Below are 57,671 nucleotides of genomic sequence, written 5' to 3'. Positions count from 1 at the left end.
TCTAATTTTCGCGGTGTTGGAAGAGAAACGGCCCCCCAGCCGACTCCTCAACAACAGACTGCACCTGCGCCGCAAAAGCCCGCTGCTCCTGAACCGGTTACACCTGCTGACTCAGCCGAAGAAGGGGATGGCGATATTCCGCCCCGACCCCGAACCGGGTATCAACCGCAGGACCGACCACCGGTCAGGCGCGGTTGGGCCTATCGGTTGCTCTTCGGCAGTGACTAGAGGTTGAGCGGAGTTGCGCTTGCAACTAGCGCATAATACAAGTAAGGAGTAAGAAATTTACTTTCATATGCTAAACGTCTAGAGGTGCACGTGCTGACTCTCTCCAAAAAAGCTATATTGGTTCAATGTACAGCCGCTATGCTGGTCCTGGCTCTGTGCCTGCCGGCCCAGGCCGCTGACTTCCAGTTCAAACCGCGTATTTCCGCAACTACGGAATACAACGACAACGTGGAAGAAGTGAACGGCGGCAAGGGTGACACCGTGGCTATTGTCAAGCCAGGATTGTCGGCTACATATGATCATTCCCGTATCTTTCTGGATCTTTCCTACGACTTCGAGTTGAAGGAATACATGGACGACGTCCGTGACGATGAGCAGAACCATTACCTCGACGGCTTTTTGAAAGTGGAAGCGATCAAGGACTTGTTCTTCGTAGAAGTGTCCGACACCTTCAAGAAACAGTATGAAGATTCGACCCGCGGCGAGTTGGAGGATGGAGAGACCACCAACGGCACCACCGATCAGAACATCTTCACTGTCAAACCCTACTTTGTTTTCGATTTCAACGAGCGGACCTTCTTCACCACCGGTGCCGAATTCAACGACATCTGGTACTCCGAAGAAGGCAATATCGACAAGCGCAACGCACGTGCATTCGTTGATATAACCCATGAGTTGACTGACAGGTGGGAACTGCTCACAGGCGCCGGATACATGAAACAGGATGCCCGTTTCGTGGAAGAGGGCGGATTCGATCGCTACGATGTAACACTTGGAACCAAGTATACTTACGCTGAGGACTCCTTTGTGGAGGCCATCTGGTACCCCACCTATACGGAGTACGAATCCGCGGCTTCCAATGATCAGGGGAATCCCTACAAGATCGGTGTTACTCACGCCTTGTCAGGCACCATGGTCGGTAAGCTCTACTCGGAAATGGATTTCACCGAGGACCCGCAGTCCGCGGATACGCAGGAGACTTACTCCCACAGTGCCGAATTGCGACAGCAGTATGAGCGCGGATACTGGAATATCGGCCTGCGCTTCAATGATTACCGCAGGGCTGACGATGATGAGCACAGACGCTACTGGCGTCCTTCTTTCGATATCAGTCACGACCTCACGGGCAGGCTGACCATTGTCGGCAATGCGTATGCAGAGTTTGACGTCAATGATGATTATGACACCTATTATTTCCTGAGAACCGGATTGCAATATGCGATTGCCGAGTCTCTGAACACGACGCTGTCTTACCGCTTGAAAAACAATGAAGAGAACGGAAATTCCCGCGATTACACATCAAATACCGTGGGACTGACTCTTTCCTGGACCTACTAGGGGGCGAGCAGCAAGGAGTCGTATGATTCGACCATAGCACGCGATGCGTGTGTACCAGGAAGCTCAGTGCAGTAGCTTCGTGTTTTCTTCCGTCGGGGTGGGGTGTCCCGGCGGTGTGACTTCCGATTCGTTGAGAATCGGCGGTGAAAGCATGAAGCTTTTTTTATTGTCTGCTGAACGACTGGAATGGAACTAGGTTGATACACTAAATATTTTGCATACTGAGAAAAATGTCGTATGGAGAAGTATTGAAGGAATCTGAATAATGATGAGTTTGGTTTTGCAAATATTCGCCTTGCTTCTGGTGGTCTGTTACCCCTTGTACGTGGTCTACAGGTCCACCCGAAAATGGAGCAGCCTTTCCTTCCTTGTCGCCTTTTGGGTGCTTGGCGGGATGATGGCGTGCGACATGCTGGCCGCTTCCTATCCTGCTCGATTCCTGATGTACAAGAATGCCTCCCTCTACTTTGAGGCGTTGCTTTGTCCAACCTTCCTCCTGTTCAGTCTCAGCTATTTTCGCGATTTTGCCTGGCACCGTATGAGCGGACAGCAAGTGCTGTTCCTGCTGTTCTCCTTTGTCCCGGTAGCCATGGTCTTCTTTTTCCCGGTCCGAGATTTCTTCTACTCGCCTGATTTCACCATCGACAGAATCCTGTATCTGGAAGAGATATCCTTCTTCTTCTACATGCAGGTCATGCTGTTTCTGGTAGTTGGTCTCTACTTTCTGGAAGCGACCATCGCCAATGCACCGCATGGAGCCAAGTGGAAGATCAAGTTCGCCATTGTCGGCGCCGGTGCGGTTTTCTCGACACAGGTAGTCTATTTCAGTCAGTCCATGATCTTCCGGGCCATCGACATGGAGTTTCTCTCGCTTCGCGCGTTCGGCGTGATCGTGGGCGTGCTGCTGGTGATGTATTCGGAATGGAGCAGGGGGCGTGATGAGCGCATCACCATCTCCCGGCAATTGGCTTACAGGTCGTTCCTTGTACTCTTTGCCGGTATTTTCTTGCTGGGTGTGGGACTGGTCGGGGAAGGCATCAAGCTGTTCGGCAGCGACTTCCACACCTACGCCTACCTCGTCATCGGCTTCCTTGCTGCGCTGGGGTTGGTGGTCGTGGCCTTGTCGGAAACCGTCAGGCGCAAACTGCGGCTCATGGTCCAGCGCAACTTTTATGGCGAAAAGTATGATTACCGCATCGAGTGGAAGAATTTCACCGAGCGCATGACCCGCGCCCGGAGCAGCGAAGAACTCTACGATAATATCCTGATAAACTATTGCGAAACTTTCGGTGTTGTCGGTGGAAGTCTTTTCCTGCAGGGGCGTCACTCCACGGATTTCTCGCCTGTGCACTTCCACGAAATGGACGAAGTCGAACTCGTACTGCCGGAAAAAGCACCCTTGGTGGATCACCTCAGACAGAGCCGGTCCATTCTTGATCTGTCCGGGCCGGATATCGAAATGGCCGAGGCGACCAAGGAATTTCTGACCAACGGACATGTGCGATTCGTGATTCCCATTTTTTCGGACAAGACCCTGCTCGGTATCATCTTCCTGACCAGTCCCATCAACAAGGTCGAACAGTATGATGAGGAAGACATGGAACTGATGGGCGCGCTGGCCCGTCAGGTGGGAGCCATCTTCATGAATCTGCGTTTGGGCGATGAACTGGCCGAGGCCCGCGACATGGAAGGGTTCGGACAGGTGGCTGCGTTTGTGCTCCATGATCTGAAAAATCAGGTCTATCCGTTATCCCTTCTCGCTGAAAACGCCCGTGAGTACATCGATGACCCCGAGTTCCAGAAAGACATGCTCGACTCGCTGTCGAACATCGTCGGGCGCATGAATGTCCTGATCGCGCAGTTGACCAATATTCCCAAGAAGGGCTCCCTGAAGTTGAAGCCCGTTGATCTTCTCGAACTGGCCAAGGATACCGCCCGATTGATTCCGGATGCCAGAATTGAATTTTTCGGCAGCAACGTCACTGTTCTGGCCGACCCCGAGGAAATCAAAAAAGTGGCTCTGAACCTCTATGTCAATGCCATGGAAGCAGGTGAAAACAGGCGCTTTGAAGTGCATATCGTGGACGATGAGTTGCCGGTCCTGCGGGTCATTGACTTTGGCAAGGGCATTGATGGTGACATCCTCAAGAAGGGACTCTTCATGCCGTTCAAGACGACCAAGAAGAAAGGAATGGGAATCGGGCTGTACCAGTGCAAACAGATCGTGGATGCCCACGGGGGCAAAATTTATGCAACGAGTCCGGACGGCGGCGGCGCAGAATTCAGCGTTGTTCTGCCGAGGCCGGAATAATCTCGTATAACCGGAAACCCGGGTGAATACATATGCAGAAGTTACTCATAGTCGACGACAACGATGAAATACGCAGACAATTGAAATGGGGATTGTCGCGTTCCAATTACGAACTGTTTTTCGCCAGCGACGGCGAGGAAGCGCTTAAGTTGTTCCGCAAGCACTCGCCGCCTGTGGTGACCCTCGACCTCGGACTCCCGCCAAATGAGAATGGCGTGGAGGAAGGACTTCGTTGTCTGACGGAAATGCTCCGAATGAACCCGCTTTCCAAAATTATCGTTATTACGGGCAACGAGGAACGGGACGCAGCTCTGCGTGCCATTCAGATAGGTGCCTATGACTATTACAAAAAACCCATCGACCTGAATGAATTGAAAGTCATAGTCGATCGGGCCATGTATCTTCAGACCATTGAGTCGGAAAATCAGGACCTGCGCCGTCAGTCGGTCAATGATTACGGCATTGTTGGCGAATGCCCTGAGATGCAGGAAGTCTTTTCACAAATTGAACGGGTCGCCGCATCGGACGTACCGGTTCTCATTAGTGGTGAATCGGGAACCGGAAAGGAACTGGTCGCCCGAGCCATCCACGGCAAGAGCATGCGCGCCGGCAAGGATATGATCCCCATCAACTGTGGGGCCATACCGGAAAACCTGCTGGAGTCGGAACTGTTCGGGTATGAGAAAGGCGCGTTCACCGGAGCTAACAAGCGGCTCAAGGGCAAGGTCGAATACGCTGACAAAGGCACGCTGTTCCTTGATGAAATAGGTGAAATGCCCATGGCGCTCCAGGTCAAGCTCCTTCGCTTCCTGCAGGAGATGGTGGTCACTCGCGTCGGTGGGCGCGAGGAGATCAAGGTCGATGTCCGAATCCTTACAGCAACGAACATCGATATCCACAAGGCCATGGAAGAGGGCAGCTTTCGCGAAGACCTGTATTACCGCATTGGCGTCATGAATATCGTGCTGCCCCCCCTGCGTGAGCGCGGTAAGGATATTGAACTGCTGGCGAATTATTTCCTGAAAAGCGTGGCTGTGGGGCAACCCAACAACAAGACCTTCAGCGACGAGGCCATGGCCTGCATCAAGGGGTATGAATGGCCGGGCAATATTCGTGAACTTGAAAATCGCGTCAAGCGTGCAGTGATCATGGCTACCGGGCCACAGATCATGCCGGAAGACCTCGGGATGAAGGGCGACGAAGCATTGCAGCATCAGTTGAATATGGGCGACATGTCGCTCAAGGATGCGCGGATGATGCTTGAGCGCGACATGGTCAAGCGGGCGTTGGACAAGTCGTCGGGCAATGTGGTCAAGGCTGCGGCGTCCATTGGTGTCAGTCGCCCCACGTTCTACGACCTGATGAAGAAACATGGGATGCGCTCGTAGTTTTTCCATGTTTTACAGTGATTTGTCGGTAGGTTGAACAGGGTGTTCCGACTGGAAACGGAGTGATTTGCTTCTTCCGGTTGCATGAGCGCTTCACGGTAAGGTATATGCCGCAAGCCGGCTTTGTTGAAGTGTTCCTTCGGGAGAGTCTTTTGTTGGTGATGCAGCGCACTGTTGCTGCTTCCTCAAAGTGGAGCCGGCACGAGTGTTTGTTGCGGCACGAGACAGTGCCGTACTGGCGGTTAATAAGACAAGATACGGCCTTCGGGCTTTGATGTATAAGTGAGGTCCTGATGATACAACCGGTGATTCTGTGCGGAGGCAAAGGCACTCGCCTGTGGCCTCTTTCCAGAACCTTGTATCCGAAACAGTTTATTGAGGTATCCGAGGGGCGCGTGCTCTTTGGCGATGCCTTGGAGCGGTGTACCAGTCTTGGTGAGACCACGGCACCCATCGTGGTCTGCAACAGCGAGCACCGTTTTCTGGTGGCAGAAGAGATGCGCCAGCGCGGTATAGACGGCAAACTGGTGCTGGAACCGGTCGGGCGCAATACTGCTCCGGCCGTTGCCCTTGCCGCGCTCATGGCCGATCCTGATTCCATCATGCTGGTGGCTCCGGCCGATCATGCCATCGACGATCTGAAAGCCTTCCGAACAGCGGTCGAGGCAGGGTACGAGCGGGCGAAACAAGACCATTTCGTCTGTTTCGGCATTGTACCCGACGCACCGAATACGGGATACGGGTATATTCAGCAGGGCGAGAGCGTAGACGGCTCGGTATGCCGGGTCCGCCAATTCGTTGAAAAGCCTGATCTGGCTACGGCAGAAGAGTATGTGCAGTCAGGCGACTACCTGTGGAATAGTGGTATTTTCATGTTCCGCGCTGCCCGCTACCTTGACGCTTTGGAAGAATTTGCTCCCGAAATGCTGCGTCAGTGCCGCAAGGCAGTGGAAGGCAGTTTCGAGGACCTTGATTTCACCTGTCTGGACAGGGAAGCCTTTGAGCAATGCCCGTCCGATTCCATCGACTATGCGGTCATGGAAAAGATTCAGGATATCGAAGTGGTTCCCTTCGGCAAAAGCTGGCAGGACCTCGGTACCTGGTCCAGTCTGCACGACATCAATCCCAAGGATGCCAATGGCAACAGCGCATTGGGCGACGTCCTTCTGGAAGATACGAAGAACTGCTATGTTCGTTCTTCGGGTCGTCTGGTGGTGACCCTCGGGTTGGAAGATATTACCGTGGTCGAAACCCCGGATGCGGTGCTTGTGGCTGCCAATGACAAGCTCGACGGCATGAAGGATGTGGTCAATCGCCTCAAGGCCGCGAACCGCACGGAGACAGAAGCGCACCTGACGGTGTATCGTCCATGGGGCAGCTTTGAATGCATCACCATGGAGGACCGGTTTCAGGTCAAGCGAATCGTCGTGAAACCGGGCGAAGTTCTTTCACTGCAAAAACATTTCCACCGGGCGGAACATTGGGTGGTGGTCAAGGGCACGGCCAAGGTCGTCAATGGCGATCATGAGGAAATCCTGTCCGAGGACCAATCAACCTACATTCCGTTAGGCAATGTGCATCGACTGGAGAATCCCGGTAAAATACCTCTTGAGTTGATTGAGGTGCAGACCGGCAGCTATCTCGGCGAAGACGACATTGTTCGTTTCAAGGACAAGTACAAACGATAAGGGTGAGTTTATTATGTGCGGCATTGCGAGTTTTTTGAGCAACAGGCTGTGGACCGAACCCTCCGATACCTCTTGGCTGGCTTCGCTTGAAGACGGATTCAAGAAAGCTGCGGGTGGCGATGATTTGATGGCGGCCAAGGCTCCTCTGGAGGACCTGGCGGCTCGTTTTTATGATTTGATGGCCTTTGGCCTGCATTACCAACTGGTCGCCGACAAGGAGACCCGTGGTACGCTGGAGTCCATCCGGGATATCATCCGCAATCTACGGAATGCGGCTGCCGTCAAGCTGGAACAGGGACCGAGAACCGATGAACTGGAAGCCCTGCGTGAACAGTTGGACGACTATCTCTGGCAGATCGAGCAGGAAGTTCTGGAGAATGTGAAACGGACGCTGGCCATCATGCCTTCGGCCATTGCTGAGGATGTCGAGGCCCGCGACAAGCATTTCCTGTCCTGGGGTATCGAGCAGGTTCTGGAATCCATCGATAAGCTGGAAGTCCGTGGTCGTGACTCCGCCGGCGTTGCCGTGGCATTCATACTGCCTGAAGGCATCGATCCCGAGGCGGCTCTGGACGCAGGCCAGAAGGCCGAGTTGGAAGCGCGTTCATCCATCGCCAATGCCGATACGCGTCAGGTCTTGCTGCGTAAGCTGGACGATGGTCGCACTGTCTGTCGCTTCCTGTACAAGGTCGCGCAGTTGGTCGGGCAGCTAGGTGATAACGGCGCGGTACTGCGAGAGGCCATCCAGTCTGACTCTCTGCTGTGGGACATGGCTTCCGGCCTGGCGACGCTGAATATCATCGCGCACACCCGCTGGGCATCCAACGGCATTATTTCCGTCCCCAACTGCCATCCCGTTGACGGGCTGGTGGAAGGTGATGTGTCCACCGGACTGGAACGCACCATGTTCGTGCTTAACGGGGATGTGGACAACTATCGGACACTTGTCGAAGAGACCGTCCTGTCCAAGGGCGCTTACATCCCACCCGTAATTTCCACTGACGCCAAAATCCTTCCGGTTCTGTTCCATCTGGACAATCCCGCCGAAGGCGATGCCGAGGACCGTTTCCGCAACGTGCTCAAGCGGTGCGAAGGTTCCCTGGCCGTGGTCATGCAGAACCTGAGCGACTTCGACAGCCAGTTCCTGGCCCAGAAGGGCAGCGGACAGAGCTTCTATGTCGGTCACACTCTTGATGGCTGGCTGGTCGCTTCCGAGGCTTATGGCATGGCAGCGCGGGCTCGTTCTTCCTACCCCATGGCGGTCCACCGTCAGGGCGGCGTGTCCGTCATTCTTCGGGATACCGACCCGGCCGGTTCCGTTCCCGAGGCCAAGTATCTGGACAATGGCGAGACCGAAAAGCTCAAGGAAGAGAAAATCGAAATCTTCTCCCGCGACATTTTTCGCGGAAAATACAATCACTACATCGAAAAGGAAGTCCACGAAGCTTCCAGCTCCGTGCGCAACACCCTGCACGGCAAGTATGTGAAGGAGAACGACGGCGTCACCTTCCTGCCCGAAGGGTTTGGCAACGGTCCTGATCTGGTCAAACGGATTCAGGACACGGATCGTCCCATCCGGCGCATCGTGGCTGTGGGACAGGGGACGGCTGCCGTGGCTGCCATGGCCGTGGCTTCGCTGCTGCGTCACACTCTGGGCAAAACCGATATATCCATCGAGAATTACACCGGTTCCGAGCTGATCGGGTTCATGGGTGACGAGCCCATGGATGATGTCATCCTGATTCCGGTCTCCCAGTCCGGCACCACCACTGATACCAACCGCGTGGTCGATCTGTGCCGTGACCGTGGCGCGTGGATCAACTGCATCGTCAACCGCCGCAACTCCCCGCTGGTCCAGAAGTCCGATTCCTACATCTACACCAGTAATGGTCGTGATGTGGAAATGGCTGTTGCCTCGACCAAGGCTTTCTATTCGCAGGTGGCGGCAGGCAAGCTGCTCTCCCTGTGGCTGGCCAATGTCCTTGGCGAACTTGACGCCAAGTCCTCCCTGCCGGAGATTGAAGCGTTGGAGAATCTGCCCAACAAGATCGACGAGGTGCTGGACGGCAAGGAAGCCATCGCCGAAGTGGCCCGCAAGTACGCACCAGTGCATCGTTACTGGGCACTGGTCGGCAACGGCGCCAACTGCATCGCGGCCCAGGAAGTGCGCATCAAGCTCTCGGAGCTGTGCTACAAATCCATTCCCTGCGATGTGACCGAAGACAAGAAACACATCGACCTCTCCACCGAGCCGCTGACGTTGGTCATGGCTTCGGACCTGCCGGAAATGGTCGTCAGCGATACCGTCAAGGAAACAACCATCTTCAAGGCCCACAATGGTTCGCCCATTGTTTTCTGCGCCAGTGATGAGGATCGTTTCGACAGCGTGGCGGAAGCAGTGATCAAGGTACCCCGCGTTGGCGGTGGACTTGATTTCGTGACGGAAACCGTGGCCGGTCACTGGTGGGGCATCAGCGCTGCCAAGGCCATCGACGCCCACGCCGAGCCGTTCCGCAACGCGCGGACCTTCCTGTCCGAGATGATCGAGGATGAAAGCAAGTTTGATCGCGAGGAACTGCTCGTTCAGCTCAACTCCTGCAACGAGCGAATCGCCTCCGGTGCAACGGATTCCGCCTTGCCTGCCCGTGTTGCCGCAGCTCTGGCCAACTACATGCTGTGGCTGGTCAGTCAGGCTTCTTCCATCCAGGCATCCGAAGCACGCCTTGCCGATATCCTGACCATCCTGAACAAGGCCATCGAAGAAATGACCCGTCCCATCGATACCATCCGCCATCAGGCCAAAACGGTAACAGTGGGCATCTCAAGGCCTCAGCAGGAAAAGGCCGTGTGGGTGAGTAATAAAGTTGTTTAGTGAGTAATAAAGTTGTTTAGTGAGTAATAAAGTTGTTAAGTAAGTAATAAAGTTGTTAAGTGAAACCGCTTCTGGTATGTTGTTCATAATGAGCAAGCTAGGAGCGGTTTTCTTATGGCCAACAACAAGTATTCTCTGACCGAGCCCAAGATCCGGAAATGGATCAAGGAAGGGCGCGGTGACGGCAGAGGCCGTGACTATAAACCATGGCTGACCGTGCGCGATCTCCCTTCACGGGGACGGTCCCACCGCGTGTTCGGACACAAGTCGCAAAGAACCCACCACCTCTTTTCCGATCTTGAACTGGCGGTCTTCCTCATTCTCGAATGGCAGCCGGATATTGTTGAGATCAGAGAGCAGTTTTCTCTTCAGAGAGAACTGACCCTTGAGATAGCAGCAGAGTGCGGCATCCAGCATCCTGCTGTGGCTGGCGTCGAGCAGGTCATGTCGTCGGACTTTCTGGCGAACTCCACGCACAAAGACCTTCCGAAATTTGCCTTGCAAGCCAAACGTTCCGAGGACCTCATAAAGTCGCGCGTCATGGAAAAGCTTGAGCTTGAACGTCGGTATTGGGAGCACAAGGATGTGCCGTGGTTTTTGATCACGGAGAAAGAAATCCCTGCCATCGTCTTCCAGAACATCAAATGGCTTTACCCGGCACAACGGGACGAAATCGCCGCCGAAGACTTGCCGCAGCTTGTCGATACGTACAGCTATCATTTCGCTGCCAACCCCAAAACAACGCTCACCAACATCGCCAAAAAGATTGATGTTGCCTATGAGCAACCGCCGGGCGAATCCCTGAGGGAAATCAGGCAGCTTCTTGCCCAGCGCATATTCACATTTGATATATTCAAGATTTCCACCAAGCTCACGCCTGCCGATTTGGCTCTTGCGGATTCGTGGGGCACCGAGGAGGATCTTCATGTTCAGAATAAATGAAGTCCTGAAATGTGATGGAGCGTTGTTCAGGGTTTTGTCCCTGCACGGGGAGGAATTAGTGTGGATCGGCGTGGATGATCCCAAAGCATTCCCTTCGATCGTGCTTGTCAGAGATTTGCAGAAAGGCTTTGACGACGGCACCCTTTCGAGGACCGACGACCCGTTCGTGGAACTTGCTTTCAGTACACCGGAGCAAGGTAGCAAAGCCCAGATAAAACGGGACAAGAATTACGATTTGATTCAGGCCATCGTTAACGATCCTTCATATTACGATCCCAAGGTACGCGGTGCCCTGATTGCGGAGACCGTCGAGAAAAAGCACACCTCTTTGCCTCATCTTTACAAGATGATCCGGCGTTACTGGCAACGCGGTCAAATCCCTAATGCCCTGTTGCCGGACTACAGGAATTCCGGGGGAAAGGGGAAAAAACGCAAGGCGACAACCAAAAAGCTCGGAAGACCTCGTAAACACATGCCCGGAGTCGGCGCCGTGGTTGACGAACAGACGGAGCGGTTGTTCCGGATTGCGATCAACAAATATCTGCTGAAGGACAAAGGGAGCAGCTTCCCCTACGCACACCGCAGATTTATTGATCTTTATGAAAACCATTTTCCCGGCACACCCGAATCGGAAATTCCGACCAACTGGCAGATGCTGCATTTTTACAAGCGTGAATACGGAACGGTCGAAAAGCTGAAAAAGCGGACAAGCCGCATCGAGTACGACAAGGATGTCAGGCCAATTTCTTCTACGGCCAACGTGGACGCCCTCGGACCTGGCTCAAGATATGAGATTGATGCGACCATAGCCGACATCTATCTGGTCTCGGACAGCGACAGGCGCAATATCGTCGGACGGCCGGTCGTCTACTTCGTCATCGACGTATTCAGCCGCATGGTCACCGGCCTCTATGTCGGGTTCGAAAATGCTTCCTACCCCGCAGCACTCCAAGCACTCGTTATGTCCATGACCGACAAGGTTCAGTTCTGCAAAGAATACGGCTTTGAGATCACGGAAGAAGATTGGCCCGCTGTCGGTTTGCCGGACGCCATACTGGCCGACAGAGGAGAACTGTTGGGCCATCAGATTGAATCGTTGGAAGCATGCTTTTCGGTCAGGATCGAAAACACTCCTCCATATAGAGGTGACGCCAAAGGTATTGTCGAACGGAATTTCCGGACAATCCAGTCCGAGTTCAAGCCATTCGCGCCAGGCGTTGTCGAGAAGACTCTCGTGAAGAAGCACGGAGGACGAGACTACCGACTGGACGCCAAGCTTACTGTGCGGGCTTTCAAGGAAATCATTCTTTCCTCCGTGTTGGTGCATAACCAGTACGACGTGTTGGAAAAATATGATCGCGATTCGGACATGCCGGCAGATTTGGTAATGACCCCGCTTTCGTTATGGAATTGGGGTATCCAAAATCGTACAGGACGGCTGAGGACTGCTTCCGAGGAGGCTATTCGTATCAGTCTCATGCCGCGAACAAAAGCCACTGTATCCGAGCTGGGAGTATCCGTGTTTGGAGTTCACTACACTTCCAGGGAAATCGTTGAACGAGGCTGGCTCCATAGGGGTAAAGGGGTGCGCAGGCCGGTCGGGCTGCAAGCGGCATACGATCCGTCTTCAGCCGACACCATCTACTTGTTCCCGTCGCAAAACAGCGGCGAATACTGGCAATGCAATCTGGCGCAACGCTCACGGGAGTTTGCCGGAGCCTCCTTCTGGGATGTCTGGCAGATCAAGGATAAGCAGAAAAAGGTCACTGCCCAAAGTCGATTGGAAATGGAAACGCAAAAGCGGAAGCACGAACGCTTTATCGCAGGTAAAATCAAAGAAGCCGAGGAGCGGGCTCCTGATACCGAGGGCATGAGCAAAGCCAAGAGAATCGGCAGCATTCGCGGCAATAAGGAGCAGGAGAAGCGACGGGAGCGGAGCCCTTTGATCAGTAAGCCCGCGCAACCTGACACATCCACAGGAGCCAAGGTGACGCCTTTGAATGGTAATGAGGTTGAAAGCGGCGAGTACCCCGACTTCATTGAAGAACTTTTCGGCGACGAGGAGAACTAAATGGCACTCCCTCCCAACATGGTAAAAGCGGTGTACCGGGAATCGGCTATCGTCCAGTATCGAGGCAATCCTTTTATCGAGGCCTTGCCGTCGACTCTTTCCGTGAAGCAGGTCAAGGCAGGCCTGACCGGTTCCGTCCACTACGATCTTAAAGACATTTTTGCCGAGGGGCGTGACCGGGCGCACATGATTGCCTCGTTGCTCGATGATTTTTTCCAACCGCTCGCTTCTCACGTACTGCTGGAAGAAAAGCTCTCGATAATGATCAGGAAGGGATACGTCGGAAGAAACCTTGAAGACGGCTCACTCAATACCCATATGCAAAATGGCTATGAGCGCATCATGACCGGCGACCTGGACGTCTTTCGTTTTCATCAGGTCAAATCAACCGCTTCGAGCTCGTTGCTGATTGGCTGTTCCGGAAGCGGAAAGAGCACGTCATTGGACAGAATCCTTTCAACGTATCCACAAGTTATTTTCCATGAAGACCATAATTTTACCCAAGTCGTTCATCTCAAGGTGGATTGCCCCCACGACGGTTCCCTGAAGAGTTTGTGCATCCATTTTTTCAGGGCCTTGGACCGTGTTCTGCATACGGATTACGAGACCAAGTACGTCAAGAAACGGCATGGGATCGAAACGCTTTTGGCCCAAATGAGCCAGGTGGCAAACGCTCATGCCATCGGCGTGCTCGTCATAGACGAAATTCAGCACCTTAGCCGCAAGCGGTCGGGCGGTGTCGACAAAATGCTCAATTTCTTTGTTACGCTGGTGAACACCATTGGCTTACCCGTAGTATTCGTGGGAACGCCCAAGGCGAGGCCGATTTTTGAAGAGGATCTGCGTTCCGGCCGACGTGGTGCCGGCTTCGGTTCTCTTCTATGGGAACCGATGAAGCCTCCAACTCAGATTATAGATTCAGCAACGGGTACGAGTAGGATAACTGAATGGAAAGCCTTCACGGACAAACTATGGACCTACCAATGGCTCCAGAAACGGGATGAGGTCCTGATGGATGATATTCGCGACTGTTGGTTCGACTTGTCCCAGGGGGTTCTGGATATTGTCGTCAAACTGTTTGTCCTGGCCCAACTTAGGGCAATTGTGACGGGTGTAGAGCGGATTACGATCAACATTCTGAACAAAGTGTATGAAGACGAATTGAAGCCGGTACACCCGATGCTGGCAGCCCTTCGGTCCGGTGATCCTGAACGGATTGCGGAATTTTCGGATTTGATGATCCCCGACATCGACACCAAGCTGCTCAAGCTTACGGCCGCTATAAAGCCACCATGGTCATCAGCCGCCACCTCTGATCCATACCAAGGGAACTCCCAAGCCCTAAGGCTTCACAGCTTGCTGATAAGCATGGACTTTGAGAGCGAAGCAATCGTTCCGCTTGTGAGACGCGTTGTCGAAGAACATCCGGAGCTCGCCACAAAGGATTTGGTATCAATAGCGTTGAAGTGGTATGAATCAGATGAAAAGCCTCATTCGAAGAAAAGACCGAAAACCAAGTCTGTCCCTCAAAAAGACTGGCATACGTTGGAATCAGACGATTTGCGGTTCATGTACTCCCAAGCTGACAAGAAATCTCTCCATGCGCATTTGAGCAAGAACTCAGTAATATTCAATTTGGAGGACTGGCTGAACAAAGCAGGGTAGTGGTATGCTTAATTTTCCCGTGCCGTATCCGGACGAATTGCTTTATAGCACTGTAGCACGGGCGGGCGTTCGTTTTGGCATCACAAGTCCCAAGCAACTCCTGGATGCAGTCTTTAGCGACAGAAGGGTCGTAGCCACGATTGATCTGCCGTCCCATGTAGAGGCCATTTCTAAACAGTACCCGGATTCATTAGGTCTTGCCGCTGAAGACCTGATATACAAGCATACCCTCTTTCCGCTTTACGCTCCCTTCATACCGGAAACGAGGAGACTTGTAGCCCTAGACTGGATGACACACCGAGCCAAAGGGGCGGTCCATGTGGCCTTGGGGGTTACGACATCTCGAATTCGTCAGCCGGAGTATCTCCGGGTGTGCCCTCAATGCTTAGAAGAACAACTCTCAGAACATGGTGAGCTATACTGGTTACGTCAGTGGCAGGTTCCGGGCTGCAGCCATTGTCTTATGCACGGCGAACTGTACAGCACGCAGTACAAATTGCACAATTACCACAGGCATGCCTATGTAGCCCTAACTCCGACCATGTTGTGCTTGCCATCCAACTCAAACAGTTCTCCCAATGGGAAACGTATAGAGAGGCGAGTGAAAGAACTTCTCGATCTGCCGCCTGCGCGATCGCCCAGCCTTGAGCAATGGAGCCTCTTTTACGCACTAACCGCTCATGCAGCCGAAATCACCAGAAAAAGCAAAGTCAGCTACGATCTCCTCAAGCATAAAGTCCTCTCTTCCTGGACACCCCAAAGTCTTGCCCAATTGGGTATTCCCGTCACCGACAACAAATCCAACTGGTTACGCCTTTTCATGCGAAAGCACAGGAAGTCACACAGCTTCTTGCAGCACATAGTAGTCTTGGAAACACTGCTGGGGGCGGAGTGGAATTTTGAAGATGTGATTTCTCAAGCCCGAAAGCAAATCGCCCCAAAACATCCGGTGGCCTATTCCCCATCGGGGAACATTTCGCAATCTGTTTTGTATGCCAAACGCAAGGCATGGCTTGAGATGGTTAAAGGGCAAGGGGCCAGGAAATCACGAAAATCAGGAGGTGACGCAATTTACACTTGGCTTTACAGAAATGACCGTAACTGGCTAAATGACGTCAACAACAAATATAGAAGGACAACTCGTTCGAAAAGCCAACGAGTTGATTGGCATGAACGAGACAGGTTGGTTCTTGAGAGCCTCAAGGCGGTAAAACGAGAGCATTCTCATAAATTGGACGGCCCACGCAGGAGCATAAATTGGTACCTGACCCAATCCGAGTGTCGGCATCTTTCGCGCAAGTTAGGTAAGCTGCCCCTTTCGGCTGCATTCTTGGAACTATTCAGCGAAGATGTAGGTAGCTACCAGGTAAGGAGGGTTATCCGAACCATAATAGACCATGACTCACCTTCAGGAGAAATATCCTATTGGGAATTGCTACGGTTGTCCGGTCTGAGCGAACAGAGAATGTATGACCTAACCAGACAATTCTTGTACTACCTCGGATGGTCGAAATGAATGAATATCAATTCAAAAAATTTGATGACGATGTGAAAATTTTGGGGATTGGATCGTTGTTCAGATGGCATTCCGGCAGCAAATGGAACGTCAATCTTCAACTCGCTCCTTCTCAACGTAAAAGCTACCTGAGTTTCTCTAATGCCCCCATTCTCGCAAGAAGGCGCATAATTAACCCAACCACAGAATTCTCGAAGCCGGGGTACAACCAACGGATCAAGATCACAGATACGCGAAAGTGGCTCGTCAAAAGAATCGGAGAATGTCCGATCGCAGGGTTCCAAAGGAGGCTGGAAGCAGGCCAGTTCTGTTTTGTTTTCGAAAACTATGACGGCAGGACAATATTCCTCCCGCAATTCGAGTTGGCTCGGACCCTGTTTTTTCATGGCAAGTATCTCTCCCGGACGGCAATTGAATCGGAGTGTTTGAGAAGCGAGTTCGACGTTTTCGTGGACCATGTACAGAATTGCGCGACCATTCGAGTTATGCCTTCTGCCGGCTATGCCGTGTCCCACTTGAATGAACCGAAATCCCAAAACTACCTTTCCTGGGTCCTGTTGGATGCTGATGCTCGTAAATCCTATGAAAGCATATGCAAGTTTCAACGATTTAACGGGAAGAATGCGCCAAAATATCGAAAATGGACCTTTCAGTTCGAACCGCCGCCCCTGGAAAATGTCTTTCTACAAGCCCGTGGGCAATTTGTTAAAGAAGTGAACTGTTTTTTTGCCTGGGAGATTGATGCGATCAGAGGCGTCCCAAATGCGATGCCGGAAGAAATATATATCGAGCATCCGAAATTTGAGCACTCCATTCCTGGAAGCGGGCAAGTAGTTCATCCTGCCGGTAATGCAGAGCATTCTCCGCTGATCATCCATGACGACATTGCCGCTAACGCTGACACCACCGCAATACAGATGGAGGGCGACAGTGTTGCCGTCGTGTTCAAGAAGCCATTTCATGTAAATCGGGTAGCCTCCAAGGACAGAAAGGGAGCTACCTCAACTCAGGGCGACGAAAGTGGAAACAAAGTAGTTTCGGTCAGCACGGAAGAAGGCGTTGCTGATCACGGCCTGCCTGCGGCAGACTGGAACACCTTGAACGACGAAACGGATTACAGCCGGTTTTTCGAAAATAAATTTGAGTGCTTCCTAGACATGGCCCGAGTCCTTATCGGAACGTATGGGTGCGTCTTTGTCGAAAAAATGATTGTCCCGCTTCCCAAAGTGGGGAGGTGTAAGAAACACCTACTCTCAACAACTGGCGAAGCGAGAAGCATTGCAATGATTGGCCTGAGAACTGGAGGCAGGATTGTGCATCTGCTTGAAGTAGACACTTCAGACGCCGATAAGGCTATTTCCACCCGAGTCCTCGTTGTAAAGGACTTGATGGGATGGAAAGCCAACTTTGAGGTTTTGAAACGAGAACTCATCCAAGATTCCCTCAACTGGCCAAAGAAGCTACTCAACGATCTGTGCGGGAAGGAACGCCATTGTGGCGTCAACCATCCTCAGACTCCCAAGGGGGGGAGAGGTGTCCTTGATCCTGAATCTATCGCAGGCTGGTCTGCGAGGGTTTATGGATGGATGCAGCGATTGAAGTTATGAAGACCATAAAATTGTGCATTAACTCGCGCGTACTTTTTAGCTAATTTTTGTGGAGTCGGTCATGGGTGGAATGAAGAGATGGATGGAAGAGGTTGAAAGTAGAGGATATGGCGATGTCCCGGAGAAAAATGTTTGCAAGGACTGCATACACGAAGAGGCTGTAAAAAGGTTTGTTTCAGACAACGCTGTTAGTAATGTCTGTGACTATTGCGGAAAAGAGGGTTCTTCTCCTATAGCGGCTTCTCTCGAAGATGTTGTAGGTCTCGTTGTCGAAAGCATTAGAGCGGAATGGAATAGCCCTGAAGGCTCAGGGACGCCCTATGAGTCGAAAGAAGGTGGATGGATCATTGATCCTCACACAACAGAGGAGGTACTGTTTGAAGAGGAATTTGAGGCTGAGAGCGAGGTCTTTTCGGATATTGTTGGCGTGATTAATCAGGATTGTTGGTTGAAGGACTTTGCAAATCCAAACCCAGAGGTTGAAATACAATACTATTGGGATTGCTTTTGTCGAGAGGTAAAGCATAAATCTCGTTATGTTTTTTTTAAATTACCCTGTAAAGTCCCCGTATAATAGGTCCATTGCAAAGTAGAGACTTCTGGCCCAAACTGAGCCAGGAGTTTCTTATGCGCAAATCAAGATTCAGTGAGTATCAGATCGTCAAGATCCTGAAGTCCGTAGAAGGCGGTAGGACCGTCAAGGACGTATGCCGTGAGCACGGCATCAGCAATGCCACCTATTACAAATGGAAGTCGAAATACGGCGGCATGGAAGCATCCGATATCCAGCGGATGAAAGACCTTGAGGCTGAGAACCGCAAGCTCAAGCAGATGTTTGCCGACCTCAGCCTTGAAAACACCGCTCTTAAGGATATCATCGAAAAAAAGCTCTGAGGCCAGTTGAACGCAAGCAGCTCGTTTCGCACATGGTCAACGAACACGAGATGAGCATTCGCAAGGCATGCGCGGCTTTGAAGGTTAGCCGAAGTTACTACGCCTACAAGCCGCACCCTCGTGATGACAGCGAAGTGGTTGCAGCGTTGATCGAACTGGCCGAGAAAAAGCCGACATGGGGTTTCAGCAAGCTCTTCGCTGTCCTTCGAAAACAGGGCAAGCTCTGGAATCATAAACGGGTATGGCGAGTGTATTGCTTGCTGAAGATGAACCTGAAGCGCAAGTCAAAGAAGCGCCGTCCGAAAGGACCAAGAATTGCGGTGGCACAACCGTTGTCGGCAAACCATTGCTGGTCGATCGACTTCATGCGCGACACGCTATACAGCGGACGAGCGTTCAGGACTTTCAACGCTGTTGATGATTACAACCGTGAAGTGCTGGCTGTTGAAATCGACACCAATCTTCCGGCGGGACGAGTGACCAGAGTTCTAGATCGTGTCGCAGAGGAGCGTAATTGCTATCCTGAAAGGATCAGGATGGATAACGGGCCGGAGTTTGTCAGTTCGGCCATGGCTGTATGGGCTGAAGAGCATGGCGTTGAACTGGACTTGATCCAACCGGGCAAGCCAACGCAAAACTCCTACGTAGAGCGATTCAACAGGACATATAGAGAGGAGGTTTTGGACTTGTATATCTTCAACAGCTTGAGTGAAGTCCGCCGTTGTACTGAAGAATTTATCCGGGAGTACAATGAGGAACGGCCTCATGAATCTCTCGGCAACATGACGCCAATTGAATTTGCTGCCCAGAGGGCAGGGGGTACCCCCTGCCCTCTGGGCAACCTCGAAAAAACGGCTGGAAGTTTCTACTCCTAGGTGGTCCTAAGATGGGGGACTTTACAACCCCAAAGGGATCCATATGGTTACGGAACGCAAGACGCTACCTCCTCATGCGACATTCTGGAGTCTGTAGCCGAGTATTGCTTCGATTTAGGACTGCTCAAAACAATGAAAGCTGGCGAAATAGTGTTTCGGGCAAGAGTGCATGACAAAGATACCTTTGCGTCTGTTAAGGAGCTCGGCCCTCCTCCCGTTGAATTTGCTAAGTTTGCTAATCGGATGAGTCCGGCAGGTGTTGTGATGTTTTACGCAGCGGGCGATGTGCAAACTGCAATTGTTGAGGCTGCTTCTGGGAATAAGTCTAAGGGGATCGCCTCTGTTGGCGAATTTGGACTTTTGAAAGACGCGACAATTCTAGATCTCACAGATGGATTTGAGGTCCCGAGCATTTTTGACCATGAGAGTAGGGATAATCGTGTAGCCGCTATTTTTATGAAAGGTTTTTTGTCCGAGTTTCGTCGGCCTATCGAAAAGGATGGCCGGGAACATGTTGAGTATGTCCCAACACAGATAATGACTGAATATTTTAAGTACTTATTTGAAAAAGACGGCCGGCGGGTTTTTGGAATAAAATACCAAAGTGCACAGAATAACAGCGGTGTCTCATATGTGTTTTTTGCCGATCAAGAGTACTTTGTAGCTGGCCAGTTAGACACCAACACCTCGCTCGAAAAGAAGTTTTTTTCCTTTAATAAATCTAGCGTGAAAACTGCCCCTGTTAATAAGAATGCGAGCGGCGGAATAAGTGTTGGCGATATAATCTTGCTACTTGCCGTTGGCTATGGTGCAAAGAAGTTGCTCTTTAAGTAGTCTAACGAATTTTATACGCCGCAAATAAGGCAACCTTCACGCTCAGGCTCTTCGTGTTGGCCTAGTCCCCCGAGGACTTGAGCAAGAGGTTGATTCGCGGCGTTTTTTTTCTTTAATAGTTGCTTTTTTTCCCAGTTCTTTACAATTTGCTTCATGCGAGCTGGCTTCTCTAGTTGCGCCAATGATTCATTTTTATTCCAATAAAACGGGTTCCCATTTTTGTTGTTCGCATATTCGTAGGCCTTTGCCTGTTCAAATAGGTCTGGGTGCTTTTCTTTAAGTCGTACCCATTCGATTTTTTGCTGGTAGAAACAAAAAAAACAGCCAGATCTAGAACGTCCCCACTCGGTATAACCAGGTAAACCCAAACCGGATTCTTCTAGGATATTGATAATGTCAGCCTTAACAAGACCATCCTCTTTAAAGGGATGAACGGCTGTAATATTGGGTTTGGGGCTAATATATCCATCGCGGCGTTCATCCGCACGTAATCCAACATAATTAATGACGATGTCATCGCCAACATAGTCTTCAAATGGCCGAATTTTGAGCATCTTGGTACACCACCGACGATGGTTGGATGGGATCATCCCGCCAAAGACTTTAAGCCATTTGTCGAAGCTACGTTCAGAGGTGGTGTAGGTTATCTTTTTTCCCAGAATGGCCTCTAGCTTATATAGATACTCATACGTTTCGGGCAGTTCTTTATCAGTGTCATGAAAGATGTATTCCATTTCAGGAATCTTATCTCGCAAGTATACAGCTAATGCAGCACTATCTTTGCCACCGGATAGGCTTAGAATGTGACGGACGTTAATCATTGTTTTTGATTAGCAATACAAACATGTGATTGCCGTTTATGCTTTTAGGTTCAAATTCGTTGTAGCAAACGGTTGTTACGAGCTCATCGATTTTATCGCCAGAAGCTTTGAATGATGTGTTAAAAAAATACTTATGTAAATTTTTAAAATTATCACTGACAGATTCGTATAAATCCATTCGCTGTTTATACCATTTTGGCTTATCTTCAGTCTTGTAAATTTCTATAGCGGTTTGAACTAGTTCATTAGCGTGGTTTGCCATAGCCGCACTAATATCCAAGATATTAGGAAATGCAATATTTAAGTCGTACCTATCCATCTTTTTCCCTGACGTTACAGAGCTTCCTGAAATAGGTTTTGGTAATCTCGATTTTACAAAAAGATGTGAGCCTATCTTTTCGCGATGGTACAATTCAAGAGACACGGTTCTGTATATTGGAGGTGTCTTGTGGGAGCCTATCCTAAATATTTGTTCCGATACTGATTTTTGAAGATTCAACGCATGCTTCGTCTTTAGCCTAAACTTCCTTTGACAGTTGCACTTATTCGCCCAGTCGGAGACTTCACTATAAGGCATTGAAAAGGTGAGATTTTCATTCAGAAAAACACTATAATCTTCATTGTCAATATTTATAAAACCAAGAGGGCTTTGCGGTACTCCCTGATACAATTTCAGATCTCCAGGAACAAAAAGAATAGGCAAGTCATCTTTTCTTTTTCTTCCTGTTTGGGAATTGAACGCAAGGTCGCATTCAGCGTTACATATTACATAAACATTTTTATTTTCTTTAACAAAGATATCACCGGTTTGAAGTTGGTATTCATCTGGATTTGCAGATTCATCATTATATAAATCAGCCTGATAATATGTGCGCCTCCCCCCATCCTTTGGACCACTGATCGGTCTTTTTAAGGTGGAGCCCGGCGTCCGAGTTTGTGCCTCCGAGGAGGCGGGTCGCCATAGCCGTTGTGGAGCGTAGCCCGTCCCCGTAGGGGCGGCCCGAAGGGCCGAGGGCGGAGCGGAGCAACGGCTACGAGCCAAGTCAATGAACATTCAAGTTGCCCCTGTATACGTCAGCGGGAGTTCTTTTGTCCAACGACGAATGACCGCGCTCCTCGTTGTAGTACCGAAAATAGCGCGTAAGCCCATGGTATAGCTCGATCCCATCACAGTACGCCCTGGGGTAAATATCCTCATATTTCACCGTCCACCACAGCCGCTCAATGAAGACGTTGTCGATTGCGCGACCTTTGCCGTCCATGCTGATTGCAATTCCCTTGCTCTGCAGAACTCCGGTAAATTCACGACTCGTGAACTGCGCTCCCTGGTCCGTGTTGAACACCTCCGGCGTAGAGATGCGCAAAGCCTTGTTGAGCGCATCCACGCAGAAAGAACTATCCATCGAGTTCGATAGCTCCCAAGCCAGCACGAAGCGGCTCCACCAGTCTATCACTGCCACCAGGTACAGAAAGCCGCGCTGCATGGGGATGTAGGTGATATCAGCGCTCCAGACTTGATTTTTTCGTTCAATGGCAACTCCTTTCAGCAGATAAGGAAACACGGGATGCTCCGGGTTGGGGACACTCGTATGCGGCCCTGGAGTAATGGCCTGCAAGCCCATCATCTGCATCAGTCGCTCAACCCGCTTGTGGTTGACCTGATGCCCTTGTGTCCTCAGCCAATCTGTCATGCGCGGCGAGCCGTAATCAGGCTGACGCAGGTACTGCTCGTCGATCAGACGCATCAGGGCCAAATTTTCATCGGATTCGGCTACAGGCTTGTAGTAAAATCCCGAACGGGAAATGCCTGCCAACTTGCATTGCCGCCGGATGGAATACTCCCGATCTGGTTTGATCCACTGGCGGCGCACCTCAAGCGGCAGGCTTACAACTTTTTTTCAAGCCACTTGATGTCCATCTTGAGCCGACCGATCTCCTCAAATAACGGTGCGGTTATCTCCTCCTGGCTTTTGGCTTTCTTGCCACTGGAAAAGATGTCATCGACATTCTCAAGGAGCTGCCGCTTCCACGTGGAAATCTGATTGGGGTGCACTTTGTACTCCGCAGCCAGTTGCGCAAGCGTCTTCACGCCACGAATCGCCTCAAGTGCGACCTTGGCCTTAAACTTGTCCGAATGTTTCCGTCTTTTGCTGCTCTTTGTCATGCGTCCTTCCTTATCGGTTTAAGGACGCTGACTCCACCTTAACCGGTGGTCCGAATTTCGGGGGAAAGCGCAGCCTCGGTTCTTCGGACCACTGAGCGACGATTTTAAGGTGGACACGTTTACGAGCTACGCCGCTCTTTCGTTCCAGGCCAGAGGGGGTACCCCCTCTGGCCTGGAACGGTTCTGATATATCTCCATCGGCTTCTTGCCGTCAAAAGCAAAATGCGGACGTCGATTGTTGTAGAAATCGAACCACCAAGCCAAGGCTTGCCGCAGTTCGCTTCCGGTTCCCATCTCACGCAGGTAAGCACATTCATATTTCAACGAACGCCACAGACGCTCGATCATCACATTATCCATCCATCGGCCTCGACCGTCCATGGAGATACGAATTCCAGCCTCTCTGAGCGTCCGTGTGAACTCGTAGCTGGTGAACTGTGATCCCTGGTCGGTGTTGAAGATTTCCGGCACCCCATAACGATTCAGGGCTTCTTCCAAGGCAGACACGCAGAAATCAGCATCCATCGTGTTTGAGAGCCTCCACGACAGGACGGCCCGACTGTGCCAGTCCATGACCGCCACAAGGTATAAGAAGCCGCGTGTCATGGGGATATACGTGATGTCGGCACACCAAACCTGATTGGGCTTCGTAATCGCCTTGTGCCGCAGCAAATACGGATACGTCTTATGTTGCGGATGCGGATGGCTTGTCTTTGGCTTTTGGTAAATCGCCATCAGGCCCATTTTACGCATCAGACGTCGTACCCGTTCACGACCGACCCTTTGCCCTTCGTCTCGTAGGGTATTACGCATCTGTCTGGAACCGAAAAACGGCAGCTCCATAAACAACTCATCGATTCGGCGCATAAGGGCCAGGTTGGCCGGAGATTCGCCGATCGGTTCGTAGTAGTACGTCGATCGGTACAGCTTGAGAATTCGGCATTGCCGCCGGATACTGAGCTCGGGGTGAGTCTTGTCGACCACCTCTCGCCTTCGCTCACAGCTCAAATTTTGGCGAAGGCTTGTTGCAAAAAATCCTTCTCCACCGTGAGCTGGCCAATCTTGGCGTGAAGCTCCTTGATCTGGGCCCCGTTATCCTGACGGCCGACGGCCTTGCCTGAAAAGGACGCCACGATCCCTTCCTTGGCCTGCTTCTTCCACTGGGAAACCTGATTGGGGTGTACGCCGTACTTGCTGGCGAGTTCCGACAGGGTGTGTTCCCCGGACAGGGCATCCAGGGCGACTCGGGCTTTGAATTCCGCGCTGAAACGTTTTCTCGTCTTGGACATGAATTGCCTCCTTCGGGCAGTTTATGTCCACCTTATCGAGTGGTCCAGTTTTCCGAGGCCACTTCTCCCCAATGATACTTATGGGGTTCAAACCCTAAAAGAGCTTCCATGGCTCGCGGCTGAATTGTCCCGAGGTGCTAAGGAGCAGTGGCCTGCTTTTTTGCCAGGGCAGTATGAGCTTAAAGGTCGCTTAGAGCCTGTATTGATATCATTTCGGGATATTAAAAATGTCCAGTCTATTGTAAGGGTTACTCCTTCCAATGTCTTTGATGTTGTTGGGGAAAAAATTGTTGTTGAGAGTATTTGGGTAGAAATGACCCATGATCAGTACAAAAGCTTTGGTATAGAAAAGAGCTTGCCTTGGCCTATTTCAGATTTTTCAAATCCATCCAGTCCATCTAGGAAGGCCTTTTATGGGATAGGGCTGCCTGCTGTGTCTAATCCATTTAAGCATTGATATTGAGAGCCTGAATGTCACCCCTGAAAGCGGTTTCTCAGTAGAGGAGTGGTATCCAACATGTTGCGTGTCGTTTTTTCACGAATCCCAACCTCGTTGTTGAACGTGGCCTGCCTGGGGTTGTTCTACCTGCTGGGAGGCGAACTTTCCCCAATGTCGGTCATACTATTGTTGGCTTTGGCACTTTTGGCAGATCTTTTGCTTTTTTACCACGTTTCTCGCTCTCAAAAAAAAGCTCCTGTAAACCTACCCGGCTCTTCATCAAGCGAAAAAGATGAAGCCAAGAGTGCTTTGAGGACCAAGCAACAGGCAACCAAAAGGAGCCTCCTGTGAAAAGCGCCTCCCTTTAATATTGTGTTATTTTAAAGCACACAAGCAAGCTGGCTTCGTTCGCCATCGGCCTCGCAACAGAAGTGGGGCCGCTTTGTTGGACCACTGAAAGCATTGTGGGTTGTTACTAAGTAGAATTATGACTGCGTTGCCAGTCGCGGCTTGAACAGGGCGGCCAGTGAGAGGGTGAGGGAGAAACCGATGCCTGCGTAGCTGTAGATTTTCAAGCCCGTGGATGCGGCGATGATGCCGCAGATGCCGCCGCATACGATGGCTGCTAGCATGATGCGGTCATCGAGGATTCGTTTGCCGTAGGCGAGAATGGCAACCGTCATGGGGGCAACCACGCCGCATACATAGATATCGTTGGCCGCGAGCAGCAGAGAGAGGATGGAGCCGCCGGAGTGGGCGATGTACACCGCTCCCAGTCCGAGGCAGATCATCAGCAGGCGACAACGGCCCACGCTGGTGCCGCCGATGATATCGTGTTCAAAAACCGTGGCAGCGGTGATGAGGCAGGAATCCGCCGACGAAATGATGGTCGAGAGCAGCGCGAAAAGCAGCACCAAACCGGCCCATTCCGGCATGACCGACGGTACCACCTGTGTGAGGATGGATTCCCCGTTGGTTCCGGCCGGAGCCAGCCCGCGGGCGTACAGACCGATGCAGACGATGACCACGGCTGACAGGGCGATGAGCGCCACCGAAAGCAGTGCGCCCTGCTTGGCCTTTTGCTCGTCACGCGCCGAGAACAGTCGCCCGAACAGCATGGGGCAGACCACGTAACTACCGCCGATGATGATCATGAAATAGGACCATTTCGAGAGCGTGAAATCGCTGTTGACGAACTCCACGGGGATGTCCGACAGGGAAACGGTCGAGGCGCTGCCGGTGTAATAGAGCGCCATGAGCAGACCGGCGGCCACCATGCCGTACTGGACCGCGTCACTTTTCAAAATGGAGTTCTGTCCGCCGAGCAGAGTGTAGGCGATGATGAACAGGGCGCAGGCGGCCAGTGCCGTGGAGTACTCCATGCCTGACAGGGATACGGTCACCTTGGCCGCTGCCACATACTGGGCCGCCAGAATGGCTGTCCATGCCGGGATGATGATCAGGGCCATGGTCTTGCGTGCTGCCGGGGAAATGAACTTCTCTGCCATGTCCGGCAGGGTGAAGACGTTGCTGCGTCGCACCTTGCGTGCCAGAACCGTACTGAGAACCAGCAGCCCCACCGCACCGGAACCGAGCCACCAGAAAGCCGGGGTGCCTGACGTGAAAGCCAGCCCTGTCATGCCGATGGTCGCCGATGCACCCACGCAGGACGCCACAATGGAAATCCCCACAACCCCGGCGCCGTAACGACGACCTGCCACCACGAATTCTTCAAAATCCTTCCGTTTGATGTACTCATAGATGCCGATGAGCAGGAACAGGCCGCAATAGATCAGGAGCAGGGTCATTGGGTTATCCTCTGGTATGGATTTGTTGGCGGACAGCCTCGAATACCACTTCTCCGATGGTGTCCACTTCTTCTTTTGAAATGATGTAGGGCGGCATGGCGTAGATGAGCTTGCCGAAGGGACGCAGCCATATGCCGTTTGCAATGAAAAATTCCTGCAGCGCCGGAACATCCACAGGGCATTCCATCTCGACAACACCGATGGCACCGAGCGTGCGGACATCCTTGACGTCAGGGAGTTCGCGGCAGGGGGCGAGAGCGTTCGACAGCCATTGCTCGATATCGGCTGTTCGCGCTTGCCAGTCGGATCGTGACAGTAGATCGAGGCTGGCGTTCGCAACGGCGCAGGCCAGTGGGTTGCCCATGAAGGTCGGGCCATGCATGAGCACGCCGCCGTCAGCGGAGATGGTTCGGGCCACCTTTGCCGTGGCGAGGGTGGCGGCCAGGGTCATCATGCCGCCGGACAACGCCTTGCCCACGCACATGATATCCGGGGTGATGTCTGCCCAATCGCAGGCGAACATCTTGCCTGTGCGCCCGAAACCGGTGGCGATTTCATCCAGGATCAGAAGCACGCCGTGTTCATCCGCCAGCGCCCGAAGTCCGGCCAGATATTCGGGATGATAAAACCACATCCCCCCGGCTCCCTGAACAATGGGCTCGACAATGATCGCCGCGATTTCATGACTGTGCTTCTTGAGCAGGTCGGTAGCTTCATTCAATGGGGCCGGATCATAGGGTGTATCGAAACGACAAGTGGGGCGCGGGGCGAAAATCTGTTTGGGCAACAGGTTGGCGAACAAATGATGCATGCCGCCATCCGGGTCACAGACAGACATGGCGCCACAGGTGTCGCCGTGGTACCCGCCGCGAACCGTGAAGAGCTTTGTCCTCTCCTTCTGGCCGCTTGCCTGCATGTATTGCATGGCGAGCTTGATGGCGACCTCCACGCTTACGGATCCGGAGTCAGCCAGAAAAACGTGCTCCAGCCCTGCCGGGGTCATGTCCACAAGCTTGCGCCCGAGATCAATGGCCGGATCATGGGTCAGGCCGCCGAACATCACGTGGCTCATGCGTCCGCACTGGGTGCGAAGGGCCTGCTCAAGGACCGGGTTGCCGTATCCGTGAATGGCGCACCACCACGAGGCCATGCCGTCGATCAACTCGGTGCCGTCATCCAGAACAATGGTGGTGCCCCGGGTTGTCGAGGCCCTGACCGTGGGCAGGGGATTGGTGGCCGAAGTATAAGGATGCCACAGGTGAGCCTTGTCAAAATCCATGGCCGTATCCTGCGGTTCTTCCGTGGAAAGCAGACGGACGGCCTCGCGCAGGGCCTTGATGAGAACCGTATCCCTTTGCTCTGGGTCGGCGGTGTATGGGATGTCGGCCAGAATGGCTACGTCGCCGTGGCGGGCGATGGTCGTCACATTGTCGGCGCGGAGGGCTTCGTCTTCGCTTGAGGGCGGTGTGGTGTTGTTGACAATGACACCGGCTACCTCAAGGCCGCGGTTACGGATGGCATCAATGGTCATCAGCGTGTGGTTGATCATGCCGAGCTTGTTGTCGGCCACGATGATCACCGGCAGGTCGAGCCGGCGCATGAGTTCGAGCGTGGTGTGCTGATCATCAAGAGGAACAGCCACGCCACCGGCGCCTTCCACCAATACCGCGTCGTAGGCCTCAGCCATCTGTCGGGTCCTACGGGTCAATTCGTCGATGCAGATCTGCTCGCCGGAGATCGCCGCCGCCCGATGCGGCGAGCAGGCGTCCTTGTACTTCTTGATACAGGCGTCCGGGTATCCTTCAGGAAAATGGGGGGCATTCAGCCGCGCATATTCGGCTTCGTCCTCGGCGATCAGGGTACCGCTGCGATCAATGCATCCCGTCTGAACCGGCTTGATTGCCAGGGATTTATGTCCACCGTCGCACAGCCTGAACAACAGGCCCGAGGTGACAACCGTCTTGCCGACACCTGTGTCGGTGCCTGTGATGAAGAATCCTTTCATGTGAGTGTGTGGTCGCTTGATAGATGGTTAGAGGTTCAGCAACGTATAAGGAATGGGGCTGGATGACAAGTCGCCCTGTTTAAAACAAGGATTTCAGGGTGGCTGCCCGGTCCACTCGGAGGTCGGACAAGCAGTGCTGAAAACTGAATATTCAACAAGTTGACACCCATATTATCTTGTAACCAATTTTTATATACGGTATAGGTAATAGTTACGGATCTCTTACATTACGAGTTCATGCTTCGCACGCGTCGCCAGAATTCCATCGAGAATAATCGCATTCCCCCGGAGGACGAGTGACTGTTTTACAATGGTTTGAAAAGAACAAATGGAACGTAGCCGTCTTCTTTGGTGTCGTGGGGTTGGTCTATTTCGACATCATCAAGTATATGGTCGAGATATGGTCCATTGATGACAACTATTCCCACGGATTTCTGGTGCCGCTGGTCTCCGGGTTCTTTTTCTGGAACGCCCGCGAAGAGATTGCCCGCACTCTTGCCAAGCCAGCCGGATGGGGACTTCTCGTTGTCCTGCTCGGTGTGATCCAGCTTGTTCTGGGCGGCCTTGCCTCCGAATACTTCACCCAGCGCACGTCCATGGTCGTTGTTTTGGCCGGTGCGGTCATCTATTCGGTTGGTTGGGAGGCGTTCAAGGCCATGCGGCTGTCGATCCTGTATCTGCTGCTCATGGTGCCGATCCCGGCGATCATATACGATTCCATGACCATGCCGCTCAAGCTGCTGGTGACCAAGGTTTCTGTTAAGGGACTGCTGGTGCTCGGGTACCCCGTGATGCGTGAGGGCAACATCATTGTTCTGCCCAATGTTACGCTCGAAGTGGCGGACGCGTGCAGCGGCCTGCGCTCGCTCATGTCGCTCATCGCGCTCAGCGTGGCCTTTGCCTACATCAGCCAGAAGAAGACATGGAAGAAGTGGCTGCTCATCTTTTCCGCCTTGCCCGTGGCTGTCTTCACCAACATACTGCGCGTCTTCTTTACCGGGATACTTGCCAAGCATTACGGACGGGCGGCAGCCGAAGGTTTCTTCCATGAATTTGCCGGATTCATGGTCTTTTTCGTGGCCATGGTGCTGATGGCCATTCTCGGTGCAATCCTGAAGATCGGGGAGAAGCGTCATGAATTCTAGAATCCTCATTGTCTGCGTTCTCCTGATTGCGGCAGGGGCATATGTTCACTTCGTCAAGCCGCAGCCCGTGTTTCTCGAAAAGCCGTTGCGTCAGTTTCCTCTTGTCGTTGGTGACTGGACCATGAGTCGGTCCGATACGTTTTCGCAAGAGATACTGGACGTCCTGCGTCCCACTGACTACATGTCACGAAACTATGTCGATTCAAATGGGCAGGTTGTGAGCCTCTACATGGGCTACCACGGCGGGCGTCAGGGCGACGGCGGCATTCATTCGCCCCGTAACTGTCTGCCCGGTGCCGGTTGGTATCTCGACTCGACCGAGGCTATCACTGTTCAGGCCGGAGAGAAGGGGACCATTGATATCGTCAATACGGTCATGAGCAAGGGGCCGACCACGCTTTCTTTTTATTATTGGTTCCAGGTACGCGGGAATGTGTTGAACGATGAATATTCCCTTAAGCTGGCCGAGGTCTGGAATACCCTGTCAGCCCAGCGCAAGGACGCCGCTTTCATCCGTATTTCCATGCCCGTGGAATCGAGAGATAATGGTCGGACTGATGCCATGGACCGTTTTGTTAACGATTTTTACCCTGTCATTCACGAGTACTTGCCGCACTAGGGTCGAGTGCCTGATTATACGGAGGATATAGCAATGAAAATACGAAAAGTGCTGGTCGCCGGTGGCGCCGGATATATAGGTACCCACACCTGTGTGGAGTTGCTCGCCGAAGGTTTTGAAGTCGTCTGTGCGGACAATTTCAACAACAGTTCGCCAACAGCCATGGATCGCGTGGAGCAGATCACCGGCGTGAAAATACCCACGCACGAAGTCGATTTTTGCGATCTCACTCAGGTGGAAGAACTGTTTGCCAAGGAAGAGATCGACGCGGCCATTCATTTCGCCGGTCACAAGGCAGTGGGCGAATCCGTTGAAATGCCGCTCATGTACTATGAAAACAACCTGCTGAGCATGATCAACCTGTGCAAAGTGATGGGGCGGACTGGTCGAAAGAACGTTGTGTTCAGTTCTTCGGCCACGGTGTATGGCTTCTCGGACAAGCTGCCTCTAGATGAGGATACCCCAACCTCGGCCTATAATCCGTACGGGCGTACCAAGTTATATATCGAGGAGATTCTCAAGGACCTCCACCATGCTGAAAACGACTGGAATGTTTCCATCCTGCGGTACTTCAATCCGGTCGGTGCACACCCATCCGGGCTGATTGGTGAGAATCCGGCAGGGATACCCAACAACCTCATGCCGTACATCGCACAGGTTGCTGTTGGGCGGCTCGAAAAACTCCGGGTGTTCGGCAATGACTACGATACCCCGGACGGAACCGGTGTTCGCGACTTCATTCATGTGGTGGATCTTGCCAAGGGGCATGTCGCAGCGCTGAGAAAGCTGGAAGAGGAGCCGGGCTATATTGTACACAATATCGGCACAGGCAATGGGTGTTCCGTGCTGGAGATGATCAAGGCGTTTGAAGAGATCAACGGCGTTTCAGTGCCGTATGAAATCGTGGCGCGCCGTCCCGGTGATGTTGGCACCAACTACGCCTCCACTGACAAGGCCGAAAAGGAACTGGGCTGGAAGGCACAGTTCGGCCTTGAAGAGATGGTCCGCGATACCTGGAACTGGCAATCCAAGAACCCTAACGGGTACGAATAATCGGTTTTTCATAAACAACCAAATGGCGCTCCCTGTAGAGGGGGCGCCATTTTTTCAGGTCTTGTGATCAACAACAACTTGTTGGAGCGGAAAATCAAGCATGCAAGGAAGTAAAACCAACAAGCTTCAACTGGTCCTCATCCCATAATTTCAGTTTCATTGATCGAAGGCTTTTTTTCGGTTCATCCGGCTAAAGCGTACTTTTGACAAAATGAAAGGACATGGCGTCCAACCGTTGGAAGCATCACCAACCAGCGGGAGGAGTAATCACCATGTCCACGAGTTTCATCTACCACGCGTTCGGCCTGCGAGGCTACGACTACGTTCGGCAGGATTTCATCGCAGGCAACATCATCCTGAAAGTGCAGCCCAAGGATGACTTGATTCGTTGTCCTTGCTGCCATTCCAGAAACATCATTCGCCACGGCTTTGCCGAAAGATGGGTTCAGACTGTGCCCATCGGTTTCAAGCCCGTCTGGCTGGTCATTCCCGTCCAACGGGTAGGATGTCGCAATTGCGGCGTCATTCGTTTGATCGACATTCAGATCGCCGAGTCCAGGCGCTGGTATACGAAAGCCTTTGAGCGATATGCTCTCGCCTTGGCAAAAAAGATGACGATTCAGGATGTTGCCGATCTGCTGGGCGTCGGTTGGGACACCATCAAATCAATCTTCAAGCGCTATCTGTTTCGCCGTTTCTCAAGTCCCAGCCTGGGAAAGATCAAGTATATCGCCATCGACGAAATCAGCGTCCGTAAAGGGCAAAAGTACCTCACGCTGGTCATGGACCTCGAAAGTGGCGCAGTCGTCTTTGTTGGTGAAGGACGAAGTCGAGAAACGCTTACCCCGTTTTGGGAACGTCTCAAGAAGACAAAAGCCAAGATTGCGGCTGTGGCGACGGACATGAACGCAGGCTACATCAGCGCTGTCATGGAGAACTTGCCGAATGCGGCTATCGTGTTTGACCGGTTTCATGTGGTCAAGCTGATGAACGAGAAAATCACGCAGATCCGCCGCCAGCTCTTTCGGGAACTCACCTCGCCACTTGAAAGGAAAGCGGTCAAAGGAACTCGATGGATTCTTCTGAAAAACCCCGAAAATCTGGATGAAAGCCGTGATGAAAAGGAGCGCTTGGATGAAGCGTTGCGGCTGAACAAACCTCTGGCGACAGCCTACTATCTGAAAGAGGATTTGCGGCAACTCTGGTCCCAGCCGAACAAGGCGACGGCAGAGAAAGTCATCAACGACTGGATCGCCAGAGCCGAAGCCTCGGAGATACGCCCTTTGCAGATCATGGCGAGGACGCTTGCCTCGTATCGTTTCGGCATTCTTGCCTATTACGACCATCCCATCTCATCAGGCCCAATCGAGGGAACCAACAACAAGATCAAGACGCTGAAACGACAAGCCTACGGATATCGGGATACCGAGTTCTTCAAGCTCAGGATCATGGGAATTCACGAAGCGAAGTACGCTTTAGCCGGATGAACCTTTTTTTCAATGTTAAAGGGTTGTCTTTGTGCATCTGGGGGATCGTGTCATAGCATGTTTGCAGTTTGTAGTTGGGGATTCTCGGCAAGACGTGGTGGATGTGATGATAGCCGATATTTCCGGTGAACCATTGGAGCACCTTGGGGAGTTGGTAATAGGAACTGCCGTCCATGGCCGCTCTTGCAGGGTCCCATTCCTCCTTGTGTGCCCAGTACACGCCGTCAAACTGATGCTGCACATAGAATAACCATACGCCGAACGCCCCGGCGATTAACATTATCGGGACCTGAATCATCAGGTATGTCTTCAATCCGATTGTCAGAGTGGCCAGAACAGCAATCAGCACGATGACCACATTGGTGACCATGGCGCTGAACCGCTCGTTTTTCCCTTCCCAGCTATACAGGAACCGCTGTGTGATCAAAAAAGAATATCCCGGACCAATTCCCAAGAAGACAAGGGGATTACGGTAAAGGCGATAGGCCAGTTGTTTGGCTGGAGAGAGTGCACGGTACTCGTTGACGGTCAGCGTCCACATGTCGCCTACTCCCCGTTTATCCAGATTCGCATAGGTGCCATGATGGACTAGGTGGTTGCGTTGCCAGTAGCTGAATGGTGTGAAGGTCAGAAACCCCGAGATGTAGCCCAGTATGGTATTGGCCCTGCGTGACGCGAAGAACGAACCATGCGTGCAGTCATGGAATATGATGAATATTCGAACCAGAAAAAGAGCTGCCAAAATGAGAATCGGGATAACTGCGAAAAAAGAGACTTCGTTCTTCAACAGATAGATGAGTAGTCCCCACAGAGCCAGATAGGGGAGAAATGTGTTCCCGATCTGCCAGAGAGCACGATTACGATCCGGTGTGGCGTAAGGTTTTAATGGGGTCCGTAAGGCCTCAATGGAAATATTGGTTGAATGACTCACCTCTTCCTCCTCGCCGCTCCTGAAAACAAGGGCGCAAATCTGACACTAGTCGAATTATAGAGAATTTGAGCCCCTGTATCAAGAGGGTGGAGGAAATATGGACAGAGCGTTTGGCCCGGCAGGATGTATCTTTCAGTATTCCAATGCTTCGGAAGACAATACATGGATAACGATGCCCTTGCCCGGTGATTCCCGCTCAGGAACTGGCAATCGAGGTGGAACAGTATCGCTTGATGATTAAGCTGAACTGTAGTTTGTCAGTGAAACTCAAGCGCTTGGTGAATGAAAAGGACATCAGCAAAGGCCATGCTGCGGGCTCTGTGCCGTAACGACTCTCTGCGTCTAGATGAGGTCCTTGTTGTCAGCCACGGCCAGATAGTTGTCCGTCAGCCATTTATCCCAGTATTCCGAGCTGTTTTGCGAGCAGGCATTGCCGTGAAAGAAGGTCATTTCCCCGAAGTAGATGCGCCCGTCGAAATTGTAGAGGTCGATACGGATGTACTTGAACGGAGCCGCCAGCTTTTCGGCGATCTCGACCATGGTTTCATAGTTTGCCGGACGCTCGATTTCACCGGGGTAGAACTCCAGCCCGAGGGTATAGTCCTGCTTCTCCCATTCACGGGAATAGTGGCACCGCTTGTGGCCGGAGAATCGCTCCATGTCCACGGTGACTGATTTGATGACACCACCGAAACATTGGAATTTGTAGTCTTTGAGATCCACATCGGGCGTGTTGATTCTGTCTTCGATGTACAGTTTGGGCGTGATGCCGCGATAGGTCGGCTCGCCTCCGAATCGAAAATAATCGCGTTCAAACCACTCCTCAGATGCTGTGAGCTTGTCCTTTGTAAAGTCATCACGGCTGTCGAGGAAAATGACCTGCCCCTGGGCGTGATTGCTTTTGAGCACGCACGGGTAGGTGAGAGTCTCCGGGTCAATCTCGGTCCAGTGATCATACACACCTTGAATGGGAACGATATATTCCTCCCCAACGGTCTCGGCCACGAAATCACGCACACGCAACTTGTCGGCATAGAGCGACAAATCCATATCCCACAGGTCGATTTTGCGCCGGTAGATCACATCATTGAAAGTCTTGAATCGCTGGGACGGAAAGCGCTTATTGGCTAACAGGAAAAAAGCGATGCCGCGAAGCTTGGTGTTGTACTTCCCGAGAATGAACAGCACCTTGAACGCTATGACGAAAACGATGTTCGGGATTCTGCTTTCCTTGAGAATGCGCATTGGTGTTCCTTTATTGTTTCAAGTCTCGAAGGTCAGTCGGCTTAGGCTTTTTGTCGGCGAAAGCGCTGCATTTGCTGCCGAACGGTTCTGATCAGGGCTGACTTTTCCTCATTGCCGTAAATGGGAGAATACCAGATCAATCCGAGATAGGCGGTACACAGCAGGCTGTTGTATCCAGCCGAGAGGATGACGTTATCCAGAGTGACCAACCACGAGAGCCCGTAGACCACGACGGCAAGACCGAGCATGGTCATGACTTTTCCCCATTCATAGGGAAGATGTAAATATTTTTGTGCGTAGTGGTAGGTCATGAAAAAGCGAACCAGGAAGGCGGCCACGGTGGCCAGCGCTGCGCCGTATCCCAGCAGGGTCGGGATCAGGCCGAAACTCAGCGCGACAATGGCGGCGGAGCTGACCACACCCACCAGCGCGAGGCATTTGGTTTTACCGGTATAGTGGATGCCGAAATCCGTGAGGCTGGTCCATCCCTGAATGACGTAGGCCAGCAAGATGATTGGCACGACCTTGTACGCCGGATGGAACTCCGGTGCTGCGATGATGCGGAAGAAATCGCGGGAAAACACGGATATCCCCAGCGCAAAAAAGATGAACAGCAGAGAGGCGTTGGTAAATACCGTTTTGTTGGTTTCCGGAAATGTCGGGTCTTCTGCCAGTTCATATCGTTTCGGATTCCAGGACGAAAAGAGGGGCAGGTAGGAGAGGGTGCTGTAGATGAAGGCCAGTTTGTACCCCAGTGAATAAATGCCCACCTCGGTCAGCCCTGCATAGGCTTTCAGGAAATAGCGATCGGAAAAGGTCAGCACGAAGTTGCCGAGGTTGAGCAGCACGATGGGCGCGCCGTACTTGAGCACTTCCCTTGCCATGCTTGAGGAAAAGCGGAAACGGGAAAAGCGGAAATAGTAGATGGTCAGATAGAGCGAAATCAGGGAAATGCTGATGATGCTGCTGTAGAGGATACCGACATATCCCTGCCCGGCGAAAATGATGAAATAGACGTTCAGACCGACTTGTAGCAGGAGCTCTGCCAGACTGACCATGACGAACAATTTGGCCCGCTGCTGTGCTCGAATCAGCACCAGCGGGATGATCTTCAGTGGCTCCAGAAAGAATAGCAGGAATACCAGTTTGAATGAGTAGGTTTCCTTGGGCAGCCCTTCAAAGATGAGGACGGACAACCGCTCGGCATTGAAGAAGCCGACAATGCTCGCCGTGGTGTACAGCCCGATGGAAAGGATGATGGCCGTACTCAGGAAAGTGCGCCTGTCGTCTGTTTCGGTATAGCGATAATAGAAGCGGGTGATGGATTGGCGGATGCCGAAGCCGATGACCAGGGCTGTCAGTTCGGTGGTCAGGAGCAGCAACTCGATGCGGGCGTAATCGGCTGGCGAAAGGTACCGTGTGTAAATGGGCAGCATCACCAGCCCGACCAGTTTGCTGAGAACGAGTCCGAGGGCGTAGATGCCTGCGTTTTTTATGGTGCTGCCGCTTTGAGCCATGGTCTTTCTGCTCTGAGGGTTATCGCTGCTGCATGGCGTCGTAGAGTCGAGCGTATTGTTCGGCTACGGCCCGCAGGCTGAAATGTGTCTTGATGGTGGACGCTGCATGTGCCCCGTACTTGTCGCGCTTGTCGGACGAGTCGAGCAAATCGATGATGGCCCGGGAAAAATGGTCGGTATCGAAATCGATGATCTCCCCGTTTTCGCCGGGGGTGATGATGTCATTTATGCCGCTGACCCGGTTGGCCACGCACGGAGTGCCGCAGGCCATGGCCTCCAACACCACATTGGGCATTCCTTCCAGTTTGGAAGGCAACACCAGTAGGTCGGCGCTTTGGAGGTAGGGACGAACGTCGTTGATGCGCCCAAGAAACTGGACGCGCTCTTCCAGATCATTCTCCCGTATGAAATCCATCGCCTCATCATAGCAATACGCATCGCCGCTGGCCCCTTCATCCAGAGAGCGGGGGCCGAGCAGGAGGAGCGTGGCCTCGGGGTTGTGGTCGGCAACCGTTTTCCAGACGGTCATCAGATCGTCCACGCCTTTGCGGTAGGTGATACCGCCCAGGAAAAGAACCACAGGCCGGTCGTCCTGTCCGAGGGAGTGTTTGATCTCACGCTTTGTGTCGCGATCAACGGGATGAAATCGATCAGTGTCCACGCCATTGGGTATGGATTCGATCGTGCTGTCCGCAAACCCTTTCTGACGGAGCGTGCTGGTTATCTCGCTGCTGATCCCGATCACCCTGTCGAACGAGCGGGTCATGACGCTGTAGAGGGAGCCGGTGGCCCGTCCGATCTTCTCGTAGTCGAGGTCCGCGGACATGGTCACCTTGCAGCAGGATGGTTTGCGCAGGAGTCGTCCGGCCACGCCGAGGGCCGCATAGGGAAACTGGAAATTGTGGCTGTGGATGATGTCGAATGTCTTGCGCTGCGAAAATAGGATGTGAAAGAGGCGAAGGACCAGTTCCCCATGTTTTTTGAGTGTATACGGTTCCCGGTAGTTCTGAATGGGGACCTCGATGACCTTGAGTCCCTCGTGGCCCAGCGTGTCAAAGGCACCAGGGGGCCGGTGTGTCTCACTTTCACGAAGACACAGGAAGGTGATGTCGTGCCCGTTCCTTTGCAGTTGCTTTGCTAGTGCAATGGCCTGAAACGTTGCGCCGCTGTATTCAGGGGGAAATATAGGGGTATAAAAAAGAATACGTTTGTTCACGGCGGTCTCTGCTAGGGATAGGTCGGCACTCAACTGGTTTTATCCATTGAATACGATTTATTAACACTAAAAATGATAATTATGGACTTAGAACACATTTTCACCGTGATGTCCAAAGGGGAAAGCACCTTTCTCTTCCACGCGTTCACCTTCTGTCGGTTTCTGTTTCAAATCAATCAAAGGTATTGTATATGTAATTGAATACGTTGTACAAGGTGAAACGAAATGGCAGGAGAACGAATAGAATATCTTGATCAGATGCGGGCCGTGGCTATTGTCATGGTCGTCTGCATTCATGCCGTGGGGTATGTCCCTGCCATGTCCCCCCTGCAACTGGACTGGGTGTTGTTCTGGGTGCTGCCTATTGCGGTGCCTGTCTTCTTTTTCGTGGATGGGTTTCTGCTGTCCATGCAACTTGATGTTAAGCCGGTGGCGTATGGCCCGTACATTCGCAAGAGTGCGGTGCGTCTCCTGATTCCGTGGGTGCTCTTTTCGATTTTCTATACGGTGGCGCGTTATGTACTGGAGGTGGCCGGGTTTCTGTCGGCTCATCTCGTCCTTGGGCAGGAGCCGCAACAGGTCGCGGCCCGTGTGTACATGTCCGTGTATGCGCCGCAGATGTATTTTCTCCTGTCGCTATTTTTGATCAGGGCAGCATTGCCGCTTGTCAGGCTCCTCTTTCATGACGCTTCGCTTCTTCTTTCCATCGCCGCGACGATTGCGCTCATTGTGTTTTATAACACGGTGAATGTGGAAGCGCTGTTGCCATTTCACAGCCTGCTGGCAATGGAGGGACAGGAGCCGGTACTGCATGCCATTTTCGGACTGCAATTCTTTGCCCTTGGTATGGTCATGTCCAGACTTCGGACACAGACCGATTTTCGTCGGTGGGTTCTGCCGGTTGCCATACTGTTTGTCGCCAGTTCAGTCATGAAGGTGACATTACCGGGGAACCATTGGTGGACGGCCTTTTTCTACCTCATCCTGTTCTTTGTGCTCTTTTCTGAATTCAGTCGTGAATCCAGGTTGCTGCGCATTGTCGGACAAAACACCATGGGCATATATCTGCTTCACACCCCTATCGTCCTTCGATTTATTTCCATGGTTGTCGCTTTGGTCATTGCGGAACCGATGGCAGCTTTTCTTGTCACTGTGCTTGGGGTGATGGTGGTCAGTCTTGCTCTTTCACTGCTTGTGACCCGGGTTCCCTACGGTGGTATGCTCTTCGGTATTCCCCGCTCTGTCCGTGCCTGATGGTCGTGAGCAAAGGCGCTGACACGGTTAAGGATGGGAAAAACCTGTGGGTTTCATGCAAAGCAGTCTGGCATATGCGCCGGATGCGTGCTAATGAACCACGGATACTGCCGGGATAATACGCTCTATTGGTTTAAACGGCGTGGGGGAGTGGCAGACAGAAATGAAGTTTCAGTAGTGGCGGCTGTTGGAGCGGAAGTGTCTTAATAGTATTGAACTGGAACAATCACCCTCAAGGGTCGATGGGTGTTTTTAATGATAAAAGTTATTTTTTTCAGAGAGTTGAATGTATGAACTTTCGCCAATACGTTAAAAATAGGGAAACGCCGCTGGCTCGTTTTGCCTACGCAGTCTACCGTAGCTTGACGCGATTTGAGATGCCTGCGCCCAAATCGGTATGGAAGCCCATCTATATGGTGCACAAAGGCGTGGTTTCCTTTTTTACCCTCCTTGTGCAACGCTGCTATTTCCTGCCGCTATTCAAGAGTTGCTGCCAGAACAGCCCTGCACGACTGCACCTCTACACCGGTATGCCCTTGATCATGGGCAATCTGTCCATAGAAATGGGGGATGATTGCCGTGTGTCAGGCGTCACGACATTCAGTGGCCGGGCCTCGGCCTCGCAGACGCCTCAGCTCATTGTAGGCAATAATTGCGACATCGGCTGGCAGAACCAGATTTCCGTGGGAACCAGGGTCGTGCTGGGCGACAATGTCCGGCTTGCACCACGCGTGATGCTGGCCGGATACCCGGGCCATCCGATTGATCGAAAGGACCGCGCCGCCGGTTTGCCGGAAACGGACGATCAGGTGGGCGACATCATTCTGGAAGATGACGTATGGCTCGCGACCGGCGTCACTGTTCTTGCCGGTGTTACCATTGGTGAGGGAACAATCGTCGGGGCCAACAGTACCGTGACTGGCGATCTGCCGCCCATGTGCATTGCGGCCGGAAGCCCGGCCAAGGTCGTCAGACGTCTGGATGAGGCGTAGGTCGGTATGTTGCAGGGCAAGGATATCATCGTTTTCGCCAATGAATGGGGCCGGCATCCGTCCAGTTGTCAGCACCTCATGACGCAGTTGCTGGAGGCCAACCGGATTCTCTGGGTCAACACCATCGGCATGCGTCGCCCCAAGCTCAGCCTGTATGACATCAAGCGGGCAGCCGGGAAAATTCTCTCATGGGTCAAACCAAAAACCGCCAATCCGGTGGAGATACCGAAACATCTCAATGTCATCTCTCCACTGATGATCCCGTATAACGACATCGCTCCGATCCGGCGAATCAATCGGCAGAACGTCATTTCCGCCGTCCATGCCGCCTCGCGAGAACTGGGTTTTCGTGATCCGATTCTGGTGACAGCAGTGCCGCTGGTGGCCGACTATGTGGGCGACCTGGGCGAATCCTTATGCGTGTATTACTGCATGGATGACTACGCGGAGTGGCCCGGTGCGGCCAAGGAAATGCTTCAGGAACTGGAGCTTGATCTGGTGCGCAAGGCAGACGTGGTTGTTGCCGTGTCCGACCGTTTGGTGGAGATGAAAAAACCGCTTAATCCGGCCACCCATCTGCTGACCCACGGGGTGGATGTGGAACACTTTGCTTCGGCGCAACAGGTGACGGGTGCAGACGTCCGTATCAACTATCCGTCCCCGGTCCTCGGCTATTACGGATTGATCGATGAGCGGACCGATCAGGCCATGCTGGTCGATGTGCTCGCAGCCAAACCCGACTGGACCATGGTCTTTATCGGCAACGCGCGTGTGTCGCTGGAGTCGTTGGAACGGTTTCCCAATTTTCATCATATCGGGCCGGTCCCTTACGACGAGCTGCCGTTCTATGCCGCGGGATTTGATGTGGCGATCATCCCCTACATCCTCAATGAACTGTCCATGAGTATTAATCCGCTCAAGCTCAAGGAGTATCTGGCAACCGGTGTTCCCGTCGTCAGTACGCCGTTGCCCGAGGCTGTTCGACTTAGCGACTGGATACACGTGGCAGACTCCGCTGAATCCTTTATCTCCAGTGTGGAAGCTGCGTTGCATGAGCCGCGAGATACAGAATCGCTCATGCGGTTTCTCCAGTCTGAAGCCTGGAGCGCCAAGGCGGAAACCCTCTCCCAGATAATTTCATCCGCATTGCCTGACAGCTCAGGTCGGAAGTGAGGTCGATTTATATGGTGCGTCCCAAAATATTCATGTTCATAGCAACCAGAATCCTCGGCGGTCCGGGCAAGGGGCTGGTTCAGTTCTTTGAATCCGGCGGGCTGGATATCGCTGATGTGGAAGTCGGGGTGGACAGCCAGGACGGCAACGAGGAAACAGAGTTTCACACTTCCATCAAACAGACGGGCGTGCATGTGGAAACCTTTCTGCAAAAGCACGTGTATGATCCGACACTCATTTACAAGAGCTATCGATACGTCAAGGAGAACGGGTTCAATATCCTTGAGTCGAACGAGTATAAAAGCCATGTGGTCTGTTTTTTCCTCAAGCTCTTCACCGGCCTGCCGTGGGTGGCCTATGCACACGGATGGACCACGGAGAATGCGAAGGTCCGGTTCTATCACTCGTTGGATAAGCTGCTGCTGCCCCACGCCGATACCGTTGTCGCGGTCTCCAAGTCGGTGCGCGAACGACTGGCTCCCAAGGCTGCCGAGCGCGCAGTGGTCATATACAACGCCATCGAGCCTGTGGACGAAAACGCAGTGGAAACGTCGAATGTGCGGGAGCAGTTCGGCGTCAAGGCAGACGAGACCCTGCTGACGGTGGTCGGCCGACTCAGCCCGGAAAAAGGGCACAAGGACTTCATCGACGCGCTGCCCATGATACTGGAGCGCCATCCCAAGGTACGGGCCATGCTCGTTGGCGACGGGCCGGACCGGGAAAAACTGGAACAGCAGGTGGCGGCAGCCGGTTTGGAAGATGTCGTAATTTTCACTGGGTATCAGGGCAGCATGCCGCCGTTTTATGCGGCCACGGACCTGCTGGTCATGCCTTCCTTGAGTGAAGGGTTGCCGTATGTGGCTCTTGAAGGAATGTCCTATGGCCTCCCCATGGTGACCACGGATGTGGGCGGTATTCCCGAACTGGTCAAGGATGGGGAGACCGGCTACCTGACCCCGAGCGAGCAGCCCGAAGCCTTTGCCCAGGCCATAAATCGAATGCTCGATGACCCGGAAGCCATGAAACGCATGGGTGAGGCGGGGCGCGAAATCACCCTGAATCATTTCACGCCACAAGTGCGCGTTTCCCAACTGGAAGCCCTGTACAACAAGCTGCTGGCCCCCGGTCGCTGATATCCGGCCTGCTCAATTTTCGGAGTACTGACAAATGGTTATTGTTCTGCTGCTTTCGCTTATTCTTCTTGGATATACTTTGGTCGGTTATCCGCTGCTCATGTCGCGGTTGGCCTCTGCTCGCAAACGGGCAGTGGACAACTCCGGCGATCCCCAGCCATTGACGATTGTCCTGTGCGCCAAGGATGAGGAGGCCAATATCGGAGGCCGAATCGATAACCTGCTGTCCATGGATTATCCGGCTGAACTGCTGGAAATCGTGGTCGTGTCGGATGGCTCTCAGGATGGGACGCCGAAAATAGTGGAAGGGTATGCAGATCGCAACGTGAGGCTGGTCCATTACAATGACCCCAGAGGGAAAGCCCATGCGCTGAATCTGGGCGTGGCTGCGGCCACACACAATCTGCTCCTCATGTGCGACGCTCGCCAGACCTTTGCCCCGGATGTCGCTCGCAAGCTGGTACGATATTTTGCTGATGAGAATGTGGGCGCGGTCTCCGGTCGTCTGATCATCGATCCCACTGGAGGAGAAGCCGCAGGACAAGGACTGGGAGCCTACTGGGATATCGAGGTCAAACTTCGGGCTGATGAATCGGCCAGTGGATCGGTGGTCGGTGTGACCGGCGCCATCTACGCCCTGCGCAAGGCGTGCTTTGAGCCTCTGCCTGAAGGAACGATCCTTGATGATGTTCTGATTCCCATGCGTGCAGTGCTCAGCGGCTACCGGGTGCTCTTTGAGCCGGAAGCGCTTGCCGTCGATACCAAGAAGGCGGACAAGAAGGGCGAGCTGGCACGGAAGATCAGAACGCTCTACGGCAACCTCCAGTTGTTTGATCTGGAGCCGCGACTGTTCCATCCTTTTGCCAATCCCATATGGTGGCGATTCCTGTCCCACAAGATTTTACGGCTCTTCCTGCCGCTGTTCTTCCTGCTGTGCTGTGTCTCCAGCTTGTTGGCCGGTGGCATCTGTTTCTGGTTCGGGTTGTTACAGGTTATAGGGTGGGGCGCGGCGGCCGCGTCGTGGCACTACTCCATTGATGCCAAGCCGTTCAGGATACTTGCGACGCTCTTTCTGCTCAATCTGGCCATTGTCACGGCATGGCGCAATTATCTGACCGGCAATAAGGACGTATGGGGCGTCGCGTCATCGAATATGAGCGATGGTCCCGATTCTGATTCTGCGGCCAAGGTGAAAGTTCTGCATGTTGTGGATTCCCTGCGCATCGGCGGCTCCGAGTCGCTGGTCAGCACTCTGGTCGGTGCGTTCAGACAGCGCGGTATCGACAACGTTGTGTGCGGGCTTGGCGAAGATGGTCCCTTGCGCGAACGGTTGGCCGAGAACGAGTGCACGGCATACAATCTGGATCAACGCTACGGCGTTCGGCCCGATGTTATGCTGCGGGTGGGGCGGATCGCCATGCGGGAACAGTGCAACGTGATCATGACCCATCACTACCGTCAGTTGTTTCATTCGCTTCCGGCTGCAGTGCTTCTGCGCAAGCGGCTTATCCATGTGGAGCACGATTCCCATTCATACGCTGCACAGCCCGGGCTGGTGAACCGCTTGTCGAAACTGGCTCCATTCGTTCAGCGATTCTGCTTTGTGTCGGATGAAATCAATCAGTGGTTCCTGCGTCATATGCCCGGAGCGGCAGATAAATTTATGGTCATCCCCAATGGGGTGGATACTGAGCGGTTTTCACCCGATGCCGACCGTAAGCGCACAGTACGGCAATCGCTTGGTATCCCTGAAGACGCGGTTGTCATAGGCACCTGTGCTCGGCTCGAACCGGTCAAAGACCTCCCGCTTCTTCTCCATTCCTTTGCCTTGGTCAGCATGAAAGATGGCAGCGAATGTCATTTGCTCATTGCCGGTGACGGCAGTCTCCGTGATGAGTTAAAGCACTTGGCAGTTGCGCTTGGCATCAATGACCGCTGTCACTTTACCGGTGTAGTGAGTGATGTGCCCGGGATATTATGCGCCATGGACCTCTACGCCATCACTTCGGCCAATGAAGGGCTGCCGTTATCCGTGCTGGAAGCCATGAGCGCTGCATTGCCGGTTGTCTCCGTCAATGTCGGGGCGCTGGAGGATGTGGTATCCGAGACTACAGGAATACTGCTTGAAGGTAGAAGCGATGAGGAGTGCGCACGGGCCATGCAGCAATTGGCTGACGATGCCCCGCTGCGAGAGCAGCTCGGTTCAACTGCGCGTGAATTCGTCCTTGAGCGATACTCGCTGAGTGCCATGGTCGATGCGTATGAAGGCATCATTCGGACCAAATGATACTGTAGAGCCTGAGATAACAAATTGGAAAATGATCAGGGTATGAAGATATATTACCGGCCGCGGAGGCTCGTTTGAGTTTAAAAGCATTTGATCCCGTGCTCCCCCAGTCCCATGTGGACCCTCGACCTACCAGTAAAATGGGGGGATTCCTTCTCTTCTGCCTGGTGTTCCTGTTTGTCGGGCGTGCGCACGAAGCTCTTGGCGGTCCTATCCGCTTCAATCTTTTGTTCACGGCCGCTACGCTGTTGTTCTGCGTAAAGGATTTTCTGAGCAATCCGCTGATGTATTTCAAGGAATCCACAGTGCTGCGGCGCATCACATATTTCACCCTGTGGGCCATTGCCATGATTCCTTTCAGTCGATGGCCGGGCGGTTCCGTGGAGACTGCCATCGGGTTCCTCAAGGTCTATACTTTTGTACTGCTGACCGCAGTCCTGCTCACCCGGTATCGGTTGACGGCTGTTGGCGTCTTTGCCCATGTGGTGAGCCTGCTGGTCGTTCTGTTCTTTTCCGCTATCACCGAATCCGCGTCGGTTCGCGTGTATACGATCACGAAATCCTATGACCCCAACGAGATGGCCCTGATCGCCGTCATGATTCTGCCGATTCTGTTTTTCGCCATCAAAAACGCCAAGTTCATTTGGAAAGCCGCGTTCACGGGGGGCGTTGCCGTATGCGTCGTGGCTATTGCCCTGTCCGGTTCCCGCGGCGGTATGCTGGGCCTGTTCATGGTTGGTGCATACGTCCTGTTCGTTTCTTCCATCAGCATGCTCAAGAAAGTGCTCATCGTCATCATGTCGGTGCTGGTCTTTATCGTGGCCGTACCGCAGGAGAACCTGACAAGACTGGTGAACACCCTGGATATCGAGAATGACTACAATGTCTCCGGAAAGCAGGGACGTCTTGTGGTCTGGGCCGCAGATCTGGAAAAGATCATCAAGAATCCTATTGCGGGCGTTGGTCTTGGGCAGAGCACAACCTTGACCGAAGAGGAAATGGACGAGGGCGTCTGGATGGAGGCGCACAATTCCTACATCGAAATGGCCCTTGAGACCGGTATCCCGGGCTTTTGTTTCCTGTTCTCCGTGATGCTCGTCAGTTGGCGACGACTTCGGGAATTGCGACGAACATTGGACAAGAAAGACCCGAGGCTACCCCTTGTCCATGGTCTGGAGGCCGGGTTGTGGGGATATTTCGTCTGCATCACGTTCCTTTCCGTTGCGTTCTATGCCTTGTCGCTGTTTTTTTTCGTGATGATCGAGGCCGTGTACAGGGATATCAAGGGGCAGCACCTCCGTCCTGTGGCAGAGGAGGAACCAACGCAGATGGAACCGGAGCCGGAGCAGAAAAAGAAAAAACGGCGGTACAAACTCAAGCAGGGCAGTTCATATGACCCAAGAACATAGTGCCGTCGATGCTGGTGCGCGGACCATCGTTTCTGCCACCCTGTTGCGGTGGCTGGCATGCAGCATGATCTTTTCCCATCACTACCTCAAAAGCATTGGGCAGATATCCAATTACGGCCTTTCGCCCATCATAGCCATCGGCATATTCTGTCTTCTGGCCGGAGCATTCTCGCAGTCCCGCATCAATGACACGGTTGGCTGGCTGCGCAAGAAAATCTTCCGCATCCTCGTCCCGGCATGGATTATCGGCATTCCCATGCTGGTGCTGAATATGGTGGTTCAGGCCAAGCCCAAGGGATTTTTTTCGGTGGTCATGGAACTGATCGGGCTCCAGTTTTTCGTTACCCCGTTATTTGAGGCAACGTGGTTCGTGACCCTCATTTTGGGGCTGTACCTGGCGGTCTTCCTGTCCGGGCTGGCGAAAACAGGGCGGTTGGCTATACTCGCGCTGCTTTGCCTGATGCTCTATCTTGTCATGAATACATGGGGGACGCTGGAGTATCTTCTGGGCGGCAAACTGGCTTTTTGGATCATCGCCTTTTTTATGGGATACATGCTGTCCAATCAGACAAAGAACGGCCTGCGGGCTGTTGACCGTTGGCTGAACAGCCGATTGGCGCACCGTTCCTATCCCGCCATCCCACCGATTCCCGATGTGACATATTATTTCTACCTCGTTCACCCGCCGGTCCTCTACCTTCTCAGCAGAGCTGCGCATTTCAGCCCCGAAACATGCTTCTTCTGGGGCGTGTTCGTTAGCATGACGGCATCATTTGTGGTAGAGAAGGTGGATGTTTCGATTCAATCCCGTGTGTCGCGGTAACGACATTCAATGCTTTCAGGTGGGACCCGTGTGCGTCCCCGATGTCATTCACAGCATGGAGAGGTTTTCAATGCTCTTTCGGATCACCACGTTGTTGTCGGCGGTCATTTTGTCAGTTGTCCTGTGTGCTTCGTCGGCAAGGGCTGAAACGTATTCCTTTGATTCCGACAGAGAGGGGTGGACGTTTTACGGCAACGGGGAGGGGGAGTACCGCCCCGGCATCGGCGCTGATGCGCCCGGCAGCCTCTACCTTTCGTGCAACGCCGGTGAATCGTCCACCGTGTACCGCAAGCTTGATGTGCCGCCCGGAAAGTATCTTGTCACCGCTCGCATCCGAACCCTTGATGTGCAGGAAAATCGATACGGTCCGCTTTGGATATTTTATCAGGCCTCCCCGAAAATCGAGTACGCAAGCAAGGATGTATCCGGCACCAATGCGTGGAGCACAATCCGGTTCACCATCGATAATCAGAAGAAGGGCATCACGTTCTGGTTCCGGCTTCGTGCTGCTGGCATGATCTGGATAGATGATTTCACCATCGAGGCGTATCAGGGAGAGACTGCCGCCTTTGAAATGAAATCCGCCAATCTGCCCGCATCCAAGGTCAATCCTCCCGGGCAGGGTGTGCGTTGTCCTGATTGCATGCGCTGGCATGACGCCGAGGCCCGGTACTGCCCGGTGTGCGGATATGAGAACACAGCCACACGATCGGACGCTGTTGCCTCGGTTGGAGATGAGCGCATACTGCTCGGTTTCGAGTCGGCAGATGCCTCCACAGAAGGTGGCACCCTACGCATGACCGGATATTCTACCAAGGATTCGACTCAAGGAGATCAGTCGGCGGTGGTGCCGGTCAATCGGTTCATCAACGTGGACGTGAAAAAACTGCAGGCGACCAATTGGGACGGATACGATTACATCGCCCTCGACATCCACAATCCGACATCCGGTAATCACAAGTTGTCGCTGGCCCTGGGAGATATTCACGGCTCAGGCTACTGGAATGAACTGAATCACTATTCGATGCTGGCTCCCGGGTGGAATCGTCTGAAATTTCATATCAATCGCTATGTGGGCGAGCGTGGCTCCGTCAAGGTGAAGCGGTACCTCGACCTGAAACATATCCAGAAGGCGTGGTTCTACATTGAGCAAAAGGACAAAGGCGAGTCCGGCGATTTTCTGGTGGATAACATCCGATTGCTGAAAGCGCCGAAGTTGTCACCATTCCCCAGCGCCATGCTCTTTGATTTCGTCAAGAGCAAAACCCATGTCCAGCGTGGATTTATCGGCGTCGACAGCCGTGTTGCCTACAGTCCTGATGTCGGGTTCGGCTTCAAGGATCACAAAACATGGCGCACGCATGATTCGGTGTATGCCGATACGCTCCACCGTGACGGGTTGTTCATGCTCAAGGGGACATTTGCCGTTGATCTGCCCAATGGAAAGTACGTGGTTCAGCTTGTTCCCAACGGATTGGGGTACTGGAATGAACATTTCTGGACTGAGCGCCGCGTTTCAGTGGAAGGGAATGTCCTGCTCGATGAAGAGCGGGAAGATGTCGAGTCGTACCTCAAGGATCACCTGCGTTTTGAAAACGTCACCCCCACGCCGGATGACAATCCGTTCGATTTGTATCTGAAGAAGATATTCAAGCCGTATACAGCTGAAGTGACTGTGTCTGATGGTCAGTTGACCATTGATTTTGAGGGGACAGAGTCAGGCATCTGTCTGAACTCACTGATTATCTATCCGGCTGAGGAGCGGGCAAAGGCATCCGAATTTCTGGCCAGTCTCGACGCGGTGCTCAAGGATGAATTTTCGACCTTGTCGCGGGACATCACCCAAAAGGAACCGAGCGGAACAGAATTGCTCGGACAAAGCGATCACGACCGAGGATATTACTCGGCGCTTATCGGGAGTGATGAGCAACTGCGTTTCAATCAGATTCTTCCGTCGGTTGGCGATTCTGTTTCGTTGAAGGGTGGCCGGGGTGAGCGTCCGGTGCAGGCGTTGATGGTCCACAATCTTGGAGAGGATGCGCTACTGACCGTCACCAGTTCCAGCCTCAGGAATACGACCGGTAAAGCGTTGGCTCCTGAAGCGGAGTGGATCAGATACGGTGTGCAGCAATATCAGAGCCACACCATGAACCATGAAATTTATGAGCTGGCACCGAGATTCTTCAAGCCTGTGGGCGAAAAGGGAATCACGGTTCGCCGTGGAGAAAGCGTCCTGCTCTGGTATCAGGTGCCGGTTACGCCTTCCATCAGATCAGGCCAATATGATGGCGAGCTGACACTTGCCATGCACGGTAAGGAAACGCGCTACCCCATTTCGTTGCAGGTCATGGATCATGTGTTGCCCAAAGCGGATATCGCCGTTGGTTTCTTCGGTTTGAACCCGGTCAGTTTCGGGTATTTCAAATTGTCGGAAAAAACAGCAACTGAACAGGCATACCGCCTCAAGGCACTGGAAGCACTGGCTGATCGCGGATTCACCTCGTGGACCGGCCTGCCCGGCGGGACGTGGAAGACATCCAAAAAATTCGTGAGCCTGGAAGCGGACGAGACCGATTGGATCATGAAGAAAGCCCGTGAACTCGGTTTCGAGCACAAGGTGTTCTCCTATGCCGGTTGGCGCGTGATCGACCTCGACAAGCATGGGCCTATTGCGGGCATGAGTCAGGAAAAGTATCGCACAAAGACTGCCGAGGTGCTGAAAGAGCACATGGAAGATGAAAACTGGCTGCCCGTGGTGATGGACTTGAGTGATGAAGCCACCGGTTATTCGCAGAAAGTGGATCGTGATCTCAAGCGTGCGCGCATGGTTGAGAAATACTACCCGTTCCTGCGACGCGGCGGGTACAGCCAACCGCTCAAGGCCGATGAAAAAGGGGCTGACCTCAATCTGCTGATGACGGATATTTCCCTTTCCAGCCAGACCGAGGAATATGCAGTGCTGCTCAAGACCAAGGGCATCCGCTGGGGATTGTACAATCAGGCGGCAAAACTCTTTACCAATGGTCGATACGCCTTTGGTGTGGGCATGTATCGAGCCGCCAAAAAAGGGATGGATCATCAGTTGGGCTGGAGCCTGACCGGAAGTCAGAACTATCCCTATTACGATTTGGACGGCCGGGAGTTCGACGCAATGATGGTCTTCCCGCGGTCAGATGGCGGCTTGGATTACGCTTTGAAATTTGAATGGGCCACCCAGGGTATGGAAGATTACCGACTGCTCTTGTTGCTTGAGCAACTGGTGCGGCAGGGAGGCCCCAAAGCTGCTGAAGCGGCGGAGTGGCTGGTCAAGGTTCAGGCTGAACCGCTAGATTCCGGCCGAAGTGTCGGGTGGCTGAAGTCCACTTTGTCACTTACACGCAAGGCAGGTGGAAAGGATACAAGCATCCCCGGCCCCGGGAGTGGAGCCGAGGAGTACGCGCGTTTCCGGGACAAAGTCTACGGCTACATCACCGCACTGTCTCGTTAAGGGAGTTATCCTTTCAGCTTTCGCTTGAGTGTGCGTAGATAGTCGTACACTTTGGGAAAATGCTGCAAGTGGGTTCTGGGGTTCAGATTCCTTTTCAGATGGTAGCAGAACCGTCCGAAGGGCGGCACTCTGTGGGTCATTTCCATGGTCATGGCATCCTTGCACGGATTGCACATGCCGCACGCCTGTCCCAAAAAATTCGGCTTGTGGCAAAACCATGACATTTCAAGGATATCCAGAAATCCATACTTTTCGGCTTTTTCCATCATTTCGGCCTTGCTCGTGCGCATGACCGGAAAGGAGTACATCCCGAAAAACTGGTATTCGAGCGTGTTCTTATGTTCTTCGGCAAAGTAGTAGGAACCATCTTCAATCTGTTCGACTAGCGGGTTGATGGTGACATAACACCCGGCGACTTTGATCTCGGAATACTCAACGCATACTTCCGCACCCTCCAGTCCGAATTGCTTGGCCGCCCGCCCCAGCCATTCATATTGTGAACCGAAAATGTTGGTTTCCAGAAGTTTCTGTTCGCATGCCTTGAATGCAGGATCCGGTTTGAGGTCGGTCTTGTCGATGATCATTGTCGGCTTGAGAAGGTTGGCGGCTTCAGGGAAGCGTTCGACCACTGTTGTTTTGATGTCGGCCATGGCCTTTTGTTCTTCTCGGAGCGACCACCGGTCGGGATCAATAACATATATAGGCTGAACCGGCCGTTTTTCAGCGACCAGCAATTCCAGCAGCCTGAAAGTTGAATCCCATCCACCCGTGAAGAAAAGCTTGGTCGTAGTCGTTGTCATTCATGGCCCTCAATAAAGGTAAAAATGTAAACAATAATTAAGTGGCGAAAAACACACCCATGCGATACATATACGCATATTTTTTTGTAGAGAGAAGAAATTTCGATAGAGGGGAGGCCTTTCGTGCAGGAGTTGTCGACACGGGAAAGCGTGTATCTGAATTACTTGAAGACCCTCATGATTCTGGGAGTGGTTCTTGCCCATTGTGGCGCTTTATGGGCCTACAAACCGTACACTTCGGTATTTACACTGTTACCGACAGTGTTCTTTTTTGTTTCGGGCGCGGTCACCTTTTACAGTTTCGAGCGGTCCGCTGAGCTGGGCTCATTCTATAAAAAACGCCTTGTCGGACTCCTTGTTCCTTATGCGCTTCTGTGCCTCATCGTGCTGGCGTATTATATGGCCGTCAATCTCAGCCTGCCGCCGTTTTCGATGACCTCGTTGTTGAAATGGGTACAGATCAATCCTGGCAACGCTTCGCCTTTTTCCGTCCAGCACGTGTGGTTCCTGCAGACGCTGCTGTTGATCACGATCATTGCCCCCTTGTTTTTTGTCCTGCTGCGTAAAAAAGTTGTACTGTTGTACCTGCTGATGGCGCTCATGGTCATTGTCGCTACCATGCAACACTATGTCGATCTTGGAGAAATGATGACTTTGGGACGACTTCACATGGAAAAGGTGCTGACCTTGAGCATCTATTACGTCTTCGGTGCCCTGTACTATACCCGGTTGCAGCATGTAGGGATGAAGTTGCTCGTTCCCGGGCTGCTGATCTCTTTGGCTGTGGCTGCCGGAACGCTGGTAGGGCTGAAACTTGACCCGGATCTGGTCAAGCACGCCTACAGTCCAGACCTGTATTTCCTGTCCAGCGGATTCGTCGCAGTCTTCCTTACCCTGATAGCTCGTGATTTCATCATGAAATGCGTGGAAATGTGGGAACCCTTTCGCCGATACGTGTTGTTTGCCAGCCGTCATGTGTTCGGTATCTACATCCTGCATGTCTTACCCATCTTTGCCTTTTCCTACCTGTTCGAGGTCGAAGGCGGACGGGTAACCGTGATGCAGGGCCTGCTGCGTTTTGTGGTGGCATTTGTCGCGACATCGATTCTGACCATCCCGTTCAGCAGGATATCAGCGAAGATCATCACCAGGATTGTGCGTTGAGCACTCAGTAGAAATCCTTTTTTTCTTTCTCGAATAACTTGCATTTGGAAAGAGCCGGTGGGTATGTAGTAAAATACTGGCGGTTCCACTTTTCCTACTTGGCTAGAATTGCTACGTTACTTATGCGTAAACGCTGTCAGTGGTGTCACTGCTGATTTATATCAACTATTTGAACTCAAGGATGTACGTTTGAAGCACCTTTGGCGGCTTTCATTAGTAATAGTGATCACTGCTCTCGCAGTGGTCTTGCTGGACTTGAATGGTCGTGCATCTTCTAATCCAGAGGATGAATGGTGGCCCATTCAGGTGAAAAGCTATTATGGTGAATACGTCATTGACAGCAAACAGCCGGGACAAGCTGCCAAAAGTTTGAGCAGACCACGCCTCGAAGAGTGGGTTCCTCCCCCTCAAGCGCCCAAGGATTATGTACTTGGTGTGAGTTTTCCTCATTTGAAAGACCCTTATTGGGTGTCGGTCAACTACGGGATCATCCGGGAAGCGCAACGGATGGGAGTCGGCCTCAAGTTACTGCAGGCCGGTGGATACGATGAGCTTGAGAACCAGATTGATCAGGTCCGGCAACTGGCTGACAGTGGTGTGGATGGGATCATTCTGGGGGCTGTCAGCTATCTGGGGCTGGATGCGTTGGTCAATGAGATGAAGGCCCGTAACATTCCGGTCGTGGAAGTGATCAACGACATTCAGGCACCGGACATCGCGGCAAAAGCCATGGTTTCATTTTACGAAATGGGTTTTTATGCCGGTGAATATTTCTCCGAGCATGCAGACCGGGCCGGTATGGATACAGTGACTGTCGCCTTTTTCCCGGGACCGTTCTGCTCCGGATGGGCGCCGGACTCGTTGCAGGGATTTCAGGAAGCGTTGCAGTACCATCCCGGTACCGTCGATATTGTTGATGTTCGTTGGGGCGATACCGGATTAGACGTGCAGCGGCGATTGGTTGAAGAGGTGCTGACCGACCATGGCCCTGTTGATTACATCATTGGCAATGCCGTGGCTGCGGAAGCTGCTGCCCACTATCTGCGGGAAACCGCGCAGGATGGCCGGACACATGTCATCTCCACCTATCTTATTCCCCCCTTGTACGATATGATCAAAAGCGGTCGGGTGGCGGGAGCGCCTTCGGACCTGACGGTGTTTCAGGGGAGAATGGCCGTTGATATGATGATTCGCATCCTGGAGGGCGAAGAGGCGGGAAAGGATTTTCCATTTCGCTCCGGGCCTTTCATACCTATGGTTACGCCAGACAATATCGACAGTTATCCCTACGAGGGACTGTTCGGTCCTCGCGGATTCAAACCGTTTTTTTCCCTGCCGAAAGGGTAGATGGGTAGCAGATGCTGAAGTGCTTGCAAAATATACGCATCAGGAACCGTCTGTTCATCACGTACTCCCTGATCTTCATGCTCTCCTTTGCAGTGACCGGAGCGTTCATCTTCTATCAGGTGCGAACCATTGTACGCGACAATATCCAAAGTGAGCTGACTCGTACGACCGAGACTATTCGGAACATGGTTTTGAACAGCGCCGATGTCGCCATCAGAAACTACATGCGAGCGGTTGCGGAAAAGAATCTTGATGTCGCCCGTCATCTGCATCGTCAGGTTCAGCGCGGTTTTTTGTCTGAGGCGGAGGCCAAAAAACAGGCGACAGATGTGTTCCTGAGTCAGAAGCTTGGAAGTGCGGGGCGTGTTTACTGTTTGAACAGCAATGGCATCATGGTTGTGCACCACAAGCGCAGCCTGCTCGATGTAGATCTGTCGGGGTTACCGTTCGTACAGGAGCAGATACAGAGCAAATCCGGGTTCATGACGTATGATTGGCGTGAGCCGCTCGAAAAAGTCAGTCGTCCGAAAGCCATTTACATGACGTATTTCGAGCCGTGGGACTGGATCATTTCCGTATCAACCTACCGCGATGAATTTACTGATCTCGTCAATATTTCAGACTTCAAGCAGCGCATTCTCAATCTTGGTTACGGGGAATCGGGATACCCCTTTGCGCTTTCCCCCGAAATTCGGACCACCGGTTAAGGTGGAGTCAGCGTCCTTAAACCGATAAGGAAGGACGCATGACAAAGAGCAGCAAAAGACGGAAACATTCGGACAAGTTTAAGGCCAAGGTCGCACTTGAGGCGATTCGTGGCGTGAAGACGCTTGCGCAACTGGCTGCGGAGTACAAAGTGCACCCCAATCAGATTTCCACGTGGAAGCGGCAGCTCCTTGAGAATGTCGATGACATCTTTTCCAGTGGCAAGAAAGCCAAAAGCCAGGAGGAGATAACCGCACCGTTATTTGAGGAGATCGGTCGGCTCAAGATGGACATCAAGTGGCTTGAAAAAAAGTTGTAAGCCTGCCGCTTGAGGTGCGCCGCCAGTGGATCAAACCAGATCGGGAGTATTCCATCCGGCGGCAATGCAAGTTGGCAGGCATTTCCCGTTCGGGATTTTACTACAAGCCTGTAGCCGAATCCGATGAAAATTTGGCCCTGATGCGTCTGATCGACGAGCAGTACCTGCGTCAGCCTGATTACGGCTCGCCGCGCATGACAGATTGGCTGAGGACACAAGGGCATCAGGTCAACCACAAGCGGGTTGAGCGACTGATGCAGATGATGGGCTTGCAGGCCATTACTCCAGGGCCGCATACGAGTGTCCCCAACCCGGAGCATCCCGTGTTTCCTTATCTGCTGAAAGGAGTTGCCATTGAACGAAAAAATCAAGTCTGGAGCGCTGATATCACCTACATCCCCATGCAGCGCGGCTTTCTGTACCTGGTGGCAGTGATAGACTGGTGGAGCCGCTTCGTGCTGGCTTGGGAGCTATCGAACTCGATGGATAGTTCTTTCTGCGTGGATGCGCTCAACAAGGCTTTGCGCATCTCTACGCCGGAGGTGTTCAACACGGACCAGGGAGCGCAGTTCACGAGTCGTGAATTTACCGGAGTTCTGCAGAGCAAGGGAATTGCAATCAGCATGGACGGCAAAGGTCGCGCAATCGACAACGTCTTCATTGAGCGGCTGTGGTGGACGGTGAAATATGAGGATATTTACCCCAGGGCGTACTGTGATGGGATCGAGCTATACCATGGGCTTACGCGCTATTTTCGGTACTACAACGAGGAGCGCGGTCATTCGTCGTTGGACAAAAGAACTCCCGCTGACGTATACAGGGGCAACTTGAATGTTCATTGACTTGGCTCGTAGCCGTTGCTCCGCTCCGCCCTCGGCCCTTCGGGCCGCCCCTACGGGGACGGGCTACGCTCCACAACGGCTATGGCGACCCGCCTCCTCGGAGGCACAAACTCGGACGCCGGGCTCCACCTTAAAAAGACCGATCAGTGGTCCAAAGGATGGGGGGAGGCGCACTTCATCATTGATTATGAGGGGCATATGCTCATGCACCCTCATTTGCAGGACAAACATTACAGCGAATACGGTGATCCCCGGTTGAGCCAGGTGGCAGAACAGATTGTTGAGAAGAAGAATGGGCAGATCAATTACTTGTGGCAGAATCCGGGTGATCCGGGGTTACGAAAAAAAATCGCCTACTTTCAGGATATACCCGAGCTTGGTTGGATTGTGGCATCGTCGAGCCTGTATGAAGATTTTGAGGGACCTCTGGATTCGATAACACTGGTCTTTGTTGTGGCCTTGACAATCCTCATCATCCTGATCCTGCCTCTATCCATCTGGATATCTTCACAGATAACAAAACCGCTCGAAGAGCTGCAAAGTGACTTTGCCAAGGCAGCCAGTGGCGATTTTTCCGTTCGGATGAAGCAGCACTCCCGTGACGAGATCGGCCTGCTTGCCGGTTATTTCAACTGGTTCATGCAAAAGCTGACCGAATACAGTGATGATCTGCGCACCGAGATTGCCGTTCGCAAGGAAGCGGAACGCAAGCTCATCGCCATGGATGAAAACAAGACCCTGTTCCTGGCATCGGCCTCGCACGAACTGCGGACTCCGCTCACATCCATCATCGGGTTCCTCAAGCTCATGGATCGGAACTTCAATGTCCGTTTTCGCCCTCGCCTCGAAGAGCATGTCGAAACAAGGGAAAAATCCGTGCAGTTTGCCGAGAATCTGGAGGTTGTCAGAAACGAAGCGGATCGTCTGGGCGTGCTCGTCAATGACCTGCTGGATCTCAGCAAGATCGAATCCGGTCGGATGGAGTGGCGTGACAGTCACGAGGATGTAAGGGATATTCTCGATCGCGCCGCACGATCGGTGGTCATCTATACGGAGCAGAACAGGGACGTTGAGTTCATATTGGAACGGCCTACGTCAGAAGCCTTTGTACGGGTAGATGCCGACCGTATTCATCAGGTGCTGATCAACTTGTTGAACAATGCATTCAAGTATACGCATGAAGGAACGGTCACCCTTCGCGGCCAAGTGACAGCCGATGCCATACAGTTTTCGGTCTGTGATACGGGACGGGGCATCCCCGAGGCGGATCAGGACAGGATCTTCGATGTCTTCTATCAGGTGGACGACGTGAATCAGCGGTCAAGCCAGATATTCGGGACCGGACTTGGTTTGGCTATCAGTCGGAACATTGTTCAGCATTACAACGGCTCACTGAGTGTTACATCCACTCCCGGCAAGGGAAGTTGCTTTCGCTTTTCCTTACAGCGTGTGTACTGACGGGCCTTAGTACATGCCGCGTTTGCGATAGATGACGGAGATGATCATTTCCATCAGAAAGAACAGCAGGATCGGGATGCAGAGAAAAATGAGGGTCATCATTGATCCTGTGCTCCTGTCTGATGAGGTCAGATAGGGAAACAGGTGTCCCGTGAATGAATCGACCGCCCCGCCCCCGATGAGAAAGACCAGGAAATACTCCGAGAACGCCACCAGAAAGACAACCGAACCGCCCGCAATGGCAGATGGAATCAGCAGGGGCAGTTCAACGCTCCACAGCCTTTGCAGCGGTCCCGCGCCAAGATTGTGGGCGCATTGTTCATACTCTTTTCCAAATGCCTGATAGCCTGCCGTGAGCGCTCGTAGCATATACGGGTAGCTGAACACCGTCAGTACAAGCACGATGCCGATGAAGGTGTCCGCCAATCCCACCTTGATGAAAATGTAATGCACCCCCATGGAAAATGTCATGGCCGGAACAAGGGCGGGAGCGAGCAGGATACCTTCCAG

Annotated in this window: 45 protein-coding genes and 1 pseudogene (2 of these 46 cut by a window edge); 34 read left to right on the top strand and 12 right to left on the bottom strand. The window is 52.8% G+C overall.

The features are described 5' to 3' along the window. The 15 genes and pseudogenes from DPRO_RS06665 to DPRO_RS06600 form a co-directional block, all read left to right on the top strand. Window positions 1–228, top strand: the 3' end of a protein-coding gene (locus DPRO_RS06665; RefSeq protein WP_097011346.1) for an XrtA/PEP-CTERM system-associated ATPase. The gene continues 1,110 nt to the left of window position 1, outside the view; 228 of the gene's 1,338 nt are visible here — the last part of the coding sequence; its start codon lies beyond the left edge, outside the window; its stop codon occupies window positions 226–228. A 138-nt stretch (window positions 229–366) separates the two neighbouring features. Next, on the top strand, window positions 367–1,566 hold the full coding sequence (locus tag DPRO_RS06660; RefSeq protein ID WP_157917385.1) for a TIGR03016 family PEP-CTERM system-associated outer membrane protein: 1,200 nt from the start codon (window positions 367–369) through the stop codon (window positions 1,564–1,566). A gap of 265 nt (window positions 1,567–1,831) precedes the next feature. Further along, entirely contained in the window at window positions 1,832–3,877 is a 2,046-nt protein-coding gene (prsK, locus tag DPRO_RS06655) for an XrtA/PEP-CTERM system histidine kinase PrsK (RefSeq protein ID WP_232005726.1), read from the top strand. Window positions 3,878–3,909: 32 nt separating this feature from the next. Further along, window positions 3,910–5,265 carry a PEP-CTERM-box response regulator transcription factor gene (prsR, locus tag DPRO_RS06650; protein ID WP_097011344.1) on the top strand — a complete coding sequence of 452 codons (1,356 nt, stop codon included), beginning with the start codon at window positions 3,910–3,912 and terminating at the stop codon, window positions 5,263–5,265. A 293-nt stretch (window positions 5,266–5,558) separates the two neighbouring features. Continuing rightward, window positions 5,559–6,953: a mannose-1-phosphate guanylyltransferase/mannose-6-phosphate isomerase gene (locus DPRO_RS06645; protein WP_097011343.1), complete on the top strand. Its 1,395-nt coding sequence runs from the start codon at window positions 5,559–5,561 to the stop codon at window positions 6,951–6,953. 13 nt (window positions 6,954–6,966) lie between these two features. After that, window positions 6,967–9,825, top strand: a complete 2,859-nt coding sequence (locus tag DPRO_RS06640) for an SIS domain-containing protein (protein ID WP_097011342.1) — start codon at window positions 6,967–6,969, stop codon at window positions 9,823–9,825. A 114-nt stretch (window positions 9,826–9,939) separates the two neighbouring features. Further along, a complete protein-coding gene (locus DPRO_RS06635; RefSeq protein WP_097011341.1) occupies window positions 9,940–10,767 on the top strand; it encodes a TnsA endonuclease C-terminal domain-containing protein in 828 nt (275 codons plus the stop codon). Continuing rightward, window positions 10,751–12,838 carry a Mu transposase C-terminal domain-containing protein gene (locus tag DPRO_RS06630; protein ID WP_097011340.1) on the top strand — a complete coding sequence of 696 codons (2,088 nt, stop codon included), beginning with the start codon at window positions 10,751–10,753 and terminating at the stop codon, window positions 12,836–12,838. The genes DPRO_RS06635 and DPRO_RS06630 overlap by 17 nt, the downstream gene beginning before the upstream one ends. Further along, the gene (locus tag DPRO_RS06625; RefSeq protein ID WP_097011339.1) at window positions 12,839–14,503 is read left to right on the top strand and encodes an AAA family ATPase; all 1,665 of its coding nucleotides are present in this window, start codon (window positions 12,839–12,841) and stop codon (window positions 14,501–14,503) included. A gap of 4 nt (window positions 14,504–14,507) precedes the next feature. Next, window positions 14,508–14,963 (top strand): annotated as a pseudogene (locus DPRO_RS20720) (TniQ family protein); the annotation flags it as partial. A 141-nt stretch (window positions 14,964–15,104) separates the two neighbouring features. Continuing rightward, a complete protein-coding gene (locus tag DPRO_RS20450; protein ID WP_232005725.1) occupies window positions 15,105–16,019 on the top strand; it encodes a TnsD family Tn7-like transposition protein in 915 nt (304 codons plus the stop codon). After that, window positions 16,016–17,626 (top strand): Tn7-like element transposition protein TnsE, encoded by a 1,611-nt coding sequence (locus DPRO_RS06615; protein ID WP_097011337.1) that lies wholly within the window; start codon window positions 16,016–16,018, stop codon window positions 17,624–17,626. The genes DPRO_RS20450 and DPRO_RS06615 overlap by 4 nt, the downstream gene beginning before the upstream one ends. Window positions 17,627–17,687: 61 nt before the next feature. After that, the gene (locus tag DPRO_RS06610) at window positions 17,688–18,200 is read left to right on the top strand and encodes a HEPN-associated N-terminal domain-containing protein (RefSeq protein ID WP_097011336.1); all 513 of its coding nucleotides are present in this window, start codon (window positions 17,688–17,690) and stop codon (window positions 18,198–18,200) included. 53 nt (window positions 18,201–18,253) lie between these two features. Then, window positions 18,254–19,395 (top strand): IS3 family transposase gene (locus DPRO_RS06605; RefSeq protein ID WP_407681397.1). Its coding sequence is split into 2 segments (ribosomal slippage): window positions 18,254–18,506 and window positions 18,506–19,395, totalling 1,143 coding nucleotides; the frame shifts between segments, so codons are not numbered across the junction. A 132-nt stretch (window positions 19,396–19,527) separates the two neighbouring features. Next, entirely contained in the window at window positions 19,528–20,229 is a 702-nt protein-coding gene (locus DPRO_RS06600; RefSeq protein WP_157917384.1) for an RES family NAD+ phosphorylase, read from the top strand. 11 nt (window positions 20,230–20,240) lie between these two features. Here DPRO_RS06600 and DPRO_RS06595 read toward each other — a convergent pair whose 3' ends face one another. The 4 genes from DPRO_RS06595 to DPRO_RS06580 all read right to left on the bottom strand — a co-directional run bounded on the left by DPRO_RS06595 (window position 20,241) and on the right by DPRO_RS06580 (window position 24,503). Continuing rightward, window positions 20,241–21,050 carry a phosphoadenosine phosphosulfate reductase family protein gene (locus DPRO_RS06595; RefSeq protein ID WP_097011333.1) on the bottom strand — a complete coding sequence of 270 codons (810 nt, stop codon included), beginning with the start codon at window positions 21,048–21,050 and terminating at the stop codon, window positions 20,241–20,243. Further along, window positions 21,043–22,104 carry a hypothetical protein gene (locus tag DPRO_RS06590; RefSeq protein ID WP_097011332.1) on the bottom strand — a complete coding sequence of 354 codons (1,062 nt, stop codon included), beginning with the start codon at window positions 22,102–22,104 and terminating at the stop codon, window positions 21,043–21,045. Before DPRO_RS06590 ends, DPRO_RS06595 begins: the two co-directional genes overlap by 8 nt. Continuing rightward, window positions 22,094–23,214 (bottom strand): IS3 family transposase gene (locus DPRO_RS06585; RefSeq protein WP_407681385.1). Its coding sequence is split into 2 segments (ribosomal slippage): window positions 22,094–22,936 and window positions 22,939–23,214, totalling 1,119 coding nucleotides; the frame shifts between segments, so codons are not numbered across the junction. Before DPRO_RS06585 ends, DPRO_RS06590 begins: the two co-directional genes overlap by 11 nt. Before the next feature lie 126 nt (window positions 23,215–23,340). Continuing rightward, window positions 23,341–24,503, bottom strand: a protein-coding gene (locus DPRO_RS06580; RefSeq protein WP_097010279.1) for an IS3 family transposase whose coding sequence is annotated in 2 segments (ribosomal slippage) — window positions 23,341–24,228 and window positions 24,231–24,503 — 1,161 coding nt in all. Because the reading frame shifts where the segments join, the coding sequence is not laid out codon by codon here. Here DPRO_RS06580 and DPRO_RS06575 point away from each other — a divergent pair. After that, window positions 24,502–24,960: a hypothetical protein gene (locus DPRO_RS06575; RefSeq protein ID WP_097011331.1), complete on the top strand. Its 459-nt coding sequence runs from the start codon at window positions 24,502–24,504 to the stop codon at window positions 24,958–24,960. The genes DPRO_RS06580 and DPRO_RS06575 overlap by 2 nt on opposite strands. Before the next feature lie 60 nt (window positions 24,961–25,020). Next, the gene (locus tag DPRO_RS06570; RefSeq protein ID WP_097011330.1) at window positions 25,021–25,293 is read left to right on the top strand and encodes a hypothetical protein; all 273 of its coding nucleotides are present in this window, start codon (window positions 25,021–25,023) and stop codon (window positions 25,291–25,293) included. A 134-nt stretch (window positions 25,294–25,427) separates the two neighbouring features. Here the strand turns inward: DPRO_RS06570 and DPRO_RS06565 are convergent, their stop codons facing one another. Beyond that, a complete protein-coding gene (locus tag DPRO_RS06565; protein ID WP_097011329.1) occupies window positions 25,428–26,750 on the bottom strand; it encodes a sodium:solute symporter family protein in 1,323 nt (440 codons plus the stop codon). A 4-nt stretch (window positions 26,751–26,754) separates the two neighbouring features. Next, complete coding sequence (gene bioA, locus DPRO_RS06560; protein ID WP_097011328.1) at window positions 26,755–28,755, bottom strand: adenosylmethionine--8-amino-7-oxononanoate transaminase; 2,001 nt, start codon at window positions 28,753–28,755, stop codon at window positions 26,755–26,757. Between the two features lie 296 nt (window positions 28,756–29,051). On the opposite strand from bioA, the gene xrtA reads away from it, so the two are divergent. The 4 genes from xrtA (at window position 29,052) to DPRO_RS06540 (ending at window position 33,059) form a co-directional block, all read left to right on the top strand. Next, window positions 29,052–29,900 (top strand): exosortase A, encoded by an 849-nt coding sequence (gene xrtA, locus DPRO_RS06555; protein WP_232005724.1) that lies wholly within the window; start codon window positions 29,052–29,054, stop codon window positions 29,898–29,900. After that, window positions 29,890–30,519: an exosortase C-terminal domain/associated protein EpsI gene (locus tag DPRO_RS06550; RefSeq protein WP_097011327.1), complete on the top strand. Its 630-nt coding sequence runs from the start codon at window positions 29,890–29,892 to the stop codon at window positions 30,517–30,519. Before xrtA ends, DPRO_RS06550 begins: the two co-directional genes overlap by 11 nt. 33 nt (window positions 30,520–30,552) lie before the next feature. Next, a complete protein-coding gene (gene galE, locus DPRO_RS06545) occupies window positions 30,553–31,572 on the top strand; it encodes a UDP-glucose 4-epimerase GalE (RefSeq protein WP_097011326.1) in 1,020 nt (339 codons plus the stop codon). 272 nt (window positions 31,573–31,844) lie between these two features. Further along, a complete protein-coding gene (locus DPRO_RS06540; protein WP_097010316.1) occupies window positions 31,845–33,059 on the top strand; it encodes an ISL3 family transposase in 1,215 nt (404 codons plus the stop codon). Here the strand turns inward: DPRO_RS06540 and DPRO_RS06535 are convergent. The 4 genes from DPRO_RS06535 to DPRO_RS06520 form a co-directional block, all read right to left on the bottom strand. Then, window positions 33,019–33,990 carry a fatty acid desaturase gene (locus DPRO_RS06535; protein WP_097011325.1) on the bottom strand — a complete coding sequence of 324 codons (972 nt, stop codon included), beginning with the start codon at window positions 33,988–33,990 and terminating at the stop codon, window positions 33,019–33,021. The two genes, DPRO_RS06540 and DPRO_RS06535, sit on opposite strands and share 41 nt — an antisense overlap. Window positions 33,991–34,332: 342 nt before the next feature. Next, the gene (locus DPRO_RS06530; RefSeq protein ID WP_097011324.1) at window positions 34,333–35,235 is read right to left on the bottom strand and encodes an ATP-grasp fold amidoligase family protein; all 903 of its coding nucleotides are present in this window, start codon (window positions 35,233–35,235) and stop codon (window positions 34,333–34,335) included. A gap of 41 nt (window positions 35,236–35,276) precedes the next feature. Beyond that, window positions 35,277–36,752, bottom strand: a complete 1,476-nt coding sequence (locus DPRO_RS06525) for a lipopolysaccharide biosynthesis protein (protein WP_097011323.1) — start codon at window positions 36,750–36,752, stop codon at window positions 35,277–35,279. A 19-nt stretch (window positions 36,753–36,771) separates the two neighbouring features. Continuing rightward, the gene (locus DPRO_RS06520) at window positions 36,772–37,968 is read right to left on the bottom strand and encodes a glycosyltransferase family 4 protein (RefSeq protein ID WP_162291150.1); all 1,197 of its coding nucleotides are present in this window, start codon (window positions 37,966–37,968) and stop codon (window positions 36,772–36,774) included. Between the two features lie 225 nt (window positions 37,969–38,193). Between DPRO_RS06520 and DPRO_RS06515 the strand changes: the two genes are divergently transcribed. The 8 genes from DPRO_RS06515 (at window position 38,194) to DPRO_RS06480 (ending at window position 50,526) form a co-directional block, all read left to right on the top strand. After that, window positions 38,194–39,222 carry an acyltransferase gene (locus DPRO_RS06515; protein ID WP_097011321.1) on the top strand — a complete coding sequence of 343 codons (1,029 nt, stop codon included), beginning with the start codon at window positions 38,194–38,196 and terminating at the stop codon, window positions 39,220–39,222. A 377-nt stretch (window positions 39,223–39,599) separates the two neighbouring features. After that, window positions 39,600–40,214, top strand: a complete 615-nt coding sequence (locus DPRO_RS06510) for an acyltransferase (RefSeq protein WP_197706498.1) — start codon at window positions 39,600–39,602, stop codon at window positions 40,212–40,214. 6 nt (window positions 40,215–40,220) lie between these two features. Next, the gene (locus tag DPRO_RS06505) at window positions 40,221–41,387 is read left to right on the top strand and encodes a glycosyltransferase (RefSeq protein WP_097011319.1); all 1,167 of its coding nucleotides are present in this window, start codon (window positions 40,221–40,223) and stop codon (window positions 41,385–41,387) included. A gap of 11 nt (window positions 41,388–41,398) precedes the next feature. Beyond that, window positions 41,399–42,520 (top strand): glycosyltransferase family 4 protein, encoded by a 1,122-nt coding sequence (locus tag DPRO_RS06500; protein WP_097011318.1) that lies wholly within the window; start codon window positions 41,399–41,401, stop codon window positions 42,518–42,520. A gap of 34 nt (window positions 42,521–42,554) precedes the next feature. Continuing rightward, window positions 42,555–44,807 (top strand): glycosyltransferase, encoded by a 2,253-nt coding sequence (locus DPRO_RS06495; RefSeq protein WP_097011317.1) that lies wholly within the window; start codon window positions 42,555–42,557, stop codon window positions 44,805–44,807. A gap of 74 nt (window positions 44,808–44,881) precedes the next feature. Then, window positions 44,882–46,216, top strand: a complete 1,335-nt coding sequence (locus DPRO_RS06490) for an O-antigen ligase family protein (protein WP_097011316.1) — start codon at window positions 44,882–44,884, stop codon at window positions 46,214–46,216. Then, window positions 46,200–47,039 (top strand): acyltransferase family protein, encoded by an 840-nt coding sequence (locus DPRO_RS06485; RefSeq protein WP_097011315.1) that lies wholly within the window; start codon window positions 46,200–46,202, stop codon window positions 47,037–47,039. The genes DPRO_RS06490 and DPRO_RS06485 overlap by 17 nt, the downstream gene beginning before the upstream one ends. A 55-nt stretch (window positions 47,040–47,094) precedes the next feature. Beyond that, window positions 47,095–50,526: a hypothetical protein gene (locus DPRO_RS06480; protein WP_157917383.1), complete on the top strand. Its 3,432-nt coding sequence runs from the start codon at window positions 47,095–47,097 to the stop codon at window positions 50,524–50,526. 5 nt (window positions 50,527–50,531) lie between these two features. On the opposite strand, the gene DPRO_RS06475 is transcribed toward DPRO_RS06480, so the two are convergent. Continuing rightward, entirely contained in the window at window positions 50,532–51,326 is a 795-nt protein-coding gene (locus DPRO_RS06475) for a 7-cyano-7-deazaguanine synthase (protein WP_097011313.1), read from the bottom strand. A gap of 123 nt (window positions 51,327–51,449) precedes the next feature. Here DPRO_RS06475 and DPRO_RS06470 point away from each other — a divergent pair, with 123 nt between their 5' ends. The 5 genes from DPRO_RS06470 (at window position 51,450) to DPRO_RS06450 (ending at window position 57,161) form a co-directional block, all read left to right on the top strand. Then, window positions 51,450–52,490 (top strand): acyltransferase family protein, encoded by a 1,041-nt coding sequence (locus tag DPRO_RS06470; RefSeq protein ID WP_097011312.1) that lies wholly within the window; start codon window positions 51,450–51,452, stop codon window positions 52,488–52,490. A gap of 222 nt (window positions 52,491–52,712) precedes the next feature. After that, window positions 52,713–53,837, top strand: coding sequence for a TMAO reductase system periplasmic protein TorT (gene torT / locus DPRO_RS06465; RefSeq protein WP_162291149.1), 1,125 nt, complete (start codon window positions 52,713–52,715; stop codon window positions 53,835–53,837). A gap of 23 nt (window positions 53,838–53,860) precedes the next feature. Then, window positions 53,861–54,544: a cache domain-containing protein gene (locus DPRO_RS06460; RefSeq protein WP_232005723.1), complete on the top strand. Its 684-nt coding sequence runs from the start codon at window positions 53,861–53,863 to the stop codon at window positions 54,542–54,544. 38 nt (window positions 54,545–54,582) lie between these two features. Next, window positions 54,583–55,703 (top strand): IS3 family transposase gene (locus DPRO_RS06455; RefSeq protein WP_407681385.1). Its coding sequence is split into 2 segments (ribosomal slippage): window positions 54,583–54,858 and window positions 54,861–55,703, totalling 1,119 coding nucleotides; the frame shifts between segments, so codons are not numbered across the junction. Window positions 55,704–55,784: 81 nt separating this feature from the next. After that, window positions 55,785–57,161 (top strand): ATP-binding protein, encoded by a 1,377-nt coding sequence (locus DPRO_RS06450; protein ID WP_097011309.1) that lies wholly within the window; start codon window positions 55,785–55,787, stop codon window positions 57,159–57,161. A 6-nt stretch (window positions 57,162–57,167) separates the two neighbouring features. Here DPRO_RS06450 and DPRO_RS06445 read toward each other — a convergent pair whose 3' ends face one another. After that, on the bottom strand, window positions 57,168–57,671 hold the 3' portion of the coding sequence (locus DPRO_RS06445; protein WP_097011308.1) for an ABC transporter permease. 282 nt of this gene lie beyond the right edge of the window; 504 of the gene's 786 nt are visible here — the last part of the coding sequence; its start codon lies beyond the right edge, outside the window; its stop codon occupies window positions 57,168–57,170.

Source organism: Pseudodesulfovibrio profundus, assembly GCF_900217235.1.
GTDB lineage: Bacteria > Desulfobacterota > Desulfovibrionia > Desulfovibrionales > Desulfovibrionaceae > Pseudodesulfovibrio > Pseudodesulfovibrio profundus.
The sequence above is the reverse complement of the archived record's forward strand: the minus strand, read 5'-3'. Positions and strand labels throughout refer to the sequence as shown.

What these genes read in the sequence shown, in the direction of transcription:
- DPRO_RS06660 (WP_157917385.1), top strand. Translation starts at nt 367, where the DNA reads ATGCTGGTCCTGGCTCTGTGCCTGCCGGCCCAGGCCGCTGACTTCCAG.
- prsK (WP_232005726.1), top strand. Translation starts at nt 1,832, where the DNA reads ATGATGAGTTTGGTTTTGCAAATATTCGCCTTGCTTCTGGTGGTCTGT.
- prsR (WP_097011344.1), top strand. Translation starts at nt 3,910, where the DNA reads ATGCAGAAGTTACTCATAGTCGACGACAACGATGAAATACGCAGACAA.
- DPRO_RS06645 (WP_097011343.1), top strand. Translation starts at nt 5,559, where the DNA reads ATGATACAACCGGTGATTCTGTGCGGAGGCAAAGGCACTCGCCTGTGG.
- DPRO_RS06640 (WP_097011342.1), top strand. Translation starts at nt 6,967, where the DNA reads ATGTGCGGCATTGCGAGTTTTTTGAGCAACAGGCTGTGGACCGAACCC.
- DPRO_RS06635 (WP_097011341.1), top strand. Translation starts at nt 9,940, where the DNA reads ATGGCCAACAACAAGTATTCTCTGACCGAGCCCAAGATCCGGAAATGG.
- DPRO_RS06630 (WP_097011340.1), top strand. Translation starts at nt 10,751, where the DNA reads ATGTTCAGAATAAATGAAGTCCTGAAATGTGATGGAGCGTTGTTCAGG.
- DPRO_RS06625 (WP_097011339.1), top strand. Translation starts at nt 12,839, where the DNA reads ATGGCACTCCCTCCCAACATGGTAAAAGCGGTGTACCGGGAATCGGCT.
- DPRO_RS06615 (WP_097011337.1), top strand. Translation starts at nt 16,016, where the DNA reads ATGAATGAATATCAATTCAAAAAATTTGATGACGATGTGAAAATTTTG.
- DPRO_RS06610 (WP_097011336.1), top strand. Translation starts at nt 17,688, where the DNA reads ATGGGTGGAATGAAGAGATGGATGGAAGAGGTTGAAAGTAGAGGATAT.
- DPRO_RS06600 (WP_157917384.1), top strand. Translation starts at nt 19,528, where the DNA reads ATGAAAGCTGGCGAAATAGTGTTTCGGGCAAGAGTGCATGACAAAGAT.
- DPRO_RS06595 (WP_097011333.1), bottom strand. Translation starts at nt 21,050, where the DNA reads ATGATTAACGTCCGTCACATTCTAAGCCTATCCGGTGGCAAAGATAGT.
- DPRO_RS06590 (WP_097011332.1), bottom strand. Translation starts at nt 22,104, where the DNA reads ATGTTCATTGACTTGGCTCGTAGCCGTTGCTCCGCTCCGCCCTCGGCC.
- DPRO_RS06575 (WP_097011331.1), top strand. Translation starts at nt 24,502, where the DNA reads ATGAATTGCCTCCTTCGGGCAGTTTATGTCCACCTTATCGAGTGGTCC.
- DPRO_RS06570 (WP_097011330.1), top strand. Translation starts at nt 25,021, where the DNA reads ATGTTGCGTGTCGTTTTTTCACGAATCCCAACCTCGTTGTTGAACGTG.
- DPRO_RS06565 (WP_097011329.1), bottom strand. Translation starts at nt 26,750, where the DNA reads ATGACCCTGCTCCTGATCTATTGCGGCCTGTTCCTGCTCATCGGCATC.
- bioA (WP_097011328.1), bottom strand. Translation starts at nt 28,755, where the DNA reads ATGAAAGGATTCTTCATCACAGGCACCGACACAGGTGTCGGCAAGACG.
- DPRO_RS06550 (WP_097011327.1), top strand. Translation starts at nt 29,890, where the DNA reads ATGAATTCTAGAATCCTCATTGTCTGCGTTCTCCTGATTGCGGCAGGG.
- galE (WP_097011326.1), top strand. Translation starts at nt 30,553, where the DNA reads ATGAAAATACGAAAAGTGCTGGTCGCCGGTGGCGCCGGATATATAGGT.
- DPRO_RS06540 (WP_097010316.1), top strand. Translation starts at nt 31,845, where the DNA reads ATGTCCACGAGTTTCATCTACCACGCGTTCGGCCTGCGAGGCTACGAC.
- DPRO_RS06530 (WP_097011324.1), bottom strand. Translation starts at nt 35,235, where the DNA reads ATGCGCATTCTCAAGGAAAGCAGAATCCCGAACATCGTTTTCGTCATA.
- DPRO_RS06525 (WP_097011323.1), bottom strand. Translation starts at nt 36,752, where the DNA reads ATGGCTCAAAGCGGCAGCACCATAAAAAACGCAGGCATCTACGCCCTC.
- DPRO_RS06515 (WP_097011321.1), top strand. Translation starts at nt 38,194, where the DNA reads ATGGCAGGAGAACGAATAGAATATCTTGATCAGATGCGGGCCGTGGCT.
- DPRO_RS06510 (WP_197706498.1), top strand. Translation starts at nt 39,600, where the DNA reads ATGCCTGCGCCCAAATCGGTATGGAAGCCCATCTATATGGTGCACAAA.
- DPRO_RS06505 (WP_097011319.1), top strand. Translation starts at nt 40,221, where the DNA reads ATGTTGCAGGGCAAGGATATCATCGTTTTCGCCAATGAATGGGGCCGG.
- DPRO_RS06500 (WP_097011318.1), top strand. Translation starts at nt 41,399, where the DNA reads ATGGTGCGTCCCAAAATATTCATGTTCATAGCAACCAGAATCCTCGGC.
- DPRO_RS06495 (WP_097011317.1), top strand. Translation starts at nt 42,555, where the DNA reads ATGGTTATTGTTCTGCTGCTTTCGCTTATTCTTCTTGGATATACTTTG.
- DPRO_RS06485 (WP_097011315.1), top strand. Translation starts at nt 46,200, where the DNA reads ATGACCCAAGAACATAGTGCCGTCGATGCTGGTGCGCGGACCATCGTT.
- DPRO_RS06480 (WP_157917383.1), top strand. Translation starts at nt 47,095, where the DNA reads ATGGAGAGGTTTTCAATGCTCTTTCGGATCACCACGTTGTTGTCGGCG.
- DPRO_RS06475 (WP_097011313.1), bottom strand. Translation starts at nt 51,326, where the DNA reads ATGACAACGACTACGACCAAGCTTTTCTTCACGGGTGGATGGGATTCA.
- DPRO_RS06450 (WP_097011309.1), top strand. Translation starts at nt 55,785, where the DNA reads ATGGCGACCCGCCTCCTCGGAGGCACAAACTCGGACGCCGGGCTCCAC.